The sequence below is a fragment of the Nocardioides sp. URHA0020 genome (assembly GCF_000620705.1).
Taxonomy (GTDB): domain Bacteria; phylum Actinomycetota; class Actinomycetes; order Propionibacteriales; family Nocardioidaceae; genus Nocardioides.
In genome coordinates this window covers 235,691-292,510 of the sequence record NZ_JIAR01000025.1, presented here as the reverse complement: position 1 = coordinate 292,510, position 56,820 = coordinate 235,691, and the positions used below count along the sequence as shown (strand labels likewise).

50 protein-coding genes (2 of these 50 only partly in view) are annotated in these 56,820 nt (G+C 71.4%); 26 read left to right on the top strand and 24 right to left on the bottom strand.

Annotated features, from left to right (window positions below; genetic code table 11):
* Window positions 1–965: the 5' portion of an FAD-binding oxidoreductase gene (locus N542_RS0101690; protein WP_028642451.1), read on the bottom strand. Its footprint begins 481 nt before the window's first position; the window shows 965 of its 1,446 coding nt (coding positions 1–965); the start codon lies at window positions 963–965; its stop codon lies beyond the left edge, outside the window.
* A gap of 118 nt (window positions 966–1,083) precedes the next feature.
* Between N542_RS0101690 and N542_RS0101685 the strand changes: the two genes are divergently transcribed.
* A complete protein-coding gene (locus N542_RS0101685) occupies window positions 1,084–4,446 on the top strand; it encodes a BTAD domain-containing putative transcriptional regulator (RefSeq protein WP_081794954.1) in 3,363 nt (1,120 codons plus the stop codon).
* Between the two features lie 75 nt (window positions 4,447–4,521).
* Window positions 4,522–5,703 carry an MFS transporter gene (locus N542_RS0101680; protein WP_028642449.1) on the top strand — a complete coding sequence of 394 codons (1,182 nt, stop codon included), beginning with the start codon at window positions 4,522–4,524 and terminating at the stop codon, window positions 5,701–5,703.
* 322 nt (window positions 5,704–6,025) lie between these two features.
* Here the strand turns inward: N542_RS0101680 and N542_RS0101675 are convergent, their stop codons facing one another.
* Entirely contained in the window at window positions 6,026–6,601 is a 576-nt protein-coding gene (locus N542_RS0101675; protein WP_028642448.1) for a cob(I)yrinic acid a,c-diamide adenosyltransferase, read from the bottom strand.
* A gap of 33 nt (window positions 6,602–6,634) precedes the next feature.
* Here N542_RS0101675 and N542_RS22915 point away from each other — a divergent pair, with 33 nt between their 5' ends.
* The 7 genes from N542_RS22915 to N542_RS0101640 all read left to right on the top strand — a co-directional run bounded on the left by N542_RS22915 (window position 6,635) and on the right by N542_RS0101640 (window position 13,031).
* A complete protein-coding gene (locus tag N542_RS22915; RefSeq protein ID WP_051551283.1) occupies window positions 6,635–7,219 on the top strand; it encodes a hypothetical protein in 585 nt (194 codons plus the stop codon).
* A gap of 91 nt (window positions 7,220–7,310) precedes the next feature.
* Window positions 7,311–7,631, top strand: coding sequence for an STAS domain-containing protein (locus N542_RS0101665; RefSeq protein ID WP_028642447.1), 321 nt, complete (start codon window positions 7,311–7,313; stop codon window positions 7,629–7,631).
* A 52-nt stretch (window positions 7,632–7,683) separates the two neighbouring features.
* Complete coding sequence (locus tag N542_RS0101660; RefSeq protein WP_028642446.1) at window positions 7,684–9,702, top strand: protein meaA; 2,019 nt, start codon at window positions 7,684–7,686, stop codon at window positions 9,700–9,702.
* 39 nt (window positions 9,703–9,741) lie between these two features.
* Window positions 9,742–11,220 carry a sensor histidine kinase gene (locus N542_RS0101655; RefSeq protein ID WP_028642445.1) on the top strand — a complete coding sequence of 493 codons (1,479 nt, stop codon included), beginning with the start codon at window positions 9,742–9,744 and terminating at the stop codon, window positions 11,218–11,220.
* A gap of 108 nt (window positions 11,221–11,328) precedes the next feature.
* Window positions 11,329–11,517, top strand: coding sequence for a hypothetical protein (locus N542_RS0101650; RefSeq protein WP_028642444.1), 189 nt, complete (start codon window positions 11,329–11,331; stop codon window positions 11,515–11,517).
* Window positions 11,518–11,552: 35 nt separating this feature from the next.
* On the top strand, window positions 11,553–12,077 hold the full coding sequence (locus N542_RS0101645; RefSeq protein ID WP_028642443.1) for a ferritin: 525 nt from the start codon (window positions 11,553–11,555) through the stop codon (window positions 12,075–12,077).
* A 39-nt stretch (window positions 12,078–12,116) separates the two neighbouring features.
* Window positions 12,117–13,031 (top strand): FAD-dependent oxidoreductase, encoded by a 915-nt coding sequence (locus tag N542_RS0101640; RefSeq protein WP_036505942.1) that lies wholly within the window; start codon window positions 12,117–12,119, stop codon window positions 13,029–13,031.
* 13 nt (window positions 13,032–13,044) lie between these two features.
* On the opposite strand, the gene N542_RS0101635 is transcribed toward N542_RS0101640, so the two are convergent.
* The 4 genes from N542_RS0101635 to nucS form a co-directional block, all read right to left on the bottom strand.
* On the bottom strand, window positions 13,045–13,359 hold the full coding sequence (locus N542_RS0101635; protein ID WP_028642441.1) for a DUF952 domain-containing protein: 315 nt from the start codon (window positions 13,357–13,359) through the stop codon (window positions 13,045–13,047).
* On the bottom strand, window positions 13,356–14,093 hold the full coding sequence (locus N542_RS0101630; RefSeq protein WP_028642440.1) for a class I SAM-dependent DNA methyltransferase: 738 nt from the start codon (window positions 14,091–14,093) through the stop codon (window positions 13,356–13,358). The genes N542_RS0101635 and N542_RS0101630 overlap by 4 nt, the downstream gene beginning before the upstream one ends.
* A 39-nt stretch (window positions 14,094–14,132) precedes the next feature.
* On the bottom strand, window positions 14,133–15,323 hold the full coding sequence (locus tag N542_RS0101625; protein WP_028642439.1) for a putative glycoside hydrolase: 1,191 nt from the start codon (window positions 15,321–15,323) through the stop codon (window positions 14,133–14,135).
* Between the two features lie 223 nt (window positions 15,324–15,546).
* Complete coding sequence (gene nucS, locus N542_RS0101620; protein WP_028642438.1) at window positions 15,547–16,224, bottom strand: endonuclease NucS; 678 nt, start codon at window positions 16,222–16,224, stop codon at window positions 15,547–15,549.
* Between the two features lie 111 nt (window positions 16,225–16,335).
* Here nucS and N542_RS0101615 point away from each other — a divergent pair, with 111 nt between their 5' ends.
* The 3 genes from N542_RS0101615 to N542_RS28385 all read left to right on the top strand — a co-directional run bounded on the left by N542_RS0101615 (window position 16,336) and on the right by N542_RS28385 (window position 19,204).
* Window positions 16,336–16,836 (top strand): GNAT family N-acetyltransferase, encoded by a 501-nt coding sequence (locus tag N542_RS0101615; RefSeq protein ID WP_028642437.1) that lies wholly within the window; start codon window positions 16,336–16,338, stop codon window positions 16,834–16,836.
* Between the two features lie 60 nt (window positions 16,837–16,896).
* On the top strand, window positions 16,897–18,720 hold the full coding sequence (locus N542_RS0101610; RefSeq protein ID WP_231482362.1) for a 3-hydroxyacyl-CoA dehydrogenase family protein: 1,824 nt from the start codon (window positions 16,897–16,899) through the stop codon (window positions 18,718–18,720).
* Between the two features lie 79 nt (window positions 18,721–18,799).
* A complete protein-coding gene (locus tag N542_RS28385) occupies window positions 18,800–19,204 on the top strand; it encodes a DUF1232 domain-containing protein (RefSeq protein ID WP_028642435.1) in 405 nt (134 codons plus the stop codon).
* 6 nt (window positions 19,205–19,210) lie between these two features.
* Here the strand turns inward: N542_RS28385 and N542_RS0101600 are convergent, their stop codons facing one another.
* On the bottom strand, window positions 19,211–19,723 hold the full coding sequence (locus N542_RS0101600) for an SRPBCC family protein (protein WP_028642434.1): 513 nt from the start codon (window positions 19,721–19,723) through the stop codon (window positions 19,211–19,213).
* 32 nt (window positions 19,724–19,755) lie between these two features.
* Here N542_RS0101600 and N542_RS0101595 point away from each other — a divergent pair, with 32 nt between their 5' ends.
* The 4 genes from N542_RS0101595 to N542_RS0101580 are packed head-to-tail and all read left to right on the top strand — an operon-like array spanning window position 19,756 to window position 23,583.
* The gene (locus tag N542_RS0101595; protein ID WP_028642433.1) at window positions 19,756–21,213 is read left to right on the top strand and encodes an MFS transporter; all 1,458 of its coding nucleotides are present in this window, start codon (window positions 19,756–19,758) and stop codon (window positions 21,211–21,213) included.
* A 29-nt stretch (window positions 21,214–21,242) separates the two neighbouring features.
* Window positions 21,243–22,031 carry a hypothetical protein gene (locus N542_RS0101590; protein WP_028642432.1) on the top strand — a complete coding sequence of 263 codons (789 nt, stop codon included), beginning with the start codon at window positions 21,243–21,245 and terminating at the stop codon, window positions 22,029–22,031.
* On the top strand, window positions 22,031–22,795 hold the full coding sequence (locus tag N542_RS22910; RefSeq protein WP_051551281.1) for an endo alpha-1,4 polygalactosaminidase: 765 nt from the start codon (window positions 22,031–22,033) through the stop codon (window positions 22,793–22,795). Before N542_RS0101590 ends, N542_RS22910 begins: the two co-directional genes overlap by 1 nt.
* A gap of 14 nt (window positions 22,796–22,809) precedes the next feature.
* Entirely contained in the window at window positions 22,810–23,583 is a 774-nt protein-coding gene (locus tag N542_RS0101580; protein ID WP_028642431.1) for an alpha/beta fold hydrolase, read from the top strand.
* A gap of 6 nt (window positions 23,584–23,589) precedes the next feature.
* Here N542_RS0101580 and N542_RS26265 read toward each other — a convergent pair whose 3' ends face one another.
* Both N542_RS26265 and N542_RS0101570 read right to left on the bottom strand, forming a co-directional pair.
* Window positions 23,590–25,545: an eCIS core domain-containing protein gene (locus tag N542_RS26265; RefSeq protein WP_051551280.1), complete on the bottom strand. Its 1,956-nt coding sequence runs from the start codon at window positions 25,543–25,545 to the stop codon at window positions 23,590–23,592.
* A 105-nt stretch (window positions 25,546–25,650) separates the two neighbouring features.
* Window positions 25,651–26,187 (bottom strand): CGNR zinc finger domain-containing protein, encoded by a 537-nt coding sequence (locus N542_RS0101570; protein WP_028642430.1) that lies wholly within the window; start codon window positions 26,185–26,187, stop codon window positions 25,651–25,653.
* 38 nt (window positions 26,188–26,225) lie between these two features.
* On the opposite strand from N542_RS0101570, the gene N542_RS22900 reads away from it, so the two are divergent.
* Complete coding sequence (locus tag N542_RS22900) at window positions 26,226–27,200, top strand: EamA family transporter (protein ID WP_036505937.1); 975 nt, start codon at window positions 26,226–26,228, stop codon at window positions 27,198–27,200.
* A gap of 114 nt (window positions 27,201–27,314) precedes the next feature.
* Here the strand turns inward: N542_RS22900 and N542_RS22895 are convergent, their stop codons facing one another.
* The 3 genes from N542_RS22895 to ccrA all read right to left on the bottom strand — a co-directional run bounded on the left by N542_RS22895 (window position 27,315) and on the right by ccrA (window position 31,171).
* Window positions 27,315–28,448, bottom strand: coding sequence for an AI-2E family transporter (locus N542_RS22895; protein ID WP_036505935.1), 1,134 nt, complete (start codon window positions 28,446–28,448; stop codon window positions 27,315–27,317).
* Complete coding sequence (locus N542_RS22890; protein WP_036505934.1) at window positions 28,448–29,701, bottom strand: hypothetical protein; 1,254 nt, start codon at window positions 29,699–29,701, stop codon at window positions 28,448–28,450. Before N542_RS22890 ends, N542_RS22895 begins: the two co-directional genes overlap by 1 nt.
* 117 nt (window positions 29,702–29,818) lie before the next feature.
* Complete coding sequence (gene ccrA, locus N542_RS0101550) at window positions 29,819–31,171, bottom strand: crotonyl-CoA carboxylase/reductase (protein WP_028642429.1); 1,353 nt, start codon at window positions 31,169–31,171, stop codon at window positions 29,819–29,821.
* A gap of 160 nt (window positions 31,172–31,331) precedes the next feature.
* Between ccrA and N542_RS0101545 the strand changes: the two genes are divergently transcribed.
* Window positions 31,332–31,718 (top strand): hypothetical protein, encoded by a 387-nt coding sequence (locus N542_RS0101545; protein WP_155992815.1) that lies wholly within the window; start codon window positions 31,332–31,334, stop codon window positions 31,716–31,718.
* Here the strand turns inward: N542_RS0101545 and mce are convergent.
* On the bottom strand, window positions 31,651–32,094 hold the full coding sequence (gene mce, locus N542_RS0101540; RefSeq protein ID WP_036505932.1) for a methylmalonyl-CoA epimerase: 444 nt from the start codon (window positions 32,092–32,094) through the stop codon (window positions 31,651–31,653). The genes N542_RS0101545 and mce overlap by 68 nt on opposite strands.
* A 124-nt stretch (window positions 32,095–32,218) precedes the next feature.
* Here mce and N542_RS0101535 point away from each other — a divergent pair, with 124 nt between their 5' ends.
* From N542_RS0101535 to N542_RS0101520, 4 genes are all read left to right on the top strand, one after another.
* The gene (locus N542_RS0101535) at window positions 32,219–33,412 is read left to right on the top strand and encodes an acetyl-CoA C-acetyltransferase (RefSeq protein ID WP_028642426.1); all 1,194 of its coding nucleotides are present in this window, start codon (window positions 32,219–32,221) and stop codon (window positions 33,410–33,412) included.
* Window positions 33,396–34,364, top strand: a complete 969-nt coding sequence (gene meaB, locus N542_RS0101530; RefSeq protein ID WP_028642425.1) for a methylmalonyl Co-A mutase-associated GTPase MeaB — start codon at window positions 33,396–33,398, stop codon at window positions 34,362–34,364. Before N542_RS0101535 ends, meaB begins: the two co-directional genes overlap by 17 nt.
* 217 nt (window positions 34,365–34,581) lie before the next feature.
* The gene (locus N542_RS28230) at window positions 34,582–38,523 is read left to right on the top strand and encodes a S8 family serine peptidase (protein ID WP_051551278.1); all 3,942 of its coding nucleotides are present in this window, start codon (window positions 34,582–34,584) and stop codon (window positions 38,521–38,523) included.
* A gap of 122 nt (window positions 38,524–38,645) precedes the next feature.
* Entirely contained in the window at window positions 38,646–39,134 is a 489-nt protein-coding gene (locus tag N542_RS0101520) for a MarR family winged helix-turn-helix transcriptional regulator (RefSeq protein WP_028642424.1), read from the top strand.
* 82 nt (window positions 39,135–39,216) lie between these two features.
* Here the strand turns inward: N542_RS0101520 and N542_RS0101515 are convergent, their stop codons facing one another.
* Entirely contained in the window at window positions 39,217–41,397 is a 2,181-nt protein-coding gene (locus N542_RS0101515) for a choice-of-anchor J domain-containing protein (protein ID WP_028642423.1), read from the bottom strand.
* Between the two features lie 155 nt (window positions 41,398–41,552).
* Here N542_RS0101515 and N542_RS0101510 point away from each other — a divergent pair, with 155 nt between their 5' ends.
* Genes N542_RS0101510 through N542_RS0101500 form a run of 3 tightly spaced genes read left to right on the top strand, consistent with a single transcriptional unit; the run spans window position 41,553 to window position 45,433 of the window.
* Window positions 41,553–43,241 carry an acyl-CoA mutase large subunit family protein gene (locus tag N542_RS0101510; RefSeq protein WP_028642422.1) on the top strand — a complete coding sequence of 563 codons (1,689 nt, stop codon included), beginning with the start codon at window positions 41,553–41,555 and terminating at the stop codon, window positions 43,239–43,241.
* Window positions 43,242–43,258: 17 nt separating this feature from the next.
* Window positions 43,259–44,476, top strand: coding sequence for an acetyl-CoA hydrolase/transferase family protein (locus tag N542_RS0101505; RefSeq protein WP_028642421.1), 1,218 nt, complete (start codon window positions 43,259–43,261; stop codon window positions 44,474–44,476).
* Window positions 44,477–44,485: 9 nt separating this feature from the next.
* On the top strand, window positions 44,486–45,433 hold the full coding sequence (locus N542_RS0101500) for a co-chaperone YbbN (RefSeq protein ID WP_028642420.1): 948 nt from the start codon (window positions 44,486–44,488) through the stop codon (window positions 45,431–45,433).
* Between the two features lie 13 nt (window positions 45,434–45,446).
* Here the strand turns inward: N542_RS0101500 and N542_RS0101495 are convergent, their stop codons facing one another.
* The 3 genes from N542_RS0101495 to N542_RS0101485 all read right to left on the bottom strand — a co-directional run bounded on the left by N542_RS0101495 (window position 45,447) and on the right by N542_RS0101485 (window position 46,979).
* Window positions 45,447–45,788 (bottom strand): DUF3140 domain-containing protein, encoded by a 342-nt coding sequence (locus N542_RS0101495; RefSeq protein WP_036505930.1) that lies wholly within the window; start codon window positions 45,786–45,788, stop codon window positions 45,447–45,449.
* Complete coding sequence (locus tag N542_RS0101490) at window positions 45,788–46,009, bottom strand: DUF2945 domain-containing protein (RefSeq protein ID WP_028642418.1); 222 nt, start codon at window positions 46,007–46,009, stop codon at window positions 45,788–45,790. Before N542_RS0101490 ends, N542_RS0101495 begins: the two co-directional genes overlap by 1 nt.
* 70 nt (window positions 46,010–46,079) lie before the next feature.
* Window positions 46,080–46,979, bottom strand: coding sequence for a LysR family transcriptional regulator (locus N542_RS0101485; protein ID WP_028642417.1), 900 nt, complete (start codon window positions 46,977–46,979; stop codon window positions 46,080–46,082).
* 74 nt (window positions 46,980–47,053) lie between these two features.
* Between N542_RS0101485 and N542_RS22880 the strand changes: the two genes are divergently transcribed.
* The gene (locus N542_RS22880; protein WP_036505929.1) at window positions 47,054–47,971 is read left to right on the top strand and encodes an EamA family transporter; all 918 of its coding nucleotides are present in this window, start codon (window positions 47,054–47,056) and stop codon (window positions 47,969–47,971) included.
* On the opposite strand, the gene N542_RS0101475 is transcribed toward N542_RS22880, so the two are convergent.
* From N542_RS0101475 to N542_RS0101445, 7 genes are all read right to left on the bottom strand, one after another.
* Window positions 47,912–48,310 (bottom strand): YccF domain-containing protein, encoded by a 399-nt coding sequence (locus N542_RS0101475; protein WP_028642416.1) that lies wholly within the window; start codon window positions 48,308–48,310, stop codon window positions 47,912–47,914. The genes N542_RS22880 and N542_RS0101475 overlap by 60 nt on opposite strands.
* Before the next feature lie 23 nt (window positions 48,311–48,333).
* Window positions 48,334–48,852 carry a hypothetical protein gene (locus N542_RS0101470; RefSeq protein WP_028642415.1) on the bottom strand — a complete coding sequence of 173 codons (519 nt, stop codon included), beginning with the start codon at window positions 48,850–48,852 and terminating at the stop codon, window positions 48,334–48,336.
* Between the two features lie 330 nt (window positions 48,853–49,182).
* Window positions 49,183–49,941, bottom strand: a complete 759-nt coding sequence (locus N542_RS0101465) for an NUDIX hydrolase (RefSeq protein WP_028642414.1) — start codon at window positions 49,939–49,941, stop codon at window positions 49,183–49,185.
* Between the two features lie 43 nt (window positions 49,942–49,984).
* Entirely contained in the window at window positions 49,985–52,177 is a 2,193-nt protein-coding gene (gene glgB / locus N542_RS0101460) for a 1,4-alpha-glucan branching protein GlgB (protein WP_028642413.1), read from the bottom strand.
* Window positions 52,174–53,628 carry a maltokinase N-terminal cap-like domain-containing protein gene (locus N542_RS0101455; RefSeq protein WP_028642412.1) on the bottom strand — a complete coding sequence of 485 codons (1,455 nt, stop codon included), beginning with the start codon at window positions 53,626–53,628 and terminating at the stop codon, window positions 52,174–52,176. The genes glgB and N542_RS0101455 overlap by 4 nt, the downstream gene beginning before the upstream one ends.
* A complete protein-coding gene (gene treS, locus N542_RS0101450; RefSeq protein WP_051551277.1) occupies window positions 53,625–55,337 on the bottom strand; it encodes a maltose alpha-D-glucosyltransferase in 1,713 nt (570 codons plus the stop codon). Before treS ends, N542_RS0101455 begins: the two co-directional genes overlap by 4 nt.
* A protein-coding gene (locus N542_RS0101445) for an alpha-1,4-glucan--maltose-1-phosphate maltosyltransferase (RefSeq protein WP_028642410.1) crosses the window boundary here: on the bottom strand, window positions 55,334–56,820 show its 3' portion. Its footprint extends 496 nt past the window's final position; only the last 1,487 of its 1,983 coding nucleotides appear in the window; its start codon lies beyond the right edge, outside the window; the stop codon is at window positions 55,334–55,336. Before N542_RS0101445 ends, treS begins: the two co-directional genes overlap by 4 nt.

The window sequence follows — 56,820 nt, the reverse complement described above, 5'->3', positions numbered from 1 at the left end:
CGGACCAGCTCCTTGGCCGGCACCCGGGCGAAGGTGTCCAGCATCGGACGCAGCGCGCGCAGGCCGCCGAGCAGCTCCGCGCCCCGCTCGTCGGAGCCGAGGACGGCACCGTCGATCACGACGAGCTCCTGGCCGCGCAGGAACTCCGGCAGGTCGGGCATGTCGGGCAGCCGCATCGCGCGGAAGGAGGTCGTGACGTCGTCGGGGGCCGACGGCGCCCAGGCGGCCCACTCGCGCAGCACCGGCTCGATCTCGGTGAGGCTCCACATCATGATGCCGGCGTACGCCGTCGCGATGTCGAACATCCGGAACTCCAGCGCGGTGACGACGCCGAAGCTCCCGCCGCCGCCGCGGACCGCCCAGAACAGCTCGGGGTTGGTGTGCGCGTCGGCGCGCACCAGGGTGCCGTCGGCCACGACGATCTCGACCGCCGTGATGCTGTTGGCGGCGAGGCCGTGCTTGCGGGCGTACCACCCGATGCCGCCGCCGAGGCTGTAGCCGGCGATCCCGACGTCGGGGGAGGAGCCGTGCAGGACGGCCTGCCCGTGGGCGGCCGCGGCGTCGACGGCCGGCTCCCAGAGCGCGCCCCCCTCGACCCGGACGATGCCGCGCGCCGGGTCGGCGACCGCACTGCTCAGCTCCGAGGTGCGCAGGACGACGACGTCGTCGAGGCCCTGGGCGGCGAGCGGTCCGGCGTTGTGGCCGGTGCTCTGCGGGGCCACCCGGAGGCCGGCCGCCGCGGCGACGCGCACGACGGTGGCGACCTCGGCCGCGGTCCGCGGCTGGGCCACCGCTGCGGGCCGCTGGTCGACGGCGACGTTCCACGGCAGTCGTGCGGCGTCGTACCCGGGGTCGCCGGGGAGGTGGACCCGGCCGCCGAGCAGGCCGCGGAGGGCGTGGGCGACGGGGGTGCCGGTGCTGGTGGTGGTGGTCGTGCGCTGGTCGGCGTTGAGGTCGATGGTCATGGTGGTGACTCCTGTGTGGGGTTCTTCGGTCGGTGGGACGACCTTGGCGCCGACCACTTGGAGGCGACTTTGAGCCGACTGGGAGCGCACCGGGTGCCGCTGGCCCTACGCTGCCGCCGTGGAGGTGTCCGTCCTCGGTCCGATCGAGGTCTCGCTCGCCGGCAGTCCGGTCGACCTGGGGACCCCGAAGCAGCGCGCTCTGGTCGCGGCCCTCGCGCTCTCGCGCGGCTGGCCCGTCTCGGTGGACGGCATCGTCGACCTGCTCTGGGAGGACCAGGCGCCGCCCGGGGTGACCGCCACCCTGCAGTCCTACGTCTCGCAGCTGCGCCGGGTCATGGAGCCGGACCGCGAGCGCCGCGCACCCGCGACGGTGCTGGTCACCGTGGCGCCCGGCTATGCGTTGCGGGTGCCGGACCTCGCCGTCGACGCCTACCGGTTCGAGCAGACCGTCGGCGAGGTGCACCGCACGCTGCTCCCGCTGCCGCCGTGGGGGCCGTCGCCGATCCCGGAGGTCGAGCTGTGCCGGCTGGCGGCGATCCTGGAGGAGGCGCTGCGCAGCTGGCGCGGGGTGCCGTACGCCGAGCTGGGTGACGCCGATGCCGCGGTCGCCGAACGGGCCCGGCTCGACGAGCTGCGGCTGGTCGCTCTCGAGGACCGGGCCGTCGTCGACCTCGCCCTCGGGCGGCACGCCACGGCGTCGGCCGAGCTGGAGGCGCTGACCGCGGCCCACCCGCTGCGCGAGCGGCTGTGGGCGCTGTGGGCGGTGGCGCTGACCCGCAGCGGCCGGCAGGCCGACGCCGTGGAGGTCTTCGCCCGGGTGCGCTCGATCCTCGACGAGGAGCTCGGCCTCGAGCCCTCCGTCGAGCTGCGGGACCTCCAGACGGCGGTGCTGCGGCAGGATCCCGCACTCGAGTGGACCCCGCCGCCCGCGGATCCGGCGGCGCCCGCCGCGGCACCCGCCCCCGCGGTCGGGGACCCCGTCGTCGCTGCTCCGGTCGCTGCTCCGGTCGCGGCCGAGCCGGTCGCGCCGTGGCCGATGGTCGGTCGCGACGACGACCTGGCCGCACTGCTGCGCCTGCTCGACCGTGCCGGGACCGGCGCCCCGTCGTACGCCGTCCTCACCGGTGACCCGGGCATCGGCAAGTCCCGGCTGGCGGCCGAGCTGGTCGCCGAGGCACGGCGCCGTGGCGTCCGGGCGCTGGTCGGGCGGTGCTCGCAGGACGACGGTGCACCGCCCCTGTGGCCGTGGAAGTCCGTGCTCGACGGGATCGGCATGAGCGTGCTCGCAGAAGACGTGGCGGAGCCGGCCGACGACGGCGCCCAGTTCCGTGCGTGGGAGCGGATCGTCGGCGGGGTCCGGGCCGCGGCCCAGGAGGAACCGCTGCTCGTCGTGCTCGACGACCTGCACTGGGCCGACACCTCGACCCTGCGGGTGCTCCGCCTGCTGGTGGAGTCGGTGGACGGGGCGCGGCTGCTGGTGCTCGGCACGTGGCGGCTGCACCCGGAGCCCACCGGCGCCCTCGCCGACGTCGCCGAGGGTCTCGCCCGCATGCACGCGCTGCGGATCGAGCTCTCGGGGCTGGCCGCCCCTGAGGCCGCCGCGGTCTTCACGGCCGTGACCCGTCGCGAGCTGCCCGGCGGGGAGGTCGACGAGCTGCACACCCGCACCGACGGCAACCCGTTCTTCCTCGTCGAGCTGTCCCGTCTGGCGGGGGAGCGCGCCGCGCCCGGCCTGCCCGAGGACAGCGTGCCGACCGCCGTCGCGGACGTGCTCAACCGCCGGCTGCTCCGGCTGCCCGAGCAGACCGTGGGGGCGCTGCGTGCCGCCGCGGTGCTGGGCCGCAGCTTCGACACCCCGACCCTGGCCGCCGTCACCGGCATCGACGAGGACGACCTGCTCGACATCGTCGAGCCGGCCCAGGCCGCCGGCCTGGTGCGCGAGGACGGCATCGACCACTACTACTTCGCCCACGCGCTGGTCCGCGACACCCTCCAGGCCGCGATGAGCGTCAGCCGGCAGGCCCGGACCCACGCCCGCGCAGCGGAGGCGCTGGACGGCGTACCCGGTCGCGAGACCGAGGTGGCGCTGCACTGGCGCGCGGCCGGTCCGTCGTACGCCGACCGCGCCTGGCGTGCCGCCGTCGCCGCGGCGGCACTCGCTCGCCGCTACTACGCCTACGACGCCGCCGCCGAGCTGCTGCGGGCGGCGCTGACCTCGCTCGAGGGCGACCCTGCGGCCGGCCACGCGGAGCGGTACGCCGTGCTGATGGCGCTGATCGAGGAGTACCGCTGGGCCGCGCGGCTGCCCGAGCTCGTCGGTGCGGTCGAGGAGGCCATCGTCGTCGGCAAGCTGATGCGCGACCCGGAGGCGGTGGCGCGGGCGGCGATCTCGACGACCACCGGCGTGCTGTGGCGCTCGGCGCCGGCCGGGCTGGTCAACGACACGGTCGTCGGTGCGCTCCGCGGCAGCCTGGACCGGCTCCCTGCGACCGACAGCGAGCTGCGCTGCCGCTCGATGCTGGTGCTCGCCAACGAGCTCTTCGACGCCGCGTCGTACGACGAGCGGCGCGCGCTGTGCGACGAGGGGCTGGCGATGGCGCGCCGCATCGGCGACCCGTCCCTGCTGCTGGATGCCTGCCAGATCGTCTTCGTCGCCCTGTGGCTGCCGCGCACCGCGCCCGAGCGGCTGGAGCTGGTCACCGAGTCGATGGAGCTCGCCCGGGCGACGGGACGTGAGCGGAGCTTCGTGGTGTCGGCCTGCCTGCGCACGGCGGTGCTGAGCGAGCTCGGCCGGCCGGCCGAGATGTTCGCCGCCGCCGAGGTCGCGCGCGCCGAGACCGAGCGGCTGCGGATCGCCTTCGGCGAGACCGTCCTGGACGGCGTCGTGGGGCCCTGGCACGCGATGGCCGGGCGGTTCGACGAGTGCGACCGGCTGGTCGAGCACATCCGTCAGGTCGCCAGCCAGATCTCTCACAACAACGCCGACGAGTCGGTGCTCAGCTCGCTGCTGGCGCTGCGGCTGTGGCAGGGGCGCTCGATCGAGATGGTGCCGGTGCTCGAGCAGTTCGAGTCCTCGCCGTACCCCTTCGAGGCGAGCCTGGCCGTCTACCTCTGGCGCGCCGGGGAGCACGAGCGGGCCCGCGCCTACTACGCCGAGCACGGCGCCACGCTCGACGACGACAGTGACATCTCGCTGCTGGCCTGGAGCCACGGCGCCGAGCTCGCGCTCTACCTGGGGGAGCGCGACCTGGCCGCCGGCGCCTACGACCGCCTGGCGCCGTACGCCGGGCGGATCTGCTGTGCCGGCTCCGACCTCGCGCTCGGGCCGATCGACGCCTACCTGGCGCTGGCCGCCGCTGCCGTGGGCGAGCGCGACCTGGCCGCCCGGCACGCCGACGCCGCGCTCGCCCAGGCCGCCGACTGGCACATCCCGGTCTTCGCCCGGTGGCTGCAGGACGCCCGCGCGGCGTACGACTTCTGAGCGGGACCGGGTCCACGTTCTGGACCGGTCAAGAAGGATTTGGTGAAGGCCCCTCCCATCCGGAACCCTGGTGCTGTGCCGTCCCTCATCCACACCCGCAACGCGGTCGCGATCAGCTTCGCGCTGAACGGCTTCTGCTTCGCCACCATGGTGTCGCGGCTGCCCGACATCCGCAGCGGGCTGGACCTCGACAACGGGTCCCTCGGGCTGCTGCTGCTCGCGATCTCCGTCGGCTCGGTGATCGCGCTGCCGCTGAGCGGTCGGCTCATCGACCGGATCGGCGCGACGTCGGTGACCCGCCTGGGCGCCATCTTCGTGGCCGCGGGGCTGACGGTGGCGATGGTCGGGGTGTCGACCGACCTGGTCGTGCTGACGGTCGTCGGGTTCTTCCTCGACGGCATCGGCATCGCGGTGTGGGACGTCTCGATGAACGTCGAGGCGGCCGAGGTCGAGCGGCGCTTCGAGCGCACGATGATGCCCCGCTTCCACGCCGGCTGGAGCATCGGCTCCTTCGCCGGCGCGGCGATCGGGATCCCGATGGCGGCGCTGCACGCCCCGCTGGCCCTGCACGTGCCCGGCTTCGCCCTCCTCGCCGCCGTCGGCGCCTGGCGCGCATCGGCCGCCTACCTGCCGCCGACGATCGCCCACGAGGACCGGACCACCGCGTTCGTCCGGTCGCCGTGGGGTGAGCCCCGGACCCTGGCGATCGGCGTCATGGTGCTGGCGTTCGCGCTCTCCGAGGGCGCCGCCAACGATTGGCTCTCGCTGGCGCTGATCGACGGGTACGACGTCCGTCACTGGGTCGGTGTCGCCGGCTTCACGGTGTTCGTGACCGCGATGTTCGTCGGGCGCGTCACCGGTCCCGTCGTGCTCGACCGCTACGGCCGCGCCCCGGTGCTCTGGGGGAGCGCGGCGGCGGCCTTCGTCGGCATCCTGCTCGTGGTCTTCGGCGGCAACGTGGTGCTGGTCGGCATCGGCATCGTCGTGTGGGGCCTGGGCGCGTCGCTCGGCTTCCCGGTCGGGATGAGCGCCGCCGCCGACGACCCGCTGCGCGCGGCCCGCCGGGTCAGCGTGGTCTCGACGATCGGCTACACCGCGTTCCTCGCCGGCCCGCCGCTCCTCGGGCTGCTCGCCGACCACATCGGCACCCTCGAGACCCTGCTGGTGATCGCGGGCCTGATGATCCCCGCCGCGCTGACCGTCTTCGCCGCCCGCCCGGTGCGGCCGGACGTCACCGCCGAGGTCGCCTCGTCCTGATGGCGCCCGGGCGCGCCGCACCCCTCAGGCAGTCTCGTCACTTCTCGGCCGTTGCATCGCCCGAGAAGTGACGGTTTCACCGGTGCGCCGGTGCACCCGACGAGCATTGACGGCCGGACGTCCCGGCCGAGGTGGCCTCGTCCTGATGGCGCCCGGGCGCGCCGTACTCCTCAGGCAGTCCCGTCACTTCTCGGCCGTTGCATCGCCTGAGAAGTGACGGTTTCACCGGTGCACCGGTGAAACCGACGACGACCGACCGACGACCGGCCGACGACCGGCCGACGACCGGCCGACGACCGACCGGCCAAGCCGACCAGAGCCGTCAGCCCCGCTCGCCCCCCGGCACCCACAGCACGTCGCCGCTCTCCCGGTTGGCGTGCCGGGCCAGGATGAAGAGCAGGTCGGAGAGCCGGTTGAGGTAGGTGATCGCGAGCGGGTTCATCGTCTCGGCGTGGGCCTCGTACGCCGCCCACGCGGACCGCTCGGCACGGCGTACGACCGTGCGGGCGACGTGCAGCAGCGCGGCGCCCGCGGTGCCGCCGTTGAGGATGAAGGAGCGCAGCGCGGGCAGGTCCTCGTTGTACTGGTCGCACCAGCCCTCGAGCCGGTCGACGTACTCCTGCTCGATGCGCAGCGGCGGGTACTCCGGGTCCGCCACGACCGGCGTGCAGAAGTCCGCGCCGACGTCGAAGAGGTCGTTCTGCACGCGGGTCAGCAGCGTGGCGACGTCCGGCTCCAGACCGCCCTGCGCCAGCGCGAGGCCCAGGTGGGCGTTGGCCTCGTCGACGTCGGCGTACGCCGCCAGCCGCAGGTCGGTCTTCGTGGTGAGGCTCATGTCGCCGAGACGGGTCTCCCCGGCGTCGCCGGTGCGGGTGTAGATCCGGGTGAGGTTGACCATGCGGTCGAGGGTAGCGACGTACCGTCGGACGGCATGAGACGCCTCGGACTGCCGGCCCTCCTCGCGCTCCCCGCGCTGTGCCTCGCCGTGGCCGGGCTGTTCCACCCGCACCACCTGACCTACGACACCTCGTGGCGGTGGTTCACCCTCCACCTGCCCGGCCTGCTCGCCTTCCCGCTGGTCGGCGTGGCCCTGGCCGCGCTGGTCCGCCTGCGCACCGACCCCTTCGCCTGGGCGATCCGGCTCACGGCGTACGTCTACGCGACCTTCTACACCGCCCTCGACGTGATCAGCGGCGTCGCCGCCGGCTACGTCACCCATGAGCTCGGCCCCGGGGTGCCGCGTCCCGACGCCGTCCGACTGCTCTTCAGGATCGGTACGCCGCTCGGCGAGATCGGCTCCTGGGCCCTGCTCGTGACGTGCGCGCTCGTGCTCGTCGACCAGGTGCGCCGCCACGGTGCGAGCGGTGCGGTCGCCCTGGTGCTGCTCCCCGGGGCCTGGCTGGTGCACGTCGACCACATCTTCTCGCCCCGCGGCGTGCTGGGCATGGTGCTGGTCGGCGTCGGGACCGGCGCGGTGGCGCTGGTCGACGCGACACGCTCGAGAAGTTCGGCCTGAGAGGCAACCTTCCGGGTGCGGCGCGCGTCATAGTGAGTGACAGGCCACGAGGCCGATCGGGACGCGGGGTCCCGAGGAACGGGGCACACCGATGGAGATCCTCACCGACGGTCCGACCATCCTCCTGAGCGGTGACTTCGACGTGCGCAGCACGATGGAGGTCCGCAACGCGATCTACGAGCACCTGCTGGGCCACGACCGGGACGTCGTCATCGACCTCACCGACGTGACCACCATCGACCTGACCGCACTCAAGGTGCTCGCGGTCGCCACCCGGCAGGCGTCGCGCGCCGGCCACCACCTCACGCTGCGGGGCTGTGGGCCGTCCGTACGCCGGATGCTGCACCTCAGCCACCTGATCCGCCTGGTCGAGGTCGAGCGGTCCGGCGAAGCGGCCGACGCTGTCGGATAGGCCACACGCCAGACCGGTTACCAATCGGTAGCCATCGTCCTACCCTCGGTCCATGAGCGAGCCCACCTCACCGCCGGCAGCGAGCCACGCCAAGGACCGGCCGTGGCTGATGCGGACCTACTCCGGCCACTCGACGGCGGCGGCCTCCAACGAGCTCTACCGGACCAACCTCGCGAAGGGGCAGACCGGGCTCTCCGTGGCCTTCGACCTGCCGACCCAGACCGGCTACGACCCGGACTCCCCGCTGGCGCGGGGCGAGGTCGGGAAGGTCGGCGTGCCCGTCCCGCACCTGGGGGAGATGCGGCGGCTCTTCCAGGACATCCCGCTCACCGAGATGAACACCTCGATGACGATCAACGCCGTCGCGATGTGGATGCTCGCGATGTACCAGGTGGTGGCCGAGGAGCAGAACCCCGGCGTCGCGCCGGAGGAGGTCGCCGCCCAGCTGGCCGGCACCACCCAGAACGACATCATCAAGGAGTACCTCTCCCGCGGGACCTACGCCTTCCCGCCCGAGCACTCGATGCGGCTGATCGCCGACGTCATCTCCTACACGGTCCACCAGATCCCGAAGTGGAACCCGATCAACATCTGCAGCTACCACCTGCAGGAGGCCGGTGCGACGCCGACGCAGGAGCTCGCCTACGCGCTGAGCACCGCGATCGCCGTCCTCGACACGGTCAAGGACTCCCGCCAGGTCTCCGCGGACGACTTCGAGAAGGTCGTCGGTCGGATCTCGTTCTTCGTCAACGCCGGGGTCCGGTTCGTCGAGGAGATGTGCAAGATGCGGGCCTTCGTCGAGCTCTGGGACGAGATCACCCGTGAGCGGTACGGCGTCCAGGACGCCAAGATGCGGCGGTTCCGGTACGGCGTCCAGGTCAACTCGCTCGGCCTGACCGAGGCCCAGCCCGAGAACAACGTGCAGCGCATCGTGCTCGAGATGCTCGGCGTCACGCTGTCCAAGGACGCGCGGGCGCGCGCCGTACAGCTGCCGGCGTGGAACGAGGCGCTGGGCCTGCCCCGCCCCTGGGACCAGCAGTGGTCGCTGCGGCTGCAGCAGGTGCTGGCCTTCGAGTCCGACCTGCTGGAGTACGAGGACATCTTCGAGGGCTCGCACGTCATCGAGGCCAAGGTCGCCGAGCTCGTCGCCGGGGCCAAGGCCGAGATCGACCGGGTCCAGGCGATGGGCGGCGCGATCGCGTCGGTCGAGTACATGAAGTCCGAGCTGGTCTCCTCGCACGCCACCCGTCGGTCCCGGATCGAGTCGGGCGACGAGGTGATCGTCGGCGTCAACAGGTTCGAGACGACCGCGCCGTCGCCGCTGACCGCCGACCTCGACGGCGCCATCATGGCGGCGGACCCCGCCGCCGAGCGGACCGCGATCGCCAGCGTCGAGGCCTGGAAGGCCGGGCGCGACGAGGCCGAGGTCGCCGCCGCGCTCGCCGCGCTCGCGGCGGCCGCCAAGACCGATGCCAACCTGATGGCGCCCACGCTGATCGCGGTCCGGGCCGGCGCGACGACGGGGGAGTGGGCCGGCGCCCTGCGCGAGGTGTTCGGCGAGTACCGCGGACCGACCGGCGTCTCCGGTGCCGTCGGCGTCGCCGGTGCGGGCGACGAGCTCACCGCCGTGCGCCGACGGGTGCGCGAGACCGGCGACGAGCTCGGCGGCCGGCTCAGGCTGCTGGTCGGCAAGCCCGGCCTCGACGGTCACTCCAACGGCGCCGAGCAGGTCGCCGTCCGTGCCCGCGACGCAGGCTTCGAGGTGATCTACCAGGGCATCCGGCTGACGCCCGAGCAGATCGTCGCCGCCGCGGTCTCCGAGGACGTGCACTGCGTCGGCCTGTCGATCCTGTCCGGCTCCCACATGGAGCTGGTTCCCGACGTGCTCGACGGCCTGCGGGCCGCCGGGCTGGAGATCCCGGTGATCGTCGGCGGGATCATCCCCGACTCCGACGGTCGCAGGCTGATCGACCTCGGGGTCGCGGCCGTCTACACGCCCAAGGACTTCGGGCTGACCGAGATCATGGGCGGCATCGTCGACGTGATCCGCCGGGCCAACGGTCTCGGCTGAGCGCTGTTCGCCACGACCGGCAGGCCCTAGCATCGACGGATGGCGCCCGACCCGGTTGGCCGCGGACAGACGACGGCACGCGCCGGTGAGGCCCTGCTGCGCCTCTTCGCGCAGACCGACGACGCACGGCTGCTGCTCACCCCGGACGGCGTGGTCACGCTGGCCAACCCCCGGTGCGCAGAGCTCTTCGGCTGGTCGGTGGACGAGCTCGTCGGCACGTCGGCGGTCCGGCTCACGCCCGAGCGGCACCGCGAGGAGTACGCCGCCCTGCGCGACCTGGTGCTCGACTCCGACTCGGGTGACGCCGCGCGCGTGGACCTGGTCGGTCTCCATCGCGATGGGACCGAGCTGCGGCTGCGGGTGACCGCGCGGGCGATCGTGCTCGGCCAGGAGAGCCGGATCCTGTCGCTCATCCTCCAGACCCGCGACGGCGCCGACTCGAGCACCGGCTTCCGCGACCTGCTGGAAGCCGTGCCGGACGGCAACGTGGTGGTCGACGGCCGCGGCCGCATCCTGATGGCGAACGCGCCCGCCCAGACGATGTTCGGGTACCGGGAGGACGAGCTGCTGGACCAGCCGCTCGAGCTGCTCGTGCCCGAGGCCCAGCGCGCCTCGCACGTGCGTCGACGCACCGGCTTCACCGGCCGTGCGCGCCGGCACGCGATGGGGCTCGGCACCCGGGTCGTCGCACAGCGCAAGGACGGCTCGACGTTCCCCGTCAGCGTCGTGATCTCCTCGATCGGCATCAACGACGACGTGCTCTTCTCGGCGACCGTCCACGACCTGAGCGAGCTCGAGGCGCTGCGCGGGCGCAACGACCAGCTGCGCGACCAGTTCCTGGCGACCGTCTCCCACGAGCTGCGCACGCCGTTGACGACCATCCTCGCCAGCGCGGAGATGCTCGAGGACGACGTCGCCGACCTGCCCGACGAGCGGGTCCGGGCGTTGGTCGTGCGCTACGCCGAACGCATCGAGCGGGCCGCACGACGCGAGCTCGCCCTGGTCGACGACCTGCTGTCGCTGACGATCATCGAGGGCGACGCAGAGAGGCTGGGCGACGGGCTCGCCGACCTCACGGTGGTGGCGGAGTCGGTGGTCGCGGGGGAGCGCAGCTCGGTCGAGGCGCGTGGGCTGACCATCTCGGCGGTGTCGGCCGGGCACCCGGCCGTCGTCCGCGCCCACGAGGGCTGGCTCGAGCGCGCCGTACGCTGCCTCGTCGACAACGCAGCCAAGTTCACGCCGCGCGGCGGCCGGATCGAGGTGGTCACCGGCGTCGAGGGCGACCTCGCGTGGCTCGAGGTGTGCGACACCGGGCCCGGGATCCCGGGGGGCGACGAGGAGCGGGTCTTCGCCCGGCTCTACCGCGGTGCCGACGCGGTGGCTGCCGAGACGCCCGGGGCCGGGCTCGGCCTCAGCATCGCCCGGTCCATCGTCGGGGCCGCGGGCGGGAGGCTCGAGGTCGTCCCCGCCGAAGGTGGCGCCCGGCTGCGGATCACCGCGCCGAGGGCCGTCGCCTGACCGCCGCCCCGACGCGGGATCTCCTCGGGTCGGCGTGGCCCAAGCGCCGGCATGAGACGCCTCACGTTGAGGTAAGCCTGCCCTTATCTGCGTGCTACCGTTCGGATCGTGCCGAAGAAGAACGTCCGCAAGCTCCCGAAGACGGAGTGCTGCGTCTCCAAGTCCAAGTGCGGGCGTTGTCCGCTGCGGATGCTGAAGGAGGGCACCCTGCCCGACGGGTATACGGTCAAGAAGCGCAAGCTCGTCACGGTGGACGGCAAGAAGGTCACCAAGAAGAAGCTTGCGAAGGCCGCCTGACCGACTGTCCCACCCGTGACCCGAGGAGCCGATCCGTGGCTGCACCCCGCTTCGTCGACCAGCTCAACGTCCAGGTGGGCAACGAGCTCTCCGCGCACAACCAGTACCTCGCGTGCGCCGTCTACTACGACGCACTGACGATGCCCCAGATGGCGGCCTTCTTCTACGCGCAGGCGCTCGAGGAGCGCGCGCACGCGTCGATGATGATCCAGTACCTCCTCGACACCGACAACGCCGTGACGATCCCGGCGATCGAGGCGCCGGTCAACGAGTTCGCCGACGTCGTGGCGCCGGTCGAGCTCGCGCTGGCCCAGGAGAAGCGGGTCACCGACCAGATCAACGGCCTGCTGCGCATCGCCCGTGAGGAGTTCGACTTCGCCTCCGAGCAGTTCATGCAGTGGTTCATCAAGGAGCAGGTCGAGGAGGTCGCCACGATGAGCGACCTGCTGGCCGTGGTGAAGCGCAACCTCGACGACGTCGAGGACATCGAGGAGTACGTCGCCCGCGAGCAGGGCGGCGAGGGCACGGACCCGACCGCGCCGCGCCAGGCCGGCGCCTGATCCTCCCCCGGATCCGGCGGAGTGGGCCACACTGCATCCATGGGTGGCGCTGACCGGGTGATCGTCGTCGGTGCCGGCGTGGTCGGGCTGACCTGTGCCGTCCGCCTGCTCGAGGCCGGCGTCCGGGTCGACCTCGTCGCCCGCGACCTCCCGCGGGAGACGACCTCGGCCGTGGCGGCCGCGATCTGGTACCCCTACCGCGCGCTGCCCCAGGACCGGGTCACCGCCTGGGCCCGGACGTCGTACGCCGTCTTCGACGCGTTGACCGACACCGATCCCGACTGCGGCGTGCGGATGGTGCCCGGCACCGAGGTGCAGCGCACCGTCCGGCCGGACCCGTGGTGGCGGGCCGCGGTGCCCGAGCTGGAGCACACGGTCGACGTGCCGGCGGGCTGGGCGGCCGGGTGGTCGTTCACGACCCCGGTCGTCGACATGGGCGTCTACCTCGGCTGGCTGGGCGGCCGGGTCGAGGAGCTCGGCGGCACGATCACCCGCCTGAACCTGTCGGCACTCCCGGCGAGCGGACTGGTCGTCAACTGCGCGGGGCTCGGCGCGCGCCTGCTCGCCACCGACCGGACCGTCGTCCCGGTGCGCGGCCAGGTCGTGGTCGTCGAGCAGCTCGGGCTCGAGCGGTGGTGGCTGGATGCGACCGGACCGACGTACGTCGTGCCGCGCGAGCGCGACATCGTGGTCGGCGGCACCGACATCGAGGGCGACTGGAGCCGCACTCCGTCACCGCAGACGGCCGCCGACATCCTGGCCCGCGGCGCCGGCCTGGTGCCCGAGCTGCGCGACGCGCGGGTGCTGCGGCACCGGGTCGGGCTGCGCCCGGTGCGGCCGGCGGTGCGCCTGGAGCGGGTCGGCGACGTGGTGCACTGCTACGGCCACGGCGGCGCCGGGGTGACCCTGAGCTGGGGCGTGGCCGAGGAGGTCGTCGCGCTCGTGGGCCGGTGAGCGGCGCCGGCGCCTACAGCGCGGTGACCGCGACGACGGCCGCGGGGTCGAGGGCGCCGTACACGTGCGGGAAGGTCTCCGTCATGCCGGGCGCGGGCGCCTCCTCCACCACCGGCACGTCGAGCAGGTCGGTGTCGATCTCGAGCAGCACGAGCGGCTCGGTGACGTCGGCGTAGTAGCGCTCCCGGACCGCCGGCCACTGGTCGGCGCGGCTGGCGTGCAGGAAGCCCTCCTCCTCGAGCGTGACGCCGACGGTCGAGGTCGTGTAGGCGCCGGACGCCTGCGCCTCGGTCCAGTCGGCCAGGGTCGCGATGTGGAAGATCCTCACGCGTCGATCCTCTCCCACACCGAGACGTGCTTGGTGCTCCGGCCGGTGAAGGGGCTGCGGTCCCAGTCGGCCCAGCGGTCGCGCAGCCGCATCCCCGCGAGGCGCGCCATCAGGTCGAGCTCGGCGGGCCAGACGTAGCGGAACGGCACGCTGGAGCGGCGGTACGTCGTACCGTCCGCGGAGGAGTAGTGGTGCGACCACATCAGCTGCGTCGCGGTGTCGTACTCGTCGATGCCCAGGTGCTCGTCGGTGTGGTCGAAGACCGCGTAGCGCTCACCGGGCGGCAGCCGCCGCAGGATCGGTACGCCGACCTCGACCAGGAACGTCCCGCCTGGCTCGAGGTGGCGCGCGGCGTTGGCGAAGACGGCGACCTGGTCGTCCTGGGTGGTCACGTTGCCGATGGTGTTGAAGACCAGGTAGGCGAGCCCGAAGCGGCCCTCGACGGTGGCCTCGGTCATGTCGCCGATCGTCACGGTGACGGCGGCGCCGCCGGGCTTGGCCCGCAGCTGGGCGACCATCGCCTCGGAGAGCTCGATGCCGTGGACGGGGACGCCGCGCTCGGCGAGCGGGATCGCGACGCGACCGGTGCCGACCGCCAGCTCGAGGGCGGGTCGTCCGGCCGCCAGATCGGCGAGCAGGTCGACCGTCGGCCCGAGGACGTCGGGCGCGAACATCTCGGCCGATCCCTCGTCGTACCGCTGGGCGACGTCCGTGTCGAAGAAGTTGTCACGCATCGCGCCATCCTGTCCGGAGCCGCCGTACGCGGCCACCGGTTATCGGCGCGCCAGGATGACCGCGGTCTGCGGCGCGAGCCGCACGGACAGGACGCGGTGGGTCCTGCCGGTCGGGTTCACCAGGACGGTGCCGCGGGTGAAGCGGCGGGTCCAGGTGCCGTTGGCGTGCTCGACGGGCGCCCGGAGCGGTCGGCCGATCCTGCGCGTCGCGGCGGGCATCCAGTGGCTCGAGGAGGCCTGGTCGGGCACGTAGACGCTCGCGCCGGTGCGGCCGTTCCAGCTCAGCAGCCAGGTGGCGCGGTGGTAGGTCTGCCCGACCCGGTCGGTCGCGGAGCCGTAGCTGACGGCCAGCAGCGGCACCCGGCGCGCGGCCAGCCAGCGGGCCGCGTCGAACTTCCAGCGCCAGTCGGCGCCCGAGAAGCGGGTGGAGCTGCCCGGCCAGTTGGTGAAGTGCTCGTTCTCCCAGCCGGAGACGTAGCGGGTCCAGTCGGTGAGCGTGCTGCGCCAGTTGTTCCACTCCACCGAGAGGTTCGGCACCGCCAGGTAGCCCCTCCGCCGGATCCGCGGAGCCACGTGGGAGAGGAAGGACTCGGTCGCGGCGTACTGCGCCCGGTCGTCGGGGAGCCGGGTCGAGACGAGCCCGCCGACCGTCGGGTGGCTGAGCACGGTCAGGACGTCGTCCATCATCACGCCGTCCCAGCGATGGGCACGCAGCTCGGCGATGACGTTGCGGGCCCAGGTCTGCTGGTAGCCGCTGTTGGCGACGTCCATCGGGTAGAGGCCACGCCAGTCCGACCACTCCAGCATCTGCCCGCTGCGGTCGCGCAGGAACCACGACGGGTGGTGCGCCGCCGCCCAGGCGAAGCCCATCCCGGCCGGGAAGCGGCCGGTCACGGACTCGGCCTCCTTCACCACCGCGGAGGCGTCCTTGTACATCAGGATCGTGATGCCCGGGTGCTGCCTGCGCAGCGCCGGGATCCTCGGGTACTCCCACGACTGCATGACGACGACGTCGCCACGGCTCGCCTGCGGGGTCTTCGCCAGGTCGCCCCAGTCGAGGGTCAGCACGCCGTTGCCGGTCGCCCAGCGCGGCGAGCCGGCGCGGACCGCCGGACGACGATCGGCGGGCGCCGACGCCGCCACGGTGACGGTGTCGGTGACGACCGAGACGGCGAGGGCGATGACGAGGGCGGCGCGGACGGCGCTGCGGCGTACCTGCTGGCGTCTCACGGTGCCCTCCGAGTGGCGTCGGTTGTCTCCGACGTGCCAATCGGACGGTGTCCGTGCGACCTGAGGGCGCGCGGCCGCGCTGTCCGGCGCGAGGGGCCCGATCCGCCGCGAAGCATGACGTCACTGTGCGCCGACCGGCGGCTGCGCGGCAGACCCGTTCGTCCACAGTTCCGTAGGGCATCGGGGCCACTCCCGCCGTGGGTCGGCGGGCTGACCGGCGGGGCTAGAAGAGGCGGTGGCTCGGGTCGTCGAGCCCGCGCAGCGCGTCGTAGTCGACCACCGCGCAGGCGATGCCGCGGTCGGTCGCCAGCACCCGGGCCTGCGGCTTGATCTCCTGGGCCGCGAAGATGCCGCGGACGGGGGACAGGAGCGGGTCGCGGTTGAGCAGCTCGAGGTAGCGGGTCAGCTGCTCGACGCCGTCGATGTCACCGCGGCGCTTGATCTCGACGGCGACCGACGCGCCCGCCTCGTCGCGGCACATCAGGTCGACCGGGCCGATCGCGGTCGGGTACTCGCGGCGCACCAGCACCAGGCCCGGAGCGAGCGTCGCGGGATGCTCGGCGAGCAGCTCCTGGAGGTGCTTCTCGACGCCGTCCTTCTGCAGCCCGGGGTCGATGCCGAGGTCGTGGTGGGAGTCGCTGAAGACCTCGGTGAGCAGGATGCGCAGCGTGTCGTCGGTCTTGGGGTTCGTCACGGTCCACTCGACCTGGCCGTCCTCCGTGGTGCTCTCGCGCAGGGTGCAGGGCGGCGACATCCAGTTGAGCGGCTTGTACGACCCGCCGTCGGAGTGCACCAGCACCGAGCCGTCGGCCTTGATCATCAGCACCCGGGTCGCCAGCGGGAGGTGGGCGGTCAGCCGCCCGGCGTAGTCCACCTGGCACGTTGCTACGACGAGTCTCACGGGCGAGGAATCTACCGTGGTCCTCATGTGCCGGACTCCGCAGACCGACCCGGACGTCCCGCGTGCGCCGCGCGGGGGCGACCCTCGGCACGTCGGGCCGGTGCGGGCGCGGTGACCGAGCTCCGTCCGGCGCGCCGCGAGGACCTCGACGCGATCACCGCGATCGAGCGGGAGGCCGACCAGGTCTTCGTGCCCCTCTTCGGCCGGCTCGACTGGACGGCCACCCCGGCGACCGAGCGGCTGGCCGCGCCCGGCTTCCTGCTGGTCGCCGACGATCCGCCCGTCGGGTTCGCGCACGTGCTGGAGCTGGAGCGGTCGGCGCACCTCGAGCAGCTCGCCGTACGCCCGTCGCACGCGCGACGGGGGATCGGCAGCGCCCTGGTCCGGGCCGCGATGGCCGAGGCCGCGCGTCGGGGGTACGCCGAGATCACGCTCTGCACGTACGCCGACGTGCCGTGGAACGCCCCGTTCTACCGCCTCCTGGGCTTCGAGGAGGTCGCGAAGCCGGGTCCGCTGCACCGTCGGATGCGCGACCACGAGCAGGCGATCGGCCTCGATCGGCACGGTCGCCGGGTCGTGATGCGGGCGCGGACGGACTCTGGATCGATCTAAGTTACTGGCGAGTGAACTACGCCATAGCCAGCCCGCCGACCGCGTGCCACGATGCGCCGCATGACGACCTCGCCCGCAGAGTCCGCAGCGACCGCAGAGCCCGCGTCCCGCACCTTCACCACCATCGGCGTCATCGGCCTGGGCACGATGGGGGCCGGCATCGCCGAGGTCTTCGCCCGCACCGGCTTCGCGGTCGTCGGGGTGGAGAAGGACGAGGAGGCGCTGGCCCGCGGCCGGCAGTACCTCGAGCACTCGACCGCCCGCGCCGTGAAGCGCGACAAGCTGACCGAGGCCGAGCAGGCCGAGCTCCTCGGCCGGATCACCTTCAGCACCTCGCTCGAGGCCGTCGCCGGGGCGGACCTGGTCGTCGAGGCCGTGGTCGAGTCCCTGGAGACCAAGAAGCAGCTCTTCCGCCAGCTCGACGCGATCGTCGGACCCGACACGATCCTGGCGACGAACACCTCGAGCCTCTCGGTCACCGAGATCTCGACCGCCGACTCCAGCCCCGGCCGCGTCATCGGCGTGCACTTCTTCAACCCGGCGCCGGTCCAGCAGCTCGTCGAGATCGTGCGCACGGTCGTCACCGAGGAGCAGGTGCTCGAGCAGGTCACGACCCTGATGGCCGAAATCGGCAAGACCCCGGTGGTCTGCGGCGACAAGGCCGGCTTCATCGCCAACACGCTGCTCTTCGGCTACCTCAACCACGCGGTCTCGATGTACGAGGGTCGCTACGCCACCCGCGAGGACATCGACGCCGCCATGCGCTTCGGCTGCGGCTACCCGATGGGCCCGCTCGCGCTGCTGGACCTGATCGGCCTGGACACGGCGTACGAGATCCTCGAGACGATGTACCGCCAGGGCCGCGACCGGCTCCACGCGCCCTCGCCCATCCTCAAGCAGATGGTCACCGCCGGCATGCTCGGCCGCAAGACCGGCCGGGGCTTCTACACCTACGAGGCGCCGGACAGCCCGGTCGTCGTCGCGGACGACCGCACGCCGTCGGCCGACGCGAAGCCGCAGCTGCGCCACGACATCGACCTCGTCGGCGTCGTCGGCACCGGCACCATGGCGACGGGCATCATCGAGGTCTTCGCCAAGAGCGGGTATGACGTGCTCTTCGTCGGCCGCTCCCAGGAGAAGGTCGACGGGGTGGTCGCCGCCATCGCCAGGAGCTTCGACAAGCAGATCCAGCGCGGCCGCTCGACCGAGGAGGCCAAGGCCGAGGTGCTCGCCCGCCTGACCGGCTCGACCTCGCTCGAGGCCCTCGTGGACGTGGACATCGTCGTCGAGGCGATCGCGGAGGACCTGGCGGTCAAGACCCCGCTCTTCGGGAGCCTGGACGAGATCTGCAAGCCCGGCGCCATCCTGGCGACGACGACGTCGTCCCTGCCGATCATCGCCTGCGCCCGGGCCACGTCGCGGCCGCAGGACGTCATCGGCATGCACTTCTTCAACCCGGCGCCGATCATGAAGCTGGTCGAGGTGGTCTCCACCGTCTCGACCGACGACGCCGTCACCGAGACCACCCAGGCCCTCGTCGCCAAGCTCGGCAAGGTCGGCGTCTCGTGCGCCGACCGCGCGGGCTTCATCGTCAACGCGCTGCTCTTCCCCTACCTGAACGACGCGGTCCGGATGCTCGAGGCCCACTACGCCACCGCCGACGACATCGACGCCGCCATGAAGCAGGGGTGTGCACTGCCGATGGGCCCGTTCGAGCTGCTCGACGTGGTCGGCAACGACGTGTCGCTGGCCATCCAGCGCGAGCTCTACCTGGAGTTCCGCGAGCCGGGCTTCGCCCCCGCGCCGCTGCTCGAGCACCTCGTCACGGCGGGCTACCTCGGCCGCAAGACGAAGCGCGGCTTCCGGGACTACACGGCCCGCTGAGCTTTGTGCTCCTCGGTGGCCGACGGGTGGGACGATTCGGGGACCGGGCGGGCGTCCGGCGACGAGGGGAGCTCTCGCGGTGTGGTGGCAGATCGTGCTCGTCGTCCTCGGCGGACTGCTGCTGCTGTGGGCGGCCCTGGTCGTGGCGATGTACGTCGCGGGTCGCCACGAGTCCGACCCGGTCAGGCTGACGGACGCGCTGCGCCTGCTGCCCGACGTCGTCCGGCTCGTCCGGCGGCTCGCCGGGGACGCGACCCTTCCCCGGGGTGTCCGGGTCAGGCTGGCCCTCCTGGTCGGCTACCTGGTCCTCCCCATCGACCTGGTCCCCGACTTCATCCCGGTCGTGGGGTACGCCGACGACGTGGTCCTCGTCGCGTGGGCCCTCCGGTCGGTCGCCCGCGTCGCCGGCCCCGAGGCGCTGGAGCGCCACTGGCCCGGGACCCCGGAGGGACTGGCGGTCGTCAAGCGCCTCGCCGGCGTCTGACGCCGGTCAGACGGACGTCCCGAGGTCCGCACCGCCGGGGCGCGGATAGCCTCGCCGCACCGTCCGGTCCAGGATCCCGAGGGTGCCGCGCAGGGCGCTCTCGGAGATGACCGGGAAGATCCCGGCCGCCTTCCAGTCCTCGTGGATGTCGGACCAGTCGTAGAAGGACGTCACGAGGGTGCCGTCCTCGGTGGGCGCCAGCCGGTAGCCGTAGACGTGCCCGATCTGCGGTCGGATCCGCCCGAGGATCGTCCACGAGATCAGCCGGTCGGCCTCGAGCTCGCGGATGGTGACGGTGACGTCGTACCTGCCCATCTCGGGGAAGTCGTTGAGCGACTCGCGGTCCATGTGGACCACGAAGCTGTCGCCCGCCGCCGACACGGGGTCGCCCGACGCGTCCTGGAGCATCCCCGAGGAGTCGATCGCGACGTGACCGTGCGGGTCGCGGAGCACCGCGAAGACGGCGGCGGCGGGGGCGGCGATGAGGCGCTCGGCCTCGAGACGTGTGACGTCAGACATACCTGGATCCTGGCATGGGTACGGGCACCGGCATGGGAGTCGAGACAGGACGCATCACCACCAACATCCCGGGCCGGCTCGACCGGCTGCCGTGGGCACGGTGGCACTGGATGGTCGTGATCGGCCTCGGCACCGTCTGGATCCTGGACGGCCTCGAGGTCACGATCGTCGGCTCGATGTCGGAGGCGCTCAAGCCCAGCGACACCGGCCTCGGACTGAGCAGCTTCGACATCGGCATGGCGGGCGCGGTGTACGTCGCGGGCGCGTGCATCGGTGCGCTGCTCTTCGGGCAGCTGACCGACCGGTTCGGTCGCAAGAAGCTCTTCCTCATCACGCTCGGGGTCTACATCGTCGCGACCGTGCTGACCGCCTTCTCCATGACGCCGCTGTGGTACTTCTGCGCGCGCTTCCTCACCGGCATGGGCATCGGCGGTGAGTACGCCGCGATCAACTCCGCGATCGACGAGCTGATCCCGGCGAAGTACCGCGGCCGTGTCGACGTCGCCATCAACGGCTCCTTCTGGATCGGCGCGGCCGCCGGGTCGCTGCTCACCATCCCGCTGCTCGACCCCACCGTCGTCGACCCGGCCTGGGGCTGGCGGCTCGCGTTCGGCCTCGGCGCCGTGCTGGCCGTCGGCATCTTGATCGTGCGGCGCCACGTCCCGGAGAGCCCGCGCTGGCTCTTCATCCACGGCCGTGAGGACGAGGGCGAGCAGATCGTCCAGGACATCGAGCACACCGTCGAGGAGGAGAGCGGCCAGCACCTCGACCCGGTCGACGAGACGATCACGATCCGCCAGCGCAAGACGATCGGCGTCGTCGAGATCGCCCACACCGTCTTCACGCTCTACCCGCGACGCTCGATCGTCTGCTTCGCGCTCTTCGTCGGTCAGGCGTTCCTCTACAACGCCTTCTTCTTCACCTACGGCGACACCCTCACCACGTTCCTCGACGTGAAGCAGACCGGCTGGTACCTCGCCATCTTCGCGGCCAGCAACTTCGCCGGGGCACTGCTGCTGAGCAAGCTCTTCGACTCGGTGGGCCGGGTCCGGATGATCGCGGGGACCTACATCCTCTCCGGGCTGCTGCTGGCCGCAACCGGCGTCTTCCTGGGCAGCGTGACCGCCGTGACGCTGACGCTGATGGGGGCGATCATCTTCTTCTTCGCCTCGGCCGGTGCGAGCGCGGCGTACCTCACCGCCAGCGAGGTCTTCCCGATGGAGACCCGCGCGCTCTGCATCGCCTTCTTCTACGCGATCGGCACGGCGGCGGGCGGCATCTCCGGCCCGCTCTTCTTCGGCTGGCTGATCGACCAGGCCTCCGCCAGCGGTGACATCACCAAGATCGCCATCGGCTACTTCGTCGGCGCCGCGCTGATGATCATCGGCGGTCTGGTCCAGGCGTTCCTCGGCATCAGTGCGGAGGGCAAGTCGCTCGAGAGCATCGCCCAGCCGCTCACCGCCGAGGAGCCGGAGCCGGCAGCGACCTGAGCCTTGCCCGGCCTCCGTATCCTGGTGCGATGGGAGGCCTCGTCGTACTGCTCGTGCTGGCCGCGATCGTGACCGCCGTGGTGGTGAGCCGGCGCCGGTCGAAGCAACAGGAGCTGGCACGCCAGGAGGCCGAGCTGGCACCGGTGCGCAAGCTGGCGTTCGAGGACGCGACCGCCCTCGGTGAGCAGCTCCAAGAGCTCGACCTCGAGCTCGCCGGGCGTCAGCTCGACGCCGGCGCCAACGCCGACTACCAGCGCGCGCTCGACTCCTACGAGGCGGCGAAGACGGCCGTCGAGGCGATCGGCCGGCCCGACGACGTGCGCCACGTGACGCAGATCCTCGACGACGGCCGCTACGCGATCGCGTGCGTGCAGGCGCGCGTCGCCGGCGACGCGCTGCCCACCCGACGCCCCGCCTGCTTCTTCGACCCGCGCCACGGGCTCTCGGTCACCGACGTCCTCTGGGCGCCCCCGGCCGGTGCGCCGCGCGACGTCCCGGCCTGCGCCCTCGACGCCGAGCGGGTCCTGGCGGGCGCCGACCCCGACTCCCGGATGGTGATGGTCGGCGCGCAGCGGGTGCCGTACTACCAGGGCGGTCGTGCCTACCAGCCGTACGCCGCAGGCTACTTCGGCGCCTTCGGGCCGATGGAGATCGTGTTCGCCGGGATGCTCTTCGGCGGCATGGGCGGCTTCGACGTGATGGGGGACGGCTTCGGCGCCATCGGCGACGGGATCGACTCGATCGGCGACGGGATCGGTGACGGGATCAGCGGCATCGGCGACGGCATCGGGGACGTCTTCGGCGGGTTCGACTTCTGATGCGCCGACTCGCGATCCTGCTGCTGCCGCTCGTGGTCGCGCTCGTGGGCGTGACGCCCGCCGTCGCGGTGACCCCGCCGCCGACGGGGACCGACGTCGACTACCAGCTCGGCGGGGTCCGCACGGTGCCCGCGAGCGTGGGGATCGTCGTCCGCGACCGGGAGGCCCGCCCGGCGCCCGATCGCTACAACGTCTGCTACGTCAACGGCTTCCAGACCCAGCCGGGGGAGCGGGCGCTGTGGCGTCGGCACCCCCGCCTGGTGCTGCGCGACGGCCACGGCCGCCCGGTGGTCGACGAGGCGTGGGGCGAGCAGCTGCTCGACGTACGCACCACCGCCAAGCGCACCAAGCTGGCGGCGATCGTCGGACGCTGGACCCGTGGCTGCGCCCGGGCCGGCTACGACGCGGTCGAGTACGACAACCTCGACTCGTTCACGCGCAGCGGGGGCCTGGTCAAGCGACGTGAGGCGGTCGCGTACGCCCGCCTCCTGGTGCGTGCCGCGCACCGGGCCGGGCTCGCCGCCGGCCAGAAGAACCTGGCCGACCTCGACGGCACGAAGGTCGGCTTCGACTTCGCGGTCGCCGAGGAGTGCGGGCGCTACCGGGAGTGCGGCACCTATGTGCGCCACTACGGCCGACACGTGCTGGCGATCGAGTACCGCGGTGCCGACTTCCGCTGGACCTGCCCGGCGTACGGCGCCCGGCTCGCGGTCGTCCTGCGGGACCGGGACCTGAGCCCGACCGGAGTCCGCCGGTTCTGCTGATCTAGGGTCGACCCATGGCTCTGCACACCACCTCGTTGGGGGAGAGCGGGCCGCTGGTGGCCTTCTGCCACGGCCTCTTCGGGCAGGGCAAGAACTGGACGTCGATCGCCAAGGCGGTCGCGACCGACCACCGCGTGCTGCTCGTGGACATGCCGCACCACGGCAGGTCCGACTGGACCGACAGCTTCGACTACGTCGACGTCGCCGACCAGGTCGCGGAGCTGTTCAGCGCCGACGACCCGGTCGCGCTGGTCGGGCACTCGATGGGCGGCAAGGCCGCGATGGTGCTGGCGCTGCGGCACCCCGAGCTGGTCGAGCGGCTGTGCGTGGTCGACGTGTCGCCGGTGGCCTACCGCTCGCGCAGCGAGTTCTCCGGCTACATCGAGGGGATGCAGGCCCTCGACCTCCTCGGGCTCGAGCGCCGCGCCGAGGCCGACGAGGCGCTGGTCGAGGCGGTGCCCGACCCGACGGTGCGCAGCTTCCTGCTGCAGAACCTCCGCCGCGGCGACGACGGCTGGTCGTGGCAGCCCAACCTCACCGTGCTGGGCCGTGACATCGACCTGCTCGGCGGCTGGCCGGAGGAGGCACTCGCCGCGCTCCCGCCGTACGACGGGAGGACGCTGTGGGTCGCGGGACAGAGCTCCGGCTACGTGCGCGACGAGTACGCCCCGGCGATGGACCGCTACTTCCCGCGCAACCGCCGGGTCACGATCAAGGGCGCCGGCCACTGGGTGCACTCCGAGCAGCCGGCGGTCTTCACCGAGGTGCTGCGCCGGTTCCTGGCCTGACGAGGCTCACACCGTGGCGTTCTCGACTGAAGACTTCTTCACCCGCTTGGACTTCTTGGCCGTCGGCTTGGCCTTCGGTGCATTGTTGGTTCCGGCGTTGAGCCCGACGATGTAGTCGAAGACGCTGAGCGCGAGCTGCGACCACTGGTTGGAGTCGACCCCGGTCTGCATCTTGCGGAACTCCATGACCACGCCGGTCGGCGGCTGCTGCGGGTCCCACTCCTCACCGCCCACCTCGTCAAAGGTGTTGCCGAGGCGGCCCAGCCCCTCAAGCTTGTGGCTGAGCGCCGTGTTGGTCTTCGCCGACAGCGCGTCGTGGCAACGGGTGGCGATGCCGAGCAGCCACCGGTCTCGGTCGATCTGGAGTGCGGCGGTGTCATCCTTCCCGCCCTGCAGTCCCTGGTGGTAGTCCTTGAGGATGCCGCGCTCGAAGACCGGTGCGGCGCCCTTGCCGGTGAGCTCGGCGATGCCGAGCACCCAGTCCGAGAAGTCGAACGGTGCCTCGGCGATGGCGATCTGCTCGTCCTTCGGCAACTTCTTGACCATCGAGCCGAAGTCGGTCCGCATCATGATTGAGCCCGAGATCAACTTGGCGTAGTCCAGCGGCGGCGTCTGGTCGTCGCTGACGTACGCACCCTTGTCGAGGTACATCGCGAGCGTCGCAGCGAGTCCCTGCAACTCCTTGCTGGGCTTCTTCGGCAAGCCGTCCGGCGGTACGGTCGACTTCGCCCGATCGGCGAAACGGACCAGCGATGTCGCGCGTGCCGACGTGCCATCGAGCTTGGTCGCACCGGCGGCGGCGGCTGGCTTGAGGCCCTGCGTGTCGCCGCCGCCGACCTGCGAGAGCAGGTCGATGAGCTTGTCGAAGCCGATGCCGCCGGTGACCTGGGGATTGGCGAAGATGGGCCGGCGGGGCTGGATCCACGCCGCGGGATCGGCGCCCGCGACTCCCGCGTCGGCGAAAGTCAGTGATGGGGTCCGGTCCACCTGCAGGGACCTGTGGTCACCGATCTCGTCGACCACCTGCTCGTCGGTGTAGCCCCGATCCTTGAGCTTCTGCCCCTTCTTCTGGAAGGACCTCACCTGCTTGTCGTACTTCGCGTCGTTCTTGGTGTCCATCTTCTTGGCCGCGGGCAGCCGCGCCGAGGTCTCCAGCTTGTCAACGACCTCCTGGAGGTCGGTCATGATCGTGACCAGCTTGTCACGGTCGGCCTCGGGCACCGGGGGATCAATGACGAACTCGATCGATGAGCCGAGCGTCGAGTGCTCGTCCGCCTCCATCCGGAAGCCGGTGTACTGCTTGAGCACGTCGGTCTTCTTGTAGGGGACGAATGACGACCCCAACGTCTTCTTCACCTTCTTCTTGACCATCACATTGGTCTCGAACTCGAAGCCGACGGCACGGTGCACCGTCCGGTGGGCGCCACCGGCCTCCTGCTCCACGTGGGCGAGCTCGTGCGCGATCAGCCGGTCGCCGGACGCGTCGCCGGGGCGGTAGGAGCCCCGGGAGAAGAACAGGTCGTTGCCGACCGTGAACGCCGTCGCGGACATCTGCCGCGACAGCGCGTCGGCCTCGCTGTCGGTGTGCACGTTGACGTTGGCGAACGAGCGACCGAACCCGTCCTCCATCCGCCGGCGCACCGACGCGTCGAGGGCCCCGCCGCGACCCAGCCGCGACGAGAGCCGCCCCTGGGTCTCCCCGTCGAGCGCGCCCCCGGCCAGGCCGATGGATCCGGTGGACGCGCCCGCGGACCGGCGTACGGCGTGCTCGTGGCCGTGCTCGCCGGCGGGGGAGAGGCGCGCGAGGGCTGCGTCGGCGCGCCGGTCGGCGTCGATCTCGGCGCGGTCGTCGGCGGCGCCCACGACCAGCGGCACCGGCGCGGCGGGCGCAGCGTCCTGCGCGAAGGCGGCCTCGGGCCGCTCCTCGTGCTCCGGCTCAGCGTGGATCGAACCTGCGTGCATCCCGAGTTCTCCGAGTGGGGTGGCGGACAGGGACATTTCCCCGGGGTACGACGCTAGCGATCGGGGCCCACGCGCGGGATGGCCCGTCCGGGCCATTTCCGTCGGTCAGTCCCTGGCCTGGCGGGCGCGGTACGCCGCGACGGCGTTGCGGTTGCCGCAGGCGGTGGAGCAGAAGCGTCGCGAGCGGTTGCGGGAGAGGTCGAGGACGATGCCGGTGCAGGTCTCGTCGGCGCAGATGCCGAACCGGTCGAGCTCGTCGTCGCGCACGACGTCGATCATCGCCATCGCGGTGTCCACGACGATCCGGGTCGCGGGGTCGGCGTCGGCCGAGACACCGTGCAGGTGCCAGTCCCAGGCGCCGTGGCGGACCAGCTGGGGGATGGCGCCGGACTCGGCGAGCAGGTCGTTGACCCGCGTGGCCGCCGTGTCGCGGTCGGAGCTCAGGAGGTCGTAGAGGAGGTGGCGGACGGCCCGGACGCTCTCGAGCTCCTCCGGGCCGGAGGCGCGGTGCTCGGTGTGCAGGTGCCCGGCGTACCAGCCGTCGAGGGTCTCGACTGTGGTCATGGTGTCGGTCCCGACGCCGGAGTTCGCGAGCACGACCGCCGCCTGCAGCATGATGGCGGTGTCATCCGTGAAGACCATGTTGACAGATTACAGCGTTACCATGGACCGTGAGCAGGATGGCCCAGGACGCACCCGTGACGACCCCGGGCGCCGCCCACGGCTCGCGACTGGCCGGCGGCCTGGCCTTCGCGCTCGTCTCCGCCGCCACCTTCGGGCTCTCCGGCCCGCTGGCGCGCCCGCTGCTGGACTCCGGCTGGAGCCCCGGGGCGATCGTGCTGATCCGGATCTGCGTCGCCGCCCTGGTGGTGCTGCCGTTCGGGCTGGTCGCGCTGCGCGGCCGGTGGGCGGTGCTGCGCCGCAACCTCGGACTGGTGACGGTGTACGGCGTCCTCGCGGTCGCCGGCGCCCAGTTCTGCTACTTCTCGGCCGTCGCGCACATGCAGGTCGGCCCGGCGCTGCTGATCGAGTACACCGCCCCGGCCGCCGTCGTGTGCTGGATGTGGCTGCGCCACGGGCAGCGGCCGGGCCCGGTCACCCTGGTCGGGGCGGCCGTCGCCGCGCTCGGGCTGGTGCTCGTCCTCGACCTGCTGTCCGGTGCCGACCTCAACCTGGTCGGCGTCGCCTGGGCCCTGGCCGCGATGGTCGGCGCGGCGACGTACTTCGTGATCTCCGCCGACGAGGACAACGGCATGCCGCCGATGGTGCTCGCGGCCGGCGGTCTGGTGGTCGGCGCCCTCGCCCTCGGGCTCGCCGGGCTGGTCGGGCTGCTGCCGATGGAGAGCTCCCGCGAGGCGGTGGCGTACGCCGGTGTCGACGTGGACTGGTGGGTGCCGCTGCTGGTGCTCGGCGTCGTCACCGCTGCTGTGCCGTACGTCGCCGGCATCGCCGCCAGTCGCCGACTGGGCTCGCGGCTGGCGTCCTTCGTCGCGCTGACCGAGGTCGTGGCCGGCGTGCTCTTCGCCTGGCTGCTGCTCGACGAGCTCCCGCGACCGATCCAGCTCCTCGGTGGCCTGCTGATCCTGGCGGGCGTCGTCGGGGTCAAGCTGGGGGAGCGCACCACCGCCGTCGACCACTCGATCGAGCTGCCGTAGCGGGGCTGTCGATCTTCTCAACCCGACGTCGGTTTCACCGGTGCACCGGTGAAACCGTCACTTCTCGGGCAGTGCAACGCCCGAGAAGTGACAGGTTCGCCTGAGAAGTGCCGGCTAACGGGTGTCCTGACGCCGGACCCAGACCTCGCGGGTGAGCATCAGGATCGAGGCGGCGGTGGGGATCGCGAGCAGCGCGCCCACGACGCCGAAGAGCGCCGCGCCGACGAGCGCCGCGATCACGGTGACCGCGCCGGGGACGTCGACGGACTTCGACATCACCCGCGGGTAGATCACGTAGTTCTCGACCTGCTGGTAGATGATGTAGAAGATCGCGCAGGCGAGCCCGACCCTCCAGTTCTCGGTGAAGCCGATCGCGGTGACGATGATCGCGCCCAGGGTCGCGCCGATCATCGGGATCACGTCCAGCAGGGCCACCACGAACGCGAGCGCGACGGCGTACTGGCCCAGGCCGACGACGAACAGGAAGATCAGCGACGAGATGCCGGCGCACATCGCGACGATGAAGGCGCCGGAGACGTAGCCGCCCACGCTGCGCACCACGCGGTCGCCCAGGAGTGAGACGCGCTCCCGGCGCGAGGCCGGGGCCAGGCGGTAGATCGCGGACTTCGTCGTCTGCAGCGACGCCAGGAAGTAGAGCGTCAGCACGGTGACGATGAAGCCGTTGAAGAGCGCACCGAGCACGGCCAGCCCCACCCCGAGGGCACCGCCGAAGAGCGCACCGGCGAAGTCGCCGTTGGTGACGTACTTCTGGATCTTGTCGATGATGTCGTACTCGTCGTCGAGCCGCTGCACCCGCCGGTTGGCCTGCAGCTGCTCGAGCCATTGCGGTGCGTTGTCGGTCAGCGAGCGGACCTGGTCGGCGATGACCGGCGCGATCGCCAGCACGAAGAGCGCGAGCGCTCCGATGACGGCGACGATCACGGTGAGCACGGCGTACGAGCGCCGCATGCCGCGACGCTCGAAGAAGCGCACGGCCGGGTCGAGCCCCGCCGCGAGGAAGAGCGAGACGACGATCAGCATCAGCGTCGAGCCGATGGCCTGGATCTGCGTCGCGAACCAGATCGCGATCAGCACCCCCAGGCCGCCGACGAAGCCGACGTAGAACGGCGCCCGGTGGTCGAGCGGGGGCCCCGGCTCGCCGAGGTAGTCGTCGTCCGTGGGGACGCCCGCCGTGCCCTCGTCCTGCTCCGGTGCTGCCGAGGCAGCGGTCTCCGGGGCCTCGCTCACTACTCGTCCTCCCCGAAGCCGGCGACCACGTCGCGCAGCGAGGCGAGCTGGGCGGTGATCGCGTCGCGGCGCTTGGCCATCCGGTCCACCTCGGCACGGGTCGCGGCCAGCTCACGCTCGGCCTCGGCCGCGCCGGTCGACGTGATCGACTCGGCCTGCGCCCGGGCGGTCGACACGATCTGCTCGGCCTCGCGGCGGGCACGGCTCAGCAGGGCCTCCGCCTCCGTCGAGGCCTGACCCCGGTGCTCGGTGGCCTGGGCGGTCGCCGCCCGAGCCCGCTCCTCGGCGGCCGTGGCCCGCTCCTCGGCCTCCTGGACCAGACGCTGGGTCTCCGCCGTGGCGCTGGCGTGGTGGTCGGTCGCCTCCCGGGCGAGCCGCTCCTTCTCCACGGCCAGGGTGCGCCGCGCCTCCTGGACCTCACGGTCGGCGGCGGCGCGCAGCTGCTCGGCCTCGCGCTTGGCGGAGGTGCGCAGCTCGTTGGTCTCCTGCTCGGAGGCGAGCCGGAGCTGGTCGGCCTGCCGCTTCGCGGAGGCGATCAGGTCCTCGGCCTCGCTGCGGGCCAGCGACCGCTCCTGCTCGGCGTCGGCCATCAGGCGGCTGCGGTTCTCGTCGAGCTCCTTGAGCTGCACCAGCCGCATGTCCTCGGCCTCACGGCTCGCGTCGGCCCGGGTCGCCTTCGCATCGCGGGCCGCCTGCTCGCGGATCTCGGCGGCGTCGCGCTTGGCGTTGTCGCGGACCTCGGCGGCCTCCTCCTCGGCGAGGCGCAGCATGGCGGAGGCGCGACCGCCGAGACCGGCGTACGACGGGTTCTGGTTCTCGGCGAGCTCCGCCTGCAGCGCGGCGACCTGCTTCTCCAGGTCGGACACGTGTCGCTCCGAGTCGGCCAGGCTGTTGCCGAGCCCGGACTTCTCGCTGCTCAGCTGGTGGATCCGGGCGTCGACCGCGTCGCGGTCATAGCCGCCGCGGCGGACCACGGGGAGCGCCCCGGGCCCGGTCGGCTGCGACGTCCCGCGCGGCGGCAGCACCGGGGCGGGAGCCGCCTGCTGCGGGGCGGCGGCCGGCTTCGGGGACGCCTGCTGGGCGGCGGGCTTGGTCGCCTGCTGCGGGGACGGCTTGGCCGCGCCCTGGGCGGGTGCCGTGGCCGCACGGGGAGGCACGACGGGAATCACCTGAGTGGCGTCGTCCTCGGCTCCTCGGGTCTCGTCGTCCTCCGGCTCGTTGTCGTCGAAGATGGACAGTCCCTGGTCGCTCATCGCGGCGCTGCTCCTTGCTGTCGGTGTGTGGAGCCAGTCTGGCGGATGGACCGCGATGAACCCACCCCGACCCGCGAGTATTTGCGGGCCGGGATGCAGAGGTCGACGTGGGGCCGGTCAGACCCCGCGGAAGCGGTTGATGGCGTCGAGGTGATGGGCGCGCATCTCGTGGTCGCGGACCCCCAGGCCCTCCTCGGGGGCGAGGCACAGCACGCCGACCTTGCCCTGGTGCTTGTTGTGGTGCACGTCGAGGGCAGCCTGGCCGACCTCGTCGAGGGTGTAGGTGCGCGAGAGGGTGGGGTGGATCTTGCCCTTGGCGATGAGGCGGTTGGCCTCCCACGACTCGCGGTAGTTGGCGAAGTGTGAGGAGATGATCCGCTTGAGGTTCATCCACAGGTAGCGGTTGTCGTACTCGTGCATGTACCCGCTGGTGGACGCGCAGGTCGTGATGGTGCCGCCCTTGCGGGTCACGTAGACGGACGCTCCGAAGGTCTCGCGGCCCGGGTGCTCGAAGACGATGTCGATGTCCTCGCCGCCGGTGAGGTCGCGGATCATGCCGCCGAAGCGGCGCCACTCCTTGGGGTCCTGGGTGTGCGGGTCCTTCCAGAACCTCAGGTCGGCCTCCGAGCGGTTGATGATCATCTCCGCGCCCATCGACCGGGCGATCGCGGCCTTCTCCTCGTTGGAGACCACGCAGACCGGGTTGGCGCCGCCGTTGAGGGCGTACTGCGTCGCGAAGCCGCCCAGGCCGCCGGAGGCGCCCCAGATCAGCACGTTGTCGCCCTGCTTCATGTCGCCGCCGTTCTTGGAGACCAGCTGGCGGTACGCCGTGCAGTTGACCAGGCCCGGCGAGGCAGCCTCCTCCCAGGTGAGGTGGGCCGGCTTGGGCATCAGCTGGTTGGCCTTGACCAGCGCGATGTGGGCCAGCCCGCCGAAGTTGGTCTCGAAGCCCCAGATCCGCTGCTCCGGGTCGAGCATCGTGTCGTCGTGGCCGTCGGGCGACTCCAGCTCCACCGAGAGGCAGTGCGCGACGACCTCGGTGCCGGGCGCCCACTTGGTGACGCCGGCCCCGGTGGCCAGCACGACGCCCGAGAGGTCGGAGCCGACCACGTGGTAGGGCAGGTCGTGGCGCTTGCCGAGCGGGGAGAGCCGGCCATAGCGCTCCAGGAACCCGAAGGTCGAGACGGGCTCGAAGATCGAGGTCCACACGGTGTTGTAGTTGATCGCCGAGGCCATCACCGCGACGTACGCCTCGCCCGGCCCGAGCTCGGGCAGCGCGACGTCCTCGACGTGGAGGGACTTGCGCGGGTCCTTGTCCTTGGTGCGCAGGTCGGCGAACATCTCGGCCTCGTCCTTGTGCACCGTCACGGCGCGGTAGGACTCGGGAAGCTCGAGGGCGGCGAAGTCAGCGGCGGTCGCGCTCTGCGGGTCTGCTGAGGCGGCCATGATCGCGTCGAGGATGTGCTGCACGTCGGCTCCTGGGTGGGTCAGGTGTCGGGCTGGTTGGGCGGGACATTACCCACGGGTAACAGATGTGCCCAGCCCGTGTGATCTATCTGTCTCTTGGCAGCCCCGTACGCTCGGTGTGAGCGGGGTCACGGGGGACCCGTTGCTACGGAGGGACCACGAGGTGGGACGACCAGGCACACGTGCGATCCGACGAGGCGCGCGCGGGGAGCCGGCCTGCAACGCGATCGAGGCGATGCTGCGCTCGGGCCGAGGTGCGAGCGGCGTCCCGGGTGTGACGGAGCGCCCGCCGCCCTCCTCGGAGCCGCAGCACAGCGAGTACTTCGAGGAGCGGGTCGAGTACGGCCTGCTCGAGGTGGGACGGCGCCTGCAGACGGTCCTGACGGTGCTGACGCCGTACCGCACCGAGGACGGCCGGCTCGGCACGGCGTACGTCGCCGCCCACGACGCCCTCGGCGACCTCGCGGCGACGTACACCTGGGTCACGCTCGAGCGGCAGCCGGCTCGACCAGCTCGACCAGGACGCCGCCGGCGTCCTTGGGGTGGATGAAGTTGATCCGCGAGTCCGAGGTGCCGCGGCGCGGCTTGTCGTACAGCAGGCGCAGCCCGCGCTCGCGCAGGATCGCGCTGACGGCGTCGACGTCGGTGACCCGGTAGGCCATCTGCTGGATGCCCGGCCCCTTGCTGTCGAGGAACTTGGCGATCGTGGAGCGCTCGTCGATCGGAGCGAGCAGCTGGATGTGGGAGCCGGAGTCGCCGACCGCCATCATCGCCTCGCGCACGCCCTGCTCCTCGTTGACCTCCTGGTGGGCGAGCCGCATGCCGTACGTCGTCTCGTAGAAGTCGATCGCGGCGTCGAGGTCGGCGACGGCGATGCCGACGTGGTCGATCGCGGTGAACAGGTGGGCGGCTGCGTCCAGGCTCATGGCCACATGGTCGTACGGCGCGCCGGTCTCGGCGAGCGCGTGTGACGTTTTCCACCCTCGCCGACCCGATGAGCCGTGGGTAAGGTCGGCCGGAGATCCACCCACCATCTCCTGGAGGCTCCTCATGTCCGGTCCGTCCGTCATCGTCGCGGGTGCGCGCACCCCGATCGGCCGCCTCCTCGGCGGCCTCAAGAGCCTGTCGGCGGCCGACCTCGGGGGCGTCGCCATCAAGGGAGCGCTGGAGAAGTCCGGCGTGCAGCCCGAGCAGGTCGACTACGTGATCATGGGGCAGGTCATCCTGGCCGGCGCCGGCCAGAACCCGGCCCGCACCGCCGCGGTCGCCGGCGGCATCCCCATGACCGTCCCGTCGATCACCATCAACAAGGTCTGCCTCTCCGGGCTCAACTCGATCGCGATGGCCGACCAGCTGATCCGCGCCGGCGAGTGCGAGATCGTCGTCGCCGGTGGCATGGAGTCGATGACCAACGCCCCGCACCTGCTGCCCAAGTCCCGTGAGGGCTTCAAGTTCGGCGACGTGCCCCTGGTCGACTCGATGGCGTACGACGCCCTCTTCGACCAGGTGACGACGCAGGCCATGGGACTGCTGACCGAGGAGATCAACGCCGCCGGCGCCAACCTGACCCGCGAGGAGCAGGACGAGTTCGCGGCTCAGTCCCACCAGAAGGCCGCGGCCGCCTGGAAGAACGGCGTCTTCGACGACGAGGTCGTGCCGGTCTCGATCCCGCAGCGCAAGGGTGACCCGGTGGTCGTCTCCGCCGACGAGGGCGTGCGGGGTGACACCAGCGCGGAGTCACTGAGCAAGCTGCGTCCGGCGTTCAGCAAGACCGGCACCGTGACCGCCGGGTCCTCCTCCCAGATCTCCGACGGTGCCGCCGCCGTCGTCGTGATGAGCAAGGCGAAGGCCGAGGAGCTCGGTCTCGAGTGGCTCGCCGAGATCGGTGCCCACGGCATGGTGGCCGGACCCGACTCGAGCCTGCAGCTCCAGCCGGCCAACGCGACCGCGCTGGCCTGCCAGAAGGAGGGCATCCAGCCCACCGACCTGGATCTCGTCGAGTTCAACGAGGCGTTCGCCGCCGTCGGCATCTCCTCGGCGCGCGAGCTGGGGCTGGCCGACGAGAAGGTCAACGTCAACGGCGGTGCCATCGCGCTCGGCCACCCGGTCGGCATGTCGGGCACCCGCGTGGTGCTGCACCTCGCGCTCGAGCTGAAGCGTCGCGGCGGCGGCGTCGGCGCGGCGGCCCTGTGCGGTGGCGGTGGGCAGGGCGACGCCCTGATCGTGCGTGTCCCGCAGAGCTGATCCGTCCTCGGTCCCGGACCTCGTCGAGCGCGCCCGCGCCGGCGAGGCCCGGGCGGTCGCCCGCCTGATCTCGCTCGTCGAGGACGAGTCGCCGCTGCTGCGCGAGGTGATGGCGGCGCTGGCGCCGCACACCGGTCACGCCCAGGTCATCGGCATCACCGGCTCGCCCGGCGTCGGCAAGTCGACCTCGACCAACGCGCTCGTCACCGAGCTCCGCAAGCAGGACAAGCGCGTCGGTGTGCTCGCGGTCGACCCGTCCTCGCCGTTCTCGGGCGGCGCGCTGCTCGGTGACCGGGTGCGGATGCAGGACCACGCGCTCGACCGCGATGTCTACATCCGCTCGATGGCGTCGCGCGGGCACCTCGGCGGGCTGTCGTGGACCACGCCGCAGGCGCTGCGGGTGCTCGACGCCGCCGGCTGCGACGTGATCCTGATCGAGACCGTGGGTGTCGGGCAGAGCGAGGTCGAGATCGCCGGCCTCGCCGACACCACGATGGTGCTGCTGGCGCCGGGCATGGGCGACGGGATCCAGGCCGCCAAGGCCGGCATCCTCGAGATCGGTGACCTGTACGTCGTCAACAAGGCCGATCGCGACGGCGCCGACCAGGTCCGCCGCGACCTGCGCTCGATGCTGCAGCTCGCCGAGCGGCCGGAGGGCGCGTGGCGACCGCCGATCGTCAAGACCGTTGCCCAGAAGGGCGAAGGGCTCGACGAGGTGGTCGCGGAGATCGAGCACCACCGGGAGTGGCTGACCGCCAGCGGCGAGCTCGCCCGACGTCGTACCCGCCGAGCACGCGACGAGATCGAGGCGATCGCGGTCACCGCGCTGCGCAAGCGCTGGGGTGACGTGCACGGCCGCTCCGAGCTCGACGACCTGGCCGCTGCCGTCGCCGCCGGCGACGCCGACCCGTACGCCGCCGCGGACGAGCTGGTGGACACCTTCGCAGACTGACGCCGAGCTCGGGCCGGCGCAGAGACGGAGTTGCGGGCGTTCCATGACGCCGTGAGGTCGGAGCAGCTCGCAGGAACCCATCGGATGAGACGACGTCCGACAGATTTGCGGGCTCGGCGGAAGTTCTCCTGCCGTGGCCCTCCCTTTCTGGCCATCCTCGTGGTTGAGTGCCAAAGCACCGGATCTTGAAAACCGATCTCCCTTGGAGGACTCGTCCGTGTCTCGAAGCTCTCGCTCTCGCCGCGTCGTCGCGGTACTGGCCGCTGGCGCGGTCTCTCTCGGGACCGCCTCCCTGGCGGTCACCACCCCGTCCGCCTCCGCCGCCCCTGAGCCCGCCCACCGGGCCCTCAACGCCGGAGCGCAGAAGCTGCCTGGTGGCGTCTCAGGCTCGCGGGTCGGCCACCGCCCCGCAGGGATCCCGGCCACGGGCCGCTACTCCTTCCTGCTGGAGCTCGGCACCACCTCCACCGGAGGTGCCTTCGACAAGGCGCGGGACACCGGCAAGAGCATGGCGAGCGCCAAGGCCGCCGGACGTAGCCAGCTGACGCGGGTCAGGACCGCACAGTCGACGGTGATCGACCGGCTCCCCGCGAGGACCTCGGTCATCTACCGCACCCACTCCATCCTCGCGGGTGTCGCGGTCAGGACGAACGTCGACAACTACGACGCCATCTCGCAGATCCCTGGTGTGGCAGCGGTCTACCCGATCACGCCGAAGTCGTACCAGAACAGCTACGCCGTCCCGCTCCAGGGCGCACCGCAGGCCTGGGAGGGCACCGGGGACGCCGGTCAGGGCACCACGATCGGCATCATCGACACCGGCATCGACTTCACCCACGCCAACTTCGGCGGTCCCGGCACCACGGCGGCGTACGACGCGGAGCACGCGCACGCCGACGACGCGACCCTCTCGGCGAGCAGCATCTTCCCGACGGCCAAGGTGGTCGGCGGCTACGACCTCGTCGGTGACGACTACAACGCCGACCCGGCGGACCCGGCGTACAACCCGGTCCCGACCCCGGACCCCAACCCGCTCGACTGCGAGGGCCACGGCTCCCACGTCGCGGGCAGCGCGGCCGGTCTCGGTGAGAACGCCGACGGCACGACCTACGCCGGTGACTACGACACCGACACCCCCTTCGCCGACATGAAGATCGGTCCCGGCATGGCGCCGAAGGCGAGCCTCCTGGCCTTCCGGGTCTTCGGCTGCGCCGGCAGCACCGACGTCGTGACGCAGGCCATCGACAAGGCCGCGGACCCCAACGGCGACGGCGACACCTCCGACCACGTCGACGTGGTCAACATGTCGCTCGGCTCCGACTTCGGCAGCCCCGACGACGCCGACGCGGTGGCCGCCAACGCCGCCTCCGACCTGGGCATCACGATGGCGATCTCGTCGGGCAACTCCTACGACCTGTACGACGTCGGCGGCTCGCCGGGCTCGGCCCGCAAGGCGATCACCGTCGCCGCCTCCCTCGACGCCCAGAGCGTCGTCGACGGCCTGAACGTCAGCTACGAGGACACCGACCACCAGTTCGCCGCCGAGCGCTCGGTCGCCTACGACTGGGACTCGAAGCCCGACCTCGCAGGGCAGATCGTGATCCCGACCGGCAGCACCACGGGCTGCACCGACGCGCCCTTCAGCCCGGCCGACAAGGCCGCCATCGCCGGCAAGATCGCGCTGGTCACCTGGACCGACGACGCCCTCGAGTGCGGCTCGGCCCAGCGCGCGGCGAACATCGCCGCCGCCGGCGGCATCGGCTTCGTCTACGCCAGCAACAAGGAGTCCTTCTCGGCCGGCATCACCGGCTCGGCGGTCATCCCGGGCGTGCTGGTCAACAAGACGGGCGGCGACGCGATCCGCGCGGCCGTCGAGGCCAGCCACCCGGTCACCGTGACGGGCACCGGCAAGAACGCCGTCAACCAGCAGTTCCCGGATGACGACAACAAGCTGACCGACTTCTCCTCGCGCGGCCTGCGCGGCAACGGCGGGTTGAAGCCCGACGTCTCCGCGGTCGGCGGCACCGTGTTCTCGACCTCGGTCGGCACCGGCGACGAGGGCGAGACGGAGAGCGGTACGTCGATGGCGGCGCCGATGGTCGCAGGACTGTCCGCGCTCGTCGTCTCGAAGCACCCGAGCTGGACTCCGGAGCAGGTCAAGGCCGACATCATGAACACCGCCGGCCAGAACCTGTACGTCGGCGGCTCCGCCGCACCGACGAGCGACCGCTACGCCCCGAACCGGGTCGGCTCCGGGCGCATCCAGGCGGTCCCGGCGCTCGACAACGACGTGCTGGCGTACGTCACCGACGACCCGGGCGCCGTGAGCGTCTCCTTCGGTCCCGTCGAGGTGACCGAGCCGATGACGCTGACCAAGACGGTCAAGGTCGACAACACCGGAGGTACGTCGCTCACCTACGACACCAGCTACGACGAGATCACGTCCGTCCCGGGCGTCAGCTACGACATCTCGCCGGCTCAGGTGACGGTCCCCGCCGACAGCTCCACGGAGGTCACCGTGACCTTCACGGTCGACGACCCGACCGAGCTGACGAAGACCGTCGACGCCACCCACGGTCGCTTCGAGCAGGGGGTCGTCGACCCCTACCCGCTCGAGACCTTGGCGGACGCCAGCGGCAACCTGCTGCTGACGCCGACCACCGATGCGCCCGAGCTCCGGGTCCCGGTCTACTCGGCGCCGCGCCCGGCTGCCCAGCTGACGCAGCCCGACCGCATCGATCTGGCCGCGGGCGACCCGCAGACGGGGACCCTGACCTCCACCGGCGTCGGCGTGGACCAGGGGAGCGGCGCCAGCTCGATCTTCTCGGTCGCCGCCGGGCTCGAGCTGCAGGCTGTCAGCCCGGTCGCGCTCGACTGCTCGGTCGTGGTCACGGACCTCTGCGTGCGAGTGCCCGCTGACAAGGGTGCGGACCTGAAGTACGTCGGCGTCACGTCCGACGCGCCCTACACGACGCCGGCCAGTGCCATGGCCTACATCGGCCTCAGCACGAGGGGCGTCTTCAGCACCCCGGCCAGCAAGGTGCAGTTCGAGGTCTACCTCGACGTCAACCGCGACGGCAAGTCGGACCTGGTGATGTACAACACCCGCCTCCCGGACGAGGACGTGTTCGTCGTCAATCTCCAGGACCTCACGACCGGGGACCTGGTCGACACCGAGCTCTTGAACGGTCGGTTCGGCAATCTCGACCTGGCCACCTTCGACAGCGACGTGCTGATGCTCCCACTGTCCCTCGCGGCACTGAAGCCGTACGGGATCGACGCGCAGCACCCGCGGGTCGACTACGGCGTGCTCACCTTCGCGTCGTCCAGCCTCGGCACCATCGACGCCATCGGCGCCGACCCGGCCACCGGTAACCTGGTCGACCCGCTGTCCGCGGACCTCTTCGCTCCGGCGGTGACGGTGACCGAAGAGGGCGCCGGTCCGCTGGTCGAGGACCAGCCCGGGTTGGGACTCACGGTGACGGGTGACACCGAGAGCTACGTCCGAGACGGTGGACGTGGGCTGCTGGTGCTCCACTTCCACAACAAGGCCGGCAACAAGGCGCAGGTGTCGAAGCTGAACCTGCAGCCCGCCGTCGACCTGGTGGCGACGCCGTCCTCGGTCGTGCGTGGCGCATCGGTCAAGCTGAGGGCGACTGCCTTCGACCCGAGCGACGCGGCCGCACCGACCGACAAGGTCGTCGTCACCGACACCGCCACCAACAAGGTGGTCGGGTCGGGGGTGCCCGGGTCCAACGGGACGGTGACGATCACCTTCGTCCCGAAGAAGCCCGGCACCTTCAAGTTCAAGGCGACGTACGCGGGAGCCACGTCCGACGTCGTGACGGTCAAGGCGACGAAGGCGGCTGCGAGGGTCGGCCTGAGCCTGTCGGCCCGAAGCGGCAAGGTGGGCAAGCCGGTCACGGCCAAGGTGACGGTCGCCACGGTGGCCGGCATCCGAGCCACCGGCAGCGTGCTGCTCAAGAGCGGCGGCACCACCGTCGCGAGGGGCACGTTGTCCGGCGGCAGGGCGACCTTGCGGTTCACCCCGCGGAAGGCCGGCAAGCTGCGTCTGCAGGCGGTCTACGCAGGTGACTCGACCTACAACGCGGGCAAGTCCAGCACGGTCACGTACACCGTGAAGAAGAAGAAGAAGTAGGCACCGACCTCGATCGGCGCGGCCGTCCACCCGGATCTCCGGGTGGGCGGCCGCTTCGTCGTCCGGTCCCGACGGTGGGACGAGACGACTGCGCGAGTGGCGGGTTCAACTAGGGTCACCGCGTGGCTCTTCCGTTCGACCCCATCGAGGAAGCGGCGCGCCAGTGGGGCCGGCGCTGGGACGGCGTGCCCGCGATGCACGCGGTGACCTCGCTGATGCGGGTCCAGCAGCTGGTGATCGGGCGGCTGGACGCGATCCTGAAGCCGCACGGGCTCAGCTTCGCCCGCTACGAGGCACTGGTGCTGCTCACCTTCTCGTCGCGCGGCTCGCTGCCGCTGGGCAAGATGGGGGAGCGGCTGCAGGTGCACCCGACCTCGGTGACCTCGATCGTGCGCCGCCTCGAGGCGGCGGGTCTGGTGGAGCGCAAGGCGCACCCCGACGACGGGCGGGCGGTGCTCGCCGAGATCACCGACCGCGGGCGGGACCTGGTCGAGGTGGCCACGAAGGACCTGGTCGACGCCGACTTCGCGCTGAGCGCGCTCTCCGACGCCGACCTCGCGACGATCTCCGACGTCCTGACGCCGGTCCGCAAGGCGGCCGGCGACTTCTAGGCGGTGGCACGTGCAGAGCCGCCCGCCGCGGTGGACACCCGCGACGGGCGGCTCTCGTGCTGTGCCGCTCAGACCTGAGGGATCAGGACGCGCCCCCCGGTTGGGTGACGCCGTTGACCTTCAGCGTGTACGGCGCGAACTGCTGGACCAGCTCGGAGGGGTCGTCGGTCGCCACGATCGCGACCACCTTGTCGAACGGGATCGCCGCGAGCAGGTCGCGCCGGTCCAGGGACAGGTGGTTGCGGCCGTTCCACTCGACCTGCAGCACCTTCGCGACCTTGCCCGCCCGGATGCCGACCAGCTTGAAGTTCCAGTTCTGGACCTTCTGCGGGCTGATCTGCGTCGGCGACTTGAACGGCGCCAGGCTGGAGCCGTCGCTGATCGTCGTGCCACCCACCGCGATGTCGTCCACCAGCAGGCCGCCCTCGTTGACGCCCCCGTCACTGACGTAGCGGAAGCTGAGCAGCACGCTCTGCCCGGCGTACGCCGAGAGGTCGTACGACTGCGGCTCGAAGCCCGTGGTCGTGCCGTTCAGGGCCGCCCCGAGCGGCCCGTCGACCGTGTGGTCGCCGGCGATCGAGGTGTAGGTCTTGCCACCGTCGGTGGAGACCTGGACGTAGGCGTAGTCGTAGCCGAGCTCGGCGCCGTACTTGGCATCGAAGGTCAGCGTCGGGTCCGCGGTCGGCACCGTCACCGAGGTGACCGCTGCCGAGTCCAGGTTGTTGGCGTTGCCCGACCAGAGCACCGGGTTGCCGGCCCGGTCGGGGTCGTCGGACACGACGGACCAGGTGAGCGGCTGGGTCGGCAGCGTCGCGGCGCCCTTGAAGCTCAGCGACCGCAGCTTGCTGCCCTTGAGCGTCTTGCCGTCAGCACCGCGGAGCGCGACGTAGTCCGCGCCGTTGGGGGCGGCGCCGGGGGTGTCGTACGACTCCGGGTTGTCGAGGTTGACCGTCGAGCGCAGGCTCGGCGTGGTGACGACCTTCTTGTTGACGCCCAGGACGATCGACTTCTTCGCGTCGCCGATGATCTTGTCGAGCAGCACCATCGACTGGAACTGGTGGATCACCTTGTAGGCGTCGTTGATGCCCTCGCCCTTGAGCTCGTGCGCCAGGCTGGCGACGCCCTGGAACTCGCCGTCACGGTGCAGCGCCGACATGAAGTCGGTCCCGAACCGGTCGTAGAGGTAGAGCATCATCGAGTAGGCGTTGCCGTAGTCGGCGAGCACCGCTGCCGGGTTGGGGTCCTCGCCCCAGAGCGTCAGGGAGTTCTGGGCGCCGCCGCAGTCGCGGGGGTTGGGGTTGTACTGCGTCTGCACGGTGCCGAAGCCCTGGAAGCAGTAGATGTGGCTGTCCGCCCCGGGCTGGTCGACGGTCCTGGTGGCGTCGACGTACCCGACCAGCGTCTGGGCGAAGTCGGAGAGACCCTCGTTGATCCAGTTCACCTCAAACGGGTCGGTGTAGTAGTGCAGGAGGTGCTGCCACTCGTGCGCGAACGTCCCCTCGTAGAGGTTGGGCCGGGCCGGCCGGCTGGTGCACGGGTCGGCGGTGGACGCGTCCGGCGGGTTGTCACCGGTGCGGTGCGCCCAGTCGTAGGCGTCGATCGTCATCACGTTGCGGTCGAGCAGCTCGTTGAACTGCGAGGAGAAGAAGCCCGCGATGTACGTGGAGGCGGCCGGGAAGTCGTAGTAGTTGTCGTCGCGGACGTTGTCGATCAGCGCGACGGTCTTGTCGCCGTCACCGGTGTAGTCGCCGGAGATGCCCGCGTGGGTGCCGTCGCGGTCGGGCGGCGTGCTGAAGGTCGCGGTCTCCTTCGGGTACATGTTGCCGTCGAACTCGCTGACGAGCCGGTCGACCTGGGCCTGGGTGACGACCGTGCTGGCCGCACCGCGGCAGTCCCCGGCGGGGAAGGAGGTGTCGTTGGCGACCCAGACCTCGATCTTGTCGCCCACGGCGCGCAGCGTGTAGTCCTTGCGGTAGAGCGTGCCGTTGAAGTCGTCGAGGCCCAGCCACTGGCGCTGGGTGCCGACCGTCGGCGTCGGGGCCGCGGCGGGAGCGCTGAGCTTGGACTGCGCCTTGAGGTTGCCGAGCCTCTTGGTGGAGAACTTCGCGTTGGGCGACACCTCGCGGACGTCGCTCGGTGCCGGCGTACGAGGTGGAGCCGCGGTGACCGCCCCGGGCGTCGCGGTCGCGGCGCCGAAGGGGAAGAGGAGACCGGCCGCGCAGGTGGCGAGGGCGACTCCGGCGGGTAGGAACGACGTCTTCATGAGACCTCCCGAGAATGGCGCCTGCCGAGTGCTGACCCGCGGTGGCGGGTGGCGCCGAGATCTGTCCTATCCCGAAGTGAGACGCCGGAGCAAGGGGTCGAGTGCTGCACAAACGTGCACTTGGTCGATTTAGTAGGACGTCCTACTATCTGGGTATGAGCGAGAACGCACGCACGCGGTGGCAGGCCCGCTACGACCGGTCCCGGGTGCGCGAGGTCGACTTCACGACCCTGAGCGGTCTCGAGCTCGAGCCGGCGTACGGCACCGACGACTCGGAGTGGCCCGGCGAGTTCCCGTTCACCCGCGGGCTCTACCCGACCGGCTACCGCGGCCGGTCGTGGACCATCCGGCAGTTCGCGGGCTTCGGCAACGCCCAGCAGACCAACGAGCGCTACCGGATGATCCTGGGTCGCGGCGGCGGCGGCCTCTCGGTCGCCTTCGACATGCCGACCCTGATGGGCCGCGACTCCGACGACCCCAAGTCGCTGGGCGAGGTCGGCCACTGCGGCGTCGCGATCGACTCGGCGGCCGACATGGAGGTGCTCTTCGACGGCATCGACCTCGGTGACGTGACGACCTCGATGACGATCAGCGGCCCGGCCGTACCGGTCTTCTGCATGATGATCGTCGCCGCCGAGCGCGCCGGCGTCGACACCGGCAAGCTCAACGGGACGCTGCAGACCGACATCTTCAAGGAGTACATCGCCCAGAAGGAGTGGCTCTTCACCCCCGAGCCGCACCTGCGCCTGATCGGCGACCTGATGGAGTACTGCGTCGAGAACATCCCGGCGTACAAGCCGCTCTCCGTCTCCGGCTACCACATCCGCGAGGCCGGCTCGACGGCCGCGCAAGAGCTCGCGTTCACGCTGGCCGACGGCTTCGGGTACGTCGAGCTCGGGCTCTCCCGCGGCCTCGACGTCGACGAGTTCGCGCCCGGGCTGTCCTTCTTCTTCGACGCCCACGTCGACTTCTTCGAGGAGATCGCCAAGTTCCGCGCGGCCCGCCGGATCTGGGCGCGCTGGCTGCGCGACGTGTACGGCGCGACGTCCGAGAAGGCGCAGTGGCTGCGCTTCCACACCCAGACCGCGGGAGTGTCGCTGACCGCGCAGCAGCCCTACAACAACGTCGTCCGCACCGGCATCGAGGCGCTCTCCGCCGTGCTGGGCGGCACGAACTCGCTGCACACCAACGCGCTCGACGAGACCCTCGCGCTGCCCAGCGAGCAGGCCGCCGAGATCGCGCTGCGCACCCAGCAGGTGATCATGGAGGAGACCGGCGTCGTCAACGTCGCGGACCCGCTGGGCGGCTCCTGGTACGTCGAGGCGCTGACCGACCGGATCGAGGCCGAGGCCACCGCGATCTTCGACAAGATCCTCTCGATGGGCGGCTCCACCCTGACCTCCGAGCAGCCCGAGCAGATCGCCGCTGCCGTCGGTCGTGGCGAGTGGCTCGTCACCCGCGGCCTGCTGCACGGCATCGAGGAGGGCTGGTTCATGTCCGAGATCGCCGAGGCCGCGTTCCAGTACCAGGTGTCGCTGGAGAAGCGCGAGAAGCGGATCGTCGGCGTCAACTGCCACCAGGAGTCGGTCACCCACGACCTGGAGATCCTGCGGGTCTCCCACGAGGTCGAGGTCGAGCAGGTCCGCGTGCTGGCGGCCCGCAAGTCGGTGCGCGACGCCGAGGCCGTCTCGGCGGCCCTGACCCGCCTGGTCGAGGTGGCCCGCACCGACGGCAACATGATCGAGCCGATGCTGGACGCCGTACGCGTGGAGGCGACCCTCGGCGAGATCTGCGACGTGCTGCGGGCCGAGTGGGGCGAGTACCGGGAGCCGGCGCGCTTCTAGTTCTCTAGGGTCGGGCCATGGACCTCCACGATGCCCTGGCCGCGCTGCCGGCGAACCCGCGGGTCGTGGTCTCCGGCAACCACGCGATCCCGTGGCACGCGCTGCGCCTCGTCGACTCCGCGCTCGACGAGTACCGCCTCTGGGTGCTCAACGGCCAGCCGGGTCTGCCCGACCGCGAGGGCGTCACGCTGGAGACCTCCTTCGTCGGGCCGGGCATGCGGCGCAGTCCCCGACTGAGCTACGTGCCGTCGCGGCTGTCGATGGTGCCGACGCTCTTCGGCCGACAGCTCCCGCCCGACGCGGTGGTGCTGCACACGACCCGGCCCCGGGGCGGTCAGGTGTCGCTCGGCGTCGAGGTCAACGTGCTGCCGGCCGCGCTCGAGGCGGCGAGACGTCGCGGGGGAGTCGTGGTCGCCCAGGTCAACGACCAGATGCCGTGGACGTACGGCGACGCGCTGGTCGACCTCGACCTGATCGACGTGCTGGTGGAGGCCGACGGTCCGCTGCCGACGGCGCCGGTCACCGCGATCGACGAGGCGTCCGCGCGGATCGGTGACCTGGTCGCCCGCCGGGTCGGCGACGGCTCGACGCTCCAGGCCGGCATCGGCGCCGTGCCCGACGCGACGCTGCGCGGCCTGCGCGACCGGCGCGGCCTGCGGGTGTGGACCGAGATGTTCTCCGACAGCATCCTGGCGCTGGAGAAGGTCGGCGCGCTGGACCGCGAGGTGCCGATCACCGCGTCCTTCCTCTTCGGCTCGCCGGAGCTGCTCGCCTGGGCCGACGGCAACGAGCGCATCCAGATGGCGCGCACCGAGGTGACGAACAGCCCGGCGCTGATCTCGCGCAACCCGTCGATGATCAGCGTCAACACCGCGTTGCAGGTCGACCTCTTCGCCCAGGCCAACGCCTCGCGCATCAACGCCCGCATCCACTCCGGCTTCGGCGGTCAGACCGACTTCATCGTCGGCGCGATGCACTCCTCGGCGGGGCAGGCGTTCATCGCGCTGCGGTCGTGGCACCCCAAGGCCGACTGCTCCACGATCGTGCCGCTCGTCGACGAGCCGGTGACGTCCTTCCAGATGACCGCCGTCGTCACCGAGCAGGGGGTGGCCGAGATCGCGGGCAACGACCAGCGCGAGCAGGCCCGCCAGCTGATCGAGCACGCGGCGCACCCGAGCGTGCGCGAGGAGCTGCGCGAGGAGGCCGTCGCGCTGGGGCTGGCCGGGGCTCTCTAGGATTGGCCCATGACGCAGCAGCCCTTCTCGCGCCCCGGAGCGTTCGACCTGTCCGGCCTCAAGGCTCCCGCTCCGCCGTCGGGTGCGACCGCGCCCGGCGCGCCCGGTGCGCCGGCGGCCGCCGGCGGCTCGTCGTACGCCGTGCAGGTCACCGAGGAGGCCTTCCAGGGACTCGTCGAGTCCTCGATGACCGCGCCGGTGCTGCTCGTCTTCTACTCGCCGACCCGGATGCCGGAGAGCCAGCAGCTGGCCGACGACTTCGTGACCCTGTCGACGGAGTTCGAGGGGCGCTTCCTGGCCGGTCTCGTGGACATCGACGCCGCCCCCGGCATCGCGCAGGCGATGCAGATCCCGTCGATCCCGCTGGTGGTGGCCGTCCTCGACGGTCGTCCGGCTCCGCTCTTCCAGGACGTGCTGCCGATCGAGGAGCTGCGCTCGGCGCTGACCACGGTGATGCAGCAGCTGACCACCCAGGGCATCACCGGTCGGCACCAGCCGCGCTCGGTCGCGCCGGTGGACGGCGAGGCCGACGGTGAGCCGCCGGTCGACCCCAGGTACGCCGCGGCCCAGGACGCGCTCGGCGACGGCGACATCGACCGGGCGGTCGCGGAGTACCAGAAGCTCGTGACGGCCAACCCCGCCGACGTCGAGGCCGCAGCCGGTCTGGCGATGGCGAAGGTGCTCCAGCGCACCCAGGGCGTCGACCTCAACGCCGCGCGCGCCGCCGGTGCCGCGAACCCCGACGACGTCGACGCCCAGACCCTAGTCGCCGACCTCGACATGCTCGGTGGCCACGTGGAGGACGCGTTCATCCGGCTGATCGAGCTGGTGCGGCGTACGTCCGGGGACGAGCGCAACCAGGCCCGCGAGCACCTGATCGGGCTCTTCGGCGCCGTCGGCAACGACGACCCGCGGGTGCTCAAGGGCCGGCAGAGCCTGGCGTCCGCTCTCTTCTGAGCGCCGAGCCCGGCTACTTCTGCGGGTCGTGGCCCCAGTTCATCAGTGAGTAGCGCCACCGGGTCTCGGTGATGTCGCCCGACGGCCGCTGCGCGAGGTGTCGGTGGACGTAACCGACGACCTTGCGCATGTGCTGGGCGTCGCCGTCGCCGAGGTCGCCCTTCCTGCTCCGCAGGATCTCCACGATCCGCCGCCCGGAGCGGTGACCGGTGGACTCGCCGCCCTCGTCCTGGCCCACGGACCTGGAGTCGTCGGTGTCCAGCCAGCTCTCGAGCTCCGAGGCGGTCATGTTGACCGCCTCCTGCCAGTCCGCCCAGATCGCGTCGACGTCCGAGCCGCGGTGGTCCGCCGCCATCAGGACGAGGCCTTCCTCGTCAGCGCCTCCGGCCTGTGCACCGCCTCGCCCCCGCTCTTGTCGCTCACGACGAGGTACTGCGGCTCGTCCGCCGACGCTCGCACCGTGCGACCCGCGGCCTCGGTGTCGGAGGTGATCTTCTTCTTCACCCGGCCCTCCGCCTGGCCGCCGTGGCTGCTCCAGGTGACGTGGTCACCCGGCTGGAAGTCGTCCCCGGTCATCGTGCTCCCCTCTCGGTCGATGCCCGGGAGTACCCCCTGGCGCCGACGGGGAACCTCCCCCCGGGGTCTTCTAGCGGGCGTCCTCGCCGGCGAGCGCCGCCAGCACCGCGCGCACGGCCGGCGACTGCGCCATGCTGCGCCGGTGCACCGCGATCACGTCGCGCGTGGGCTCGGGATCGTGGGCCGGTACGGCGACGAGCCGGTCGCCGAGCGGCTGCCGGCCGAGCCGGGGGACGAGGGCGATCCCGAGGCCGGCGCGCACCAGCGCGAGGTGGGAGTCGAACTCGATCGCCGTGTGCGCGATCCGCGGGAGTCGCCCGGTGCCGGCGTACATCCGGGTCAGCCACTGGCGGCAGATGGTGCCCTCGGGGGTGGCGATCCAGCCCTCGTCGACGAGGTCGCCGGGGCTGACCCGATCCCGGCTCGCGAGCGGGTGGTCGAGCGGGACGATCACGTCGGCGACGTCGTACGCCACCTGGGTCGCCTCGAGGTGGTCGGGGATCGTGATCGGCACGTCGCCCCACCGGTGCACGACGCCCAGGTCGCTCTGGCCGGTGGCGACGAGGTCGATGGTGTCCCACGGCTCGCGCTCGGTCAGCGAGAGGCTGAGGTCGGGGTGGGCCCCGAGCAGGTCGTGGACCACCGGAGCGACCAGGCCGCGCATCGCCGTCGAGAAGGCCGTCAGCCGCAGCCGCCCCGCGACGGTGCCGGCCCGCTCGTGCAGCCCCGACTCGACCTCCTCGAGGTCGGCCAGCAGGCGGACGCCGGCGTCGACCAGGTGCCGGCCGTGGTCGGTGAGGATCACCCCGCGGCCGACCCGCTCGAGCAGCGGGACGCCGGTCTGCCTCTCGAGCCGCTTGACCTGCTGGGAGACGGCGCTGGGGGTGAAGCCGAGCGCGTCGGCGGCCGCGACGACCGTCCCGTGGGTGTCGACGGCCCGGAGGCTGGTCAGTGCGGCGAAGTCGATCATGCAGCGATGCTACACAGAACCATGCATGATCATTCGCTGGTGCTACATGGTCATCGTGGGGTTGGCTGGTCGTCGTGAACCGCCGTGACTCGCTCCTCGCCGCCCTCGTCGCCACCATCTGGGGCTTCAACTTCGTGGTGATCGACTGGGGGATGGCGGGGGTGCCGCCGCTGCTGTTCGTGGCGATCCGCTTCGTGCTCGTCGTCTTCCCGGCCATCCTCGTCATCCGCCGGCCGGACGCGCCGTGGCGGGTGATCGCCGCGGTCGGGCTCTTCATGTCGCTCGGCCAGTTCGGCTTCCTCTACGTCTCCATGGACGCGGGCATGCCGCCCGGTCTCGCGGCGCTGGTGCTGCAGGCGCAGGTGATCTTCACGATCCTCATCGCTGCCGGCGTGCTGCGCGAGATCCCGACCGGCGCCCAGGTCGCCGGCGTCGTCCTCGGCTCGGTCGGCCTGGCCATCGTGGCCGTGGGACGAGGCGGTCAGGTGAGCCTGGTCGCGCTGCTGCTCTGCCTGCTCGGCGCGCTGTCGTGGGGGATCGGCAACGTGGTCTCGCGGGCGTCCGGCGTGACCGGCGGGCTGTCGCTGACGGTCTGGTCCGCGGTCGTCGTACCGGTGCCGCTGCTCGCGCTGTCCGTGGTGGTCGACGGGCCGGCGGTCGTCGGCGACGCGCTGACGTCGTTGTCGTGGCAGGCCGGGCTCTCGACGCTCTACACGGCGGGGCTGTCCTCGCTGGTGGGGTACGGCGTCTTCAACACGCTGCTGTCGCGCAACCAGTCGTCGTCGGTCGTGCCGTGGGTGCTGCTCGCGCCGGTCGTGGCGATGGCGTCGGCATGGCTGCTGCTCGACCAGCGACCCGTTGCCGCCGAGGCGGCCGGCGGCCTGCTGCTCATCGTCGGCGTGCTGGTCGCGATGCGACCGGCGCGGCGCGCCTCAGGCGGTGGAGCGGTGGACGAGCTCGTCGCTCGGGACGATCTCGCGGCCCAGCGGTAGCAACGAGATCGGGACCATCTTGAAGCTGGCGATCCCGAGCGGGATGCCGATGATCGTCACGCACATGGCGATGCCCGTGAGCACGTGGCCGATCGCCAGCCAGATGCCGGCGACGACCACCCAGATGACGTTGCCGATCGCCGAGCCGACGCCGGCGGTGGGCTTGCGGATCGCCGTACGCCCGAACGGCCACAGGGCGTAGCCGGCGATGCGGAACGACGCGATCCCGAAGGGGATCGTGATGATCAGGATGCAGCAGATGACGCCGGCGACGACGTACCCGATCGCCATCCAGAACCCGCAGAGCATCAGCCAGATGACGTTCAGGACGAATCGCACCTCGCCAACCTAGCGGCCTCGCGCTACGCCGCAGGCCCCTGTGCCCGGACGTCCGCGACCGCGGTCATCGCGTCGCGCAGCTCGGCGAGCCAGTCGTCCTCGTGCTGGCCGACCAGGCGGACGCACCACGCGAGGGCGTCGGCGCGCGAGCGGGCGACGCCCGCGTCGACGAGCGTGTCGAGGACCAGTCGCTGCGGCTGGCGCAGCCGAGTCATCACCGGAGCCGAGACGTGGGTCCACAGCTCCTGGTGGCCGCCGATCGACACACCCCACGAGACCTTGCGCTCGAACCGGTGCTGCGCCTCCTGCGCGATGTCCATCCGCTGCCCGCGGGTCTCCTCGCGGAACGCCGAGGCGCGACCCGTGCGCGCCTCCGCGAGGGCCGCCTCGGTGGCCTCCGGGAGGTCGACGTCGGCGACGGTGAGGACGACCGTGATCTCCTCGCGGTCCACCGCTACGACGGCGGGGGCGCTCTGCCACGCTGCCGGGAGACGCCCGGCGAACCAGCCCGTCACCCGCTCCTGCTGCTCGTTTGTAATCATGTAATCATTCTGCCACCAGGGTCAAGCGGTCCTGCCTGCGAGCGGTCGTGCCGCTGCGCTGGTCTCGACAGGTGCCCGGCTGTGGGGCGCGACCGTGACCCGGGTCGGTGGGGGGTGCACCGACGGAACTTGGGGTTCTCGGACAGAACTTCGTGCGACAACCCCCAGTTTCACCGCCTAAGCGGTGAAACCCACCGTTGCGGGGGTGCACCGACGGATCTCGGGGTTCTTAGACACAACTTCGTACGAGAACCCGCAGTTTCACCGCCTCAGCGGTGAAACCGTCGCTGAGGCGACGCACCCACCGCGCAGGCGGAAACGGGCAGACCCTCAGCGACCGGACTCGGTGTACGCCGGCCCACCGGACCCGAGGTTGGCGAGCGCGGACTCGATCCGGCGGGCGGTGAAGTCGGCGCAGCGCTCCGCGACCTGCTCCAGGGTGCAGAACTCGGCGGACCGGATCTCGCGGGCCTCCCGCACGATGGAGTCGGTAAGCGTGGCGTCGTGGACGCCGCCGTCGAAGACCAGGCAGAGCGCGTCGTCCCAGCCGCTCCAGGGGGGCAGCCAGTCGGTGAGCACCAGCTCGCCCGCGGGGACGACGAGGCCGAGCTCCTCCTCGATCTCCCTGGCCACGGCCTGCCGCGGCGACTCGTTGACCTCGACCACGCCGCCGGGCAGGTCCCAGTCCGGCTTGTAGGTCAGCTGGCAGAGCAGCACCCGGCCGTCGGGGTCGCGCAGGAGCATCTGCCCGATCGCGCGCTTGCGGGGGAGGAAGGAGTTGAGCAGGGCCCGGAAGCCCTCGGGCTCGTTGAGCGGGGTGTCCGTGGTGAGGCGCGCGTAGACGACGCGGTCGACCGGCGAGCCGTCGACGGTGACGCCGCGCATCACGCCCTCGCGCCGCAGTCCCGACCAGGTGGCGGCGCGCTGACCGCCCTCGTCCTCGGGGTCGACCAGCGCCTCGACCCGCGCGTGGTCGACCAGCGCGGCCACCACGTTGTGGCGGATCACGTCGATCGGCGTGTCGGCGGTCCACGTGATCCGGGCGGTCCCCTCCGCGACGGTGGTCACGTTGGTGGCGGGGTCGGTCACGGGACTCAGACTAGTGGTCGCGACAAGCCTTGCGGGCGCTGCCTCAGCGCTTGCGCAGCCACACCGTCGCGAGCGGGGGCACGACGACCGTCGCGTACGCCGGCTGGCCCGACCAGTCGCCCTCGACCGCGGTGACCGAGCCGAAGTTGCCCACCCCCGAGCCGGAGTAGGACTCGGCGTCGGTGTTGAGGATCTCCTCCCACTCACCGGCCGCCGGGAGGCCGACGCGGTAGTCGTCGTGCGGCACGGCGGCGAAGTTGGACACGCAGACCACGGTCGGTGCGTCGTCGGCCCCGCGCCGCAGGAAAGAGAAGACGTTGCGCCCGGCGTCGTTGGCGTCGATCCACTGGAAGCCGGCCGGGTCGTTGTCGCGCGACCAGACGGCCGGCGAGCCGACGTACGCGCCGTTGAGGTCGCGCACCAGGTCGGAGACGCCGCGGTGCTCGGGGTGCTCGAGCAGCCACCAGTCGAGCTCGCGCGACTCCGCCCACTCCGACTCCTGGCCGAGCTCGCAGCCCATGAAGAGCAGCTGCTTGCCGGGGTGCGCCCACATGAAGCCGAGGTAGGCGCGGAGGTTGGCCAGCTGCTGCCAGCGGTCGCCCGGCATCTTGCGCAGCAGGGAGCCCTTGCCGTGCACGACCTCGTCGTGCGACAGCGGCAGCACGAAGTTCTCGGAGAAGGCGTAGACCAGGGAGAAGGTCATCTCGCCGTGGTGGTAGGCGCGGTGCACGGGCTCGTGGGCCAGGTAGTCCAGCGAGTCGTGCATCCAGCCCATGTTCCACTTGAAGCCGAAGCCCAGGCCGTCGGCCGAGGTCGGCCGGGTGACGCCCGGCCACGAGGTCGACTCCTCCGCGATCGTGGCGATGCCGGGGATCCGCTTGTAGACGGTGGCGTTCATCTCCTGCAGGAACTGCATCGCCTCGAGGTTCTCGTGGCCGCCGTGGATGTTGGGCGACCACTCGCCCTCCTCACGGGCGTAGTCGAGGTAGAGCATCGAGGCGACCCCGTCGACGCGCAGCCCGTCGGCGTGGAACTCCTCCAGCCAGTAGACCGCGTTGGCGTAGAGGAAGTTGCGCACCTCGCGCCGCCCGAAGTTGAAGATGTGGGAGCCCCACTCCTTGTGCCACCCGCGCTGCGGGTTGGGGTCCTCGTAGAGGGGCGTGCCGTCGAAGCGGGCCAGCGCCCACTCGTCGGTGGCGAAGTGACCGGGCACCCAGTCGAGGATCACGCCGACGCCGGCCTGGTGCAGCCTGTCGACGAGCAGCCGGAAGCCGTCGGGGTCACCGAAGCGGGAGTCGGGGGCGAAGTACGACGTGACGTGGTAACCCCACGAGCCGCCGAACGGGTGCTGCATCACCGGCATCAGCTCGACGTGGGTGAAGCCCAGGCCGGCGACGTACGCCGGCAGCTCCTCGGCGAGCTCGGCCCACGACCAGAAGCGGCCGTCGTGGTGCTTCTTCCACGAGCCGAGGTGCATCTCGTAGACGCTCATGGGTCCGTTGACGGGGGAGGAGTCGGCGCGCGCGGCGAGCCAGGCGTCGTCCTGCCACTCGTAGGAGGTCTCGAAGACCTTGGAGGCCGTGTCCGCCGGGACCTCGGCCCAGGCCGCCATGGGGTCGGCCTTCTCGCGCCACTCGCCGTCGGGGCCGAGGATGACGTACTTGTACGCCGTGCCGCCGCGGACGTCGGGCACGAAGAGCTCCCACACGCCCGAGGTGCCGAGCTGGCGCATCGGGTGCTCGCGCCCGTCCCAGCTGTTGAAGTCGGCCTTGATCCGCACTGCGCGCGCCGAGGGCGCCCACACGGCGAACGACGTGCCGGTGACCGGCTCCAGCGCACCGGGGTAGTGGTGCACCCGGGCGCCGAGCACCTCCCACAGCTGCTCGTGACGGCCCTCGTTGATCAGGTGGAGGTCCATGTCGCCGAGCGTCGGCAGGAAGCGGTAGGGGTCGTCCAGCACGATCGGGTCCTCGCCGTACGACGCGGCGACCCGGTAGTCGGGCACGTCGGGCAGCGGGACGACGCCGACCCAGATGCCCTCGTGCTCGTGGGTGAGCTCGACCGAGCCGCCGTCCCACCGCACCTCGACCCGCGAGGCGAGCGGCTTCAGCACGCGGACCGTGACGGCGCCGTCGTGGGGGTGCGGGCCGAGCACCGTGTGCGGGTTGCCGTGCTCGCCGCGGACCACCTGCTCCAGCTGAGCGATCTCGACGGGCTGTGTTGCGGGGGTTGTCATGCCTGTCCCATCCTTGCGACGGCCGCGAGCGGGATGTCCACCCAGGCCGGTCGGTTGCGGGTCTCGTAGACGGTCTCGTAGACGACCTTGTCGGCGACGTAGGCGTCGAGCAGCACGCGCTCCTCGTCGCTGGGCTCGCCGCCGGCGTAGGCCACCAGGAAGTGGTTGCTGTTGCGGTGCGCCCACTCGTCGGCCCGGTAGGCCCGCTGCGGCGCCCCGTCGGCGTCGTCCTGGGCGAAGGACCGCTCGACGACGCGCGGTGCGTAGTCGAAGGAGCGCAGCATCCCGGCGACGTCACGCCAGGGGGAGTCGGGCAGCAGCCGGTCGGCCAGCGGCTTGGCGGGCTCGCCCTCGAAGTCGACGATCTTCCAGCCCAGGCTGGTCCGCAGCGTCTGCCCGAGGTGCAGGTCGCCGTGCACGTGCTGCACCGTCAGGCCGTCCAGGGCGCGCACCCGGTCGTACGTCGCGCGCAGGGTGTCGGCGAAGGGGGCCAGTGCCGGTACGACGCCGAGCGCGTCGTCGAGCCGTTGCGTCATGGCGTCCGCGAGCGCTGCGGTGGCGTCCGGTCCGCGACGCTCGGTGGGGAAGTTCTCCGCGAGCACGGTGTGCACCGCCCGCAGGGCCTCGCCGAGCCGGGTCGCCTCACCGGCGAAGTCGCCGCCGGCCTCGTGGGCGTGCAGGTCGGCCTCGGCGAAGAGGTTGCGGGCGCTGGCGACCGCCAGGTCCCAGCCGTCGCTGGCGGTGCGCAGGAACTGCTGGAGCATCGCCAGCTGCATCGTCGTGCCGCGGCCGTCGTCGGTGTCGCTGGAGGCGGCACCGTCCACCCAGTCGAGCCAGCCGTAGAGCGCGGCGATGTGCTCGGAGCCGGCGCTGGTCAGCACGTCGTGCACCTGGATGTCGGGGTTGACCCCGGGGGTGATCTTGCGGAAGACCTTCATCAGCGAGTCCTCGCCGAAGGCGACCGACGAGTTCGACTGCTCGCCGGAGAAGAGCGTGGAGTGCGTGTCGAGGTCGAGCTCGTGCCCGGCCAGCCGGTGGAAGGACAGCCCGCTGGAGGTGTCGGTGCTGTTGCCGCCGGTCTCACCGGCGGCGGCGGCGAAGGCACGCAGCCACAGCGCCATGGCCTCGCGGTCGTGCAGCGCGTCGTACGCGTGCACCCAGCCGAAGTCCGGCTCCTCCCACCAGCCGAGGAAGGCGTGGTCGAGCCGGGTCTCCGCCTCGGTGTAGAGCGCGAGCGGCACCTGGTAGATCTCGGTGCCGCCGGGCCCGTCCTCGTAGGTGACCTCGACGAGGTCGATCACGACGCGCAGCCCGTCACCACTGCCCGGCAGCTCGCCGATGCGGCGTACGCCGGTGACCGAGAACGGGCGGCCCTTGCCGCCGAACCAGCGGGTGCGCTCGAGGTACCGCACGAAGACGTCGGGATCGACCTGGGATGTTGGGGCGGTCACAGCAGCTGGCCCTCCTCGGTGGGTTCCTGGGCGGTGAGCCGGAACCAGTAGAAGCCGTAGCCGGACAGCGTCAGCAGGTAGGGCAGCTCGCCGATCTCGGGGAACGGCACCCCGCCCAGCAGCTCGACGGGCGTCCGGCCCTGGTAGCGCCGCAGGTCGAGCTCGACCGGCTGCGGGAAGCGCGACAGGTTGTTGACGCAGAGGATCAGGTCCTCGCTGTCGTCGGTGCAGTGCTCGCGGACGTACGACAGCACCGACGGGTTCGAGCCGCCGAGGTCGTGGAAGGTGCCGAGCCCGAACGCCGCGTGGTTGCGTCGCGCGTGGATCATCCGACGCGTCCAGTGCAGGAGCGAGGAGGAGTTCTCGAGCTGCGCCTCGACGTTGACCGACTGGTAGCCGAAGACGGGATCCTGGATCACGGGGCGGTCCAGCTTGCCCGGCGTGGCGGAGGAGAAGCCGGCGTTGCGGTCGGCGGTCCACTGCATCGGGGTGCGTACGCCGTCGCGGTCACCGAGCCAGATGTTGTCGCCCATGCCGATCTCGTCGCCGTAGTACAGGCACGGCGATCCCGGCAGGGACAGCAGCAGTGCGTTGAAGAGCTCGATCTGGTTGGTGTCGTTGTCGAGCAGCGGAGCCAGCCGCCGGCGGATGCCGATGTTGGCCTTCATCCGCGGGTCCTTGGCGTACTCGCCCCACATGTAGTCGCGGTCGTCGTCGGTGACCATCTCGAGCGTCAGCTCGTCGTGGTTGCGCAGGAAGATGCCCCACTGGCAGCTGTCGGGGATCGCCGGCGTCTGCTCGAGGATCTCCGAGATCGGGAAGCGCGACTCCCGGCGCACGGCCATGAAGATGCGCGGCATCACCGGGAAGTGGAAGGCCATGTGGCACTCGTCGCCACCGACCTCCGGGTCGCCGAAGTAGTCGACGACGTCCTCGGGCCACTGGTTGGCCTCGCAGAGCAGCACCCGGCCGGGGTACTCGTCGTCGACGACCTTGCGGACCTTCTTCAGGAAGTCGTGGGTCTCCGGCAGGTTCTCGCCGTTGGTGCCCGGCCGCTCGTACAGGTACGGCACGGCGTCGAGCCGGAAGCCGTCCATGCCCATGTCCATCCAGAAGCGGATCGCGTCGATGATCGCGTCGTGGACGGCTGGGTTGTCGAAGTTGAGGTCGGGCTGGTGGGAGAAGAACCGGTGCCAGAAGTACTGCTGGCGGACCGGGTCCCAGGTCCAGTTGGACGGCTCGGTGTCCACGAAGATGACCCGGGCCTCGTCGTACAGCTCGTCGGTGTCGGACCAGACGTAGAAGTCACCGTACGGGCCCTCGGGGTCGGAGCGCGACGCCTGGAACCACGGGTGCTGGTCGCTCGTGTGGTTCATGACGAAGTCGATGATCACGCGCAGCCCGCGCTTGTGCGCCTCCTCGAGGAAGTAGCGGAAGTCCTCGATGGTGCCGATCTCCGGGTGCACGCCGGTGTAGTCGGCCACGTCGTAGCCGTCGTCGCGCAGCGGGCTGGGGAAGAACGGCGGGATCCACAGGCAGTCGACGCCCAGCCACTGCAGGTAGTCGAGCTTCTCGACCAGCCCGCGGAAGTCACCGGTGCCGTCGGCGTTGGAGTCGCGGAAGGCGCGGACCAGCACCTCGTAGAAGACGGCGGTCTTGAACCACTCGGGGGTCCGGCTGGTGCTCTCGTCGGTGATCTCGGGGGTCAACGAGTCCTCCTCACGGTGAGGATGTGGGCCGGCTCGTGGTGGGGGTCGAGCCGGACGTAGTTGTGCTGGGCCCAGCTCCAGTCCGCGCCGGTGATCTCGTCGTGCACGACGAACGAGTCGGTGTCGGCGAAGCCGAGCGCGGCCAGGTCGAGGTGCACCGTCGTCTCCCGCACGGCGTGCGGGTCGACGTTGACGACGACGATGACCGTGTCGTCGCCGGCGGACTTGCTGAAGACCAGGACGTTCTCGTCGTCGCTCCAGTGGATGGTCACGTTGCGCAGCAGCTGCAGCGACGGGTGCGCGCGGCGGATCTCGTTGAGCCTGGTCAGGTACGGCGCGAGCGTGCGGCCCTCGCTGTCGGCGCCCGCCCAGTCGCGGACCCGGACCTGGTACTTCTCCGAGTCGAGGTACTCCTCGCTGCCCGGCTTCACCGCCACGTGCTCGAAGAGCTCGAAGCCGGCGTACACGCCCCAGCTCGGGGACCCGGTCGCGGCGATGGCCGCGCGGATCTTGAACGCCGCCGGCCCGCCGTACTGGAGGTAGGCGTGGAGGATGTCGGGGGTGTTCACGAAGAAGTTGGGCCGCATCAGGTGGTCGGTCTCGCGGGACAGCTCGAGCAGGTACTCCTCGATCTCCCACTTGGCGTTGCGCCACGTGAAGTACGTGTAGGACTGGTGGAAGCCGACCGCGCCGAGGCCCCGCATCATCGCGGGCCGGGTGAACGCCTCGGCCAGGAAGATCACGTCCGGATCGGTACGGCGGACCTCGGTCAGCAGCCACTCCCAGAAGGCGACCGGCTTCGTGTGCGGGTTGTCGACCCGGAAGATCCGCACGCCGTGGGACATCCACAGCCGGACGATCCGCAGCACCTCGCGGCAGATGCCGGTGGGGTCGTTGTCGAAGTTGACCGGGTAGATGTCCTGGTACTTCTTCGGCGGGTTCTCGGCGTACGCGATCGTGCCGTCGGCGCGGGTGGTGAACCACTCCGGGTGGCTGGTCACCCACGGGTGGTCGGGCGCGGCCTGCAGGGCCAGGTCGAGGGCGACCTCGAGCCCCAGCCTGGTGGCCCGCGCGACGAAGGCGTCGAAGTCCGCGAAGGTGCCGAGGTCGGGGTGGATCGCGTCGTGCCCGCCGTCCTTCGAGCCGATCGCCCACGGCGAGCCGGGGTCGGTGGGGCTGGGGTCGAGGGTGTTGTTGGGCCCCTTGCGGTTGACCTCGCCGATCGGGTGGATCGGCGGGAGGTAGATGACGTCGAAGCCCATCGCGGCGACGGCATCGAGCCGCTTGGCGGCGGTCTTGAACGTGCCGCTGGTGACCGCGCCGGTCTTCGCGTTGCGCTTGGCGCCCTCCGAGCGCGGGAAGAACTCGTACCAGCTGCTGAAGAGCGCCTTCGTGCGGTCGGCGTACGCGCGGTAGGGGCCCTCGACGGTGAGCAGCTCCCGCACCGGGTGGGCCGCGAGGACCTCGGTCACCTCGGCGGACT

What these genes read in the sequence shown, in the direction of transcription:
- glgB (WP_028642413.1), bottom strand. Translation starts at nt 52,177, where the DNA reads ATGACAACCCCCGCAACACAGCCCGTCGAGATCGCTCAGCTGGAGCAG.
- N542_RS0101535 (WP_028642426.1), top strand. Translation starts at nt 32,219, where the DNA reads ATGTCCGGTCCGTCCGTCATCGTCGCGGGTGCGCGCACCCCGATCGGC.
- N542_RS22890 (WP_036505934.1), bottom strand. Translation starts at nt 29,701, where the DNA reads ATGAGCGACCAGGGACTGTCCATCTTCGACGACAACGAGCCGGAGGAC.
- N542_RS0101515 (WP_028642423.1), bottom strand. Translation starts at nt 41,397, where the DNA reads ATGAAGACGTCGTTCCTACCCGCCGGAGTCGCCCTCGCCACCTGCGCG.
- N542_RS26265 (WP_051551280.1), bottom strand. Translation starts at nt 25,545, where the DNA reads ATGCACGCAGGTTCGATCCACGCTGAGCCGGAGCACGAGGAGCGGCCC.
- N542_RS0101665 (WP_028642447.1), top strand. Translation starts at nt 7,311, where the DNA reads ATGGAGATCCTCACCGACGGTCCGACCATCCTCCTGAGCGGTGACTTC.
- N542_RS0101485 (WP_028642417.1), bottom strand. Translation starts at nt 46,979, where the DNA reads ATGATCGACTTCGCCGCACTGACCAGCCTCCGGGCCGTCGACACCCAC.
- mce (WP_036505932.1), bottom strand. Translation starts at nt 32,094, where the DNA reads ATGAGCCTGGACGCAGCCGCCCACCTGTTCACCGCGATCGACCACGTC.
- N542_RS0101510 (WP_028642422.1), top strand. Translation starts at nt 41,553, where the DNA reads ATGAGCGAGAACGCACGCACGCGGTGGCAGGCCCGCTACGACCGGTCC.
- N542_RS0101580 (WP_028642431.1), top strand. Translation starts at nt 22,810, where the DNA reads ATGGCTCTGCACACCACCTCGTTGGGGGAGAGCGGGCCGCTGGTGGCC.
- N542_RS22900 (WP_036505937.1), top strand. Translation starts at nt 26,226, where the DNA reads ATGGCCCAGGACGCACCCGTGACGACCCCGGGCGCCGCCCACGGCTCG.
- N542_RS0101660 (WP_028642446.1), top strand. Translation starts at nt 7,684, where the DNA reads ATGAGCGAGCCCACCTCACCGCCGGCAGCGAGCCACGCCAAGGACCGG.
- N542_RS0101590 (WP_028642432.1), top strand. Translation starts at nt 21,243, where the DNA reads ATGGGAGGCCTCGTCGTACTGCTCGTGCTGGCCGCGATCGTGACCGCC.
- N542_RS22910 (WP_051551281.1), top strand. Translation starts at nt 22,031, where the DNA reads ATGCGCCGACTCGCGATCCTGCTGCTGCCGCTCGTGGTCGCGCTCGTG.
- N542_RS22915 (WP_051551283.1), top strand. Translation starts at nt 6,635, where the DNA reads ATGAGACGCCTCGGACTGCCGGCCCTCCTCGCGCTCCCCGCGCTGTGC.
- N542_RS0101500 (WP_028642420.1), top strand. Translation starts at nt 44,486, where the DNA reads ATGACGCAGCAGCCCTTCTCGCGCCCCGGAGCGTTCGACCTGTCCGGC.
- N542_RS0101600 (WP_028642434.1), bottom strand. Translation starts at nt 19,723, where the DNA reads ATGTCTGACGTCACACGTCTCGAGGCCGAGCGCCTCATCGCCGCCCCC.
- N542_RS0101640 (WP_036505942.1), top strand. Translation starts at nt 12,117, where the DNA reads ATGGGTGGCGCTGACCGGGTGATCGTCGTCGGTGCCGGCGTGGTCGGG.
- N542_RS0101570 (WP_028642430.1), bottom strand. Translation starts at nt 26,187, where the DNA reads ATGGTCTTCACGGATGACACCGCCATCATGCTGCAGGCGGCGGTCGTG.
- N542_RS0101505 (WP_028642421.1), top strand. Translation starts at nt 43,259, where the DNA reads ATGGACCTCCACGATGCCCTGGCCGCGCTGCCGGCGAACCCGCGGGTC.
- N542_RS0101630 (WP_028642440.1), bottom strand. Translation starts at nt 14,093, where the DNA reads ATGCGTGACAACTTCTTCGACACGGACGTCGCCCAGCGGTACGACGAG.
- N542_RS0101610 (WP_231482362.1), top strand. Translation starts at nt 16,897, where the DNA reads ATGACGACCTCGCCCGCAGAGTCCGCAGCGACCGCAGAGCCCGCGTCC.
- N542_RS0101495 (WP_036505930.1), bottom strand. Translation starts at nt 45,788, where the DNA reads ATGGCGGCGGACCACCGCGGCTCGGACGTCGACGCGATCTGGGCGGAC.
- N542_RS0101595 (WP_028642433.1), top strand. Translation starts at nt 19,756, where the DNA reads ATGGGAGTCGAGACAGGACGCATCACCACCAACATCCCGGGCCGGCTC.
- N542_RS0101675 (WP_028642448.1), bottom strand. Translation starts at nt 6,601, where the DNA reads ATGGTCAACCTCACCCGGATCTACACCCGCACCGGCGACGCCGGGGAG.
- N542_RS0101655 (WP_028642445.1), top strand. Translation starts at nt 9,742, where the DNA reads ATGGCGCCCGACCCGGTTGGCCGCGGACAGACGACGGCACGCGCCGGT.
- N542_RS0101490 (WP_028642418.1), bottom strand. Translation starts at nt 46,009, where the DNA reads ATGACCGGGGACGACTTCCAGCCGGGTGACCACGTCACCTGGAGCAGC.
- N542_RS0101470 (WP_028642415.1), bottom strand. Translation starts at nt 48,852, where the DNA reads ATGATTACAAACGAGCAGCAGGAGCGGGTGACGGGCTGGTTCGCCGGG.